Here is a 57,671-nt window from a genome sequence, read left to right on the forward strand (position 1 = left end):
CTCGGTCTACCTTGCCTCTCGTCATTTCACACCTTCCCTGTAGTCCACCAGTACAATCGGAGAGAGCGGGTTTTCGCCTGTACCCCCGGTGGAGTTAAGTGTTAGACCAGCATGGTTCAAACTAACCGGGAGACAGATATGACCAGCGTACTCCTCGGTGTCCAGCTCGCAGCTTTTGCCATCGCGGATGCCCTCCCTGGTGGCCTACGCGGGCTTGGACTCCTCACGGCTGCCCGCGCACAGTTCGCGACCATAAAAGCCGACCTGATGGCTCAGGCCGCGCCGATTTGGACTCGGCAGATGAGTGTGATCTTGCAGGCAGACTGTCCAGATGGGACTGAGGTTAGCTCAAATGAAGTCATCCAGTCCATCCACAACATCAACGACTTCATCTTCCTCCTTGGATGGACGCTTGTGCCCGGAGGATTCGTCCTCGGAGGTATCCTCTACTTCTACGGCTGGAACCAGTCTTGGAAAAAGCGGGGCCTCCGGCTGATGGTTGGCGCGGTCGCGATCGCCGGCGTCATCCTTCTTTGGGGCGCTATCGCTAACCTCATCCAGTGGGCGACCGGCGGCACTTGTGCGCCCACCACGTAACGGCGTTGAGTCGATTATTGGCGCTGGCAGACTGCCGCCTTGCCGTCCCCATCTTCTCGGCATCATCAGTAACTACAACCTGTGACCACGCTCTTGTTAAGGCGAGCTGTCACACCCCTTTCGCTCTCGGAGTACCGCAATCCTGTCCTCGACTGAGGGGTGCACTCGAAGGAACCACTCGATAACAAACGGAGCCCCCCATGGAAGGGACGACGTCTCCGTCTTTTTCGAACTCTCCCTCGCTCGGAGATCGGCAACCGACTGCAATGCGGTTATCGCGGTCTCACTTCCCACCCGTTGTCGTTCGTATTCGTCGGCAGCCAACTCAGCTCGGCGAACCCACCGTACGAGGCCGAACCGGAACCCGAATGCGAGAATGCCCATCACCACACCGAGTGTCTGCATCGATGGCGAAACAACCGCGAGTATCCCACCGACACCACCGAAGAAAACCAATCCGGCCCCAGCAGCGAGGCGAAGATGTCCAAGAACGTGATGCCCGTGCTCGTGGTGGAGGATTGCGCGGAGTGATTCTGGCGAAATACTGTCATCTTCGAGGAGGGTCTCGCCAACGAAGACCCGGCGAAAGGGCCAGACACCCGCCGCCATCGCCGTCGAACGAAGCCCCACCGTGGCAACCCAAATCGACGTGTGGGGGTCAGCATCGATCTCCTCTGGTACGATCGCTGCGTATTCTTCAGGTGTGAGCGGCCGCGCCATATTCAGAAACGGCAAGAGCGTGATTGCGAAGAACAGGTAGGTGAACGTGAGCGCCCAGGTCACCGGCATTCTGAGCTCAGATGGAATCGGCAGCGCCGTCCACGGTGCTACAACTAATATAAAGAGTCCACCAACGACCAACGCAACCCGGAGAGCGTGATCGTGGCGCGCCTCCGGCGTCTCAAGATGACTTGTCGTCTCCCTCCAAAACATCGAGATTAACGGCGCACCTGTCACCGCCAAACACCCGAAATAGCTCGCAAGGATGAGCATCGGAAAGAGTCCTTTGACGACGACATTCGGTGAGGGCATCGGATATTCTGGCGTTAGTCTAACAAAGAACACCCAGACCAGAGTGGTGAATCCACCACTGACGATAGACCCCCCTAAGAACAGCACGAAGAAGTTGTTCAAGTGATCTGGAAGCCAAGAGACCCACCGAAAGCCTTCGGACACTTCATATTCTTCCGAGGCGGTTTGATCCGTGTTTTCCGATGATTCCGTCGACGCCGATGCCTCTTCGCGGTTCAACCTATACTCATCGTAACGGTTTACCGCAGCACCGATCTGCCAGCCAAGTGCCACTGCGATAAGCATCGGGACCGTCACCCCGACGAAGAGCAGCGCCGTCGCCGATGTAACCCCAAACACGAATCTGACCAGAACATAACTGAAGCCCGCCACTATAGGGGCAGTAAGAAATACACCCAACCCCCACCAGACCAACGTATCGACCGGCGAAGGTAGCCACGCAAGCGACGAACGAGCCTCGGATAGTACTCGTCGCCACCGTGGACAGGGGCTTGAGTCGCCATTCGAGGGCATCTTTTACCGTAGATCATGCTATCTGAACCCAAAAATTGTCCGGGGGAACTCCAGTCCCTCGACCCACTGGCTATGAAAACGATTGCTTAGGAGACATCAGCGCATCGACTGAGCGAGCAATCGACCGGCCCCAAACTCCCGAATAGTATTTTACGCTGAGCAGATGAAATATCTGTAGAGGCCACTACTGGCTATGCCGACGCTCCCAGCCTTCACTCGAGCTTGGCTCTCGCCGGCCCCGCTCACCGATGACCATACCCAGTCGCCGCCCGATGCAAGGACAGATCGTACTTCGCATTCGTCGCGGTCGGTAGAGCCGACCCAGACGTCTCGATCCACTCGCTCAGGCCGCCCGAGGAATCGCCGTCCCCTGTACGGTGTTCTGTTGGCCCTGAGCGTCATCGGTATCCTACTCACGGCGGCCACTGGCCCAGCTCTCGCAGCACACCCCGCTGACTCCACGAGTACCACAGAGAGCCAGGACCTCTCTTCTACTTCGCTGCAATCCACGAATACAACCTCGCCGTGCCAAACTCAGAACAATAACTCGTACGGATGGACGGAACACTACGCGTGTATTCAAGTTCATCTCTACCAGCAGGATCAGGATCTCTCGATCTTCCCAGAAGACGCAACACAGGCCCGGGAAGCTGCGAAGAACGGAGAGTCGGCTGAAACCATCGAGGATTGGCTCTTCCGATACTATCGTACGGAGCAATACCCCGACTGGTGGATGCCGTCAGAGGAACAGATTGAGCAAACCCCGAAGCTCAAGCTCTACCCACTCACGAACGAAACAGTTCACGAGTACGAGACCACTCAATCTCTCTCCGTGTTTCCGGAGGACGCTCGAGCCGTCCGATTCGCGGCAACTCATAACGCGACGGTGAACGAACTCCGGATGGCCCTCCTCAACTACTACGCCGTTCAGTGGGATCAGGGCTGGCGGCCGGACTCAGAATCATCCACGACCACCACAGCCAACACATCCGTAGGAGGCGGCTCAAACGGAGGAGAATCGGAGGCTACCGCCGGGTCGAGTTCAAGCCCCGCTTGGTATGCTCCGTACCTTAGTGGGATCGTCGACGCCGCAAATCAATTTCGTGGATGGATGAGAGGAGTGCAGGAGTTCATCGGTGGGCTCCTCATTTGGAGCTTCAAGAATCCCATTATCGCAGGGATTGTCATCTTCACGTCTCTCGTCGTGTTCCTCCTTCTCGGAGTCGCACGGCGGATGCGGCGGACGTGGACGGCGATGCTTGCGGTCTGGTCTCGATTCGTCCGCGCGATCGTCTGGGTGGCCGACACTATTGGCATCGGAACGATCCGGCGAACACAAATCAAATTCTTCCGATTCCGTCGCACCCTCAACGTCTATGCTCACGCGTTCGCAGCGATGACTGGCTGGGCAATCCGCGAAGGGTTTCACCGTGTCGACCGTACGATCACAGACTACGTCACCGACGAAGACTCCAGCACGTGGTCGTATATCGCACCACCCGCTCACGCACGCGCCAGTAGCGCAGCTGATGCCGCCGTCTCGGAGACAACGTATGCGAAGAGCAAGCGCCTCCTTGATCCTCTCGATGCACCAGCCGTGTACGAACTCGATGAGGATGAACCACCGCGACCAGGAGACGACCTCTGGTACCGCATTACGGCCTCCGATCAACCGGCCTCACCGGAGACAATCACTAAACAGATCGAAGGTCTACCCAATCTCACTGACGGGCTGGAAGTCATCATCCGATCGGCACCTCATGACCCCGAGATCGGAGGAGAAGAAAGCGAGCTTCAAACTACTGAAGGCGATGGCACCCGACTCGCAATCGAGGTTCTAATCCACTTCATCGAGGACGGCCAGACGAGCACGCTCGACCGGACGAAGCACAACTGGGTACGACAAGCCTTCGGTGGTCCCGACTACGACGTCACGCCAGTCTCGACGACGCTCCAGCGACTCCTCCGCGCCCGGCCGTACCGGCGGTGCAAGCATCTTCTCGGGAATGATGCGCCCCCATCAGCGACGTTCCCTTGGAGTAACGCGCAATCATCGGACGCCGCGACAGACGGTGGGCGGACTATCGGCGAGGACACGCCCACACCGAGCGAACGCGCAGCTGCAGCCGAGGCGATTCCTCAACGGTACTTCCGAGAGCATCTTGAGGATCAGTTCACTGCGGTCTGCCCGGAAGCGCCCGTGAGCTATCCACTCGGCTCCCGAGGAACCCGCCGCTGGGACTTCCTCCAGCGACTCAACGTCTTCGACGAAACCGCTGCCGAAGAAGCCCCTCCGATGGAAGCCGCTCTCGATGCCCTCCTTGAGACCGACGAACCCGCACTTCTCCGTGCCCGGATTACATCCGCAGGCGACCTTAGTGATCTCATTCGGCAGAAACTCGACGTCATCGAGGGTGAGGAAAGTACCCAGTTCGACAAACGAACGAATCGCCGTGGGCGTAGCCGTGCGACACCAAGCTCAGGAGAGAATACCACCGAGGAAGACCGGGCTGCTGCTCGAGAACGAGAGAGTAGTCGGGTCCGTGGGGAAGTCGCGAGCGCGGAAGGGACACGGAACGAAGAACTCCAGAACAAGGGTGTAACTCGGAGTTTCAAAGTCACGATGGATGTCTTCACCCAACCCACACCCTTCTTGAATGATGCCCTCGAAGAGACTGCTGGAGGGTCAGTTGAACCCTCCTCAGAGGCCCACCCCGTCCCCTCCCCCCTCTTCCATTCAGATGGGGACTCCACCTCTGCCTCGACAAATACGGCGAGTGACGGGGGCGTCTTCACCGAAGAACAGCCCGACCTCAACGAGATAGACAGTACTGCCGATCTATCTGGTTCCGACGCCGACATCGAGACCTTAGCGAGTCGTGGTGACACTCTTCGAGTGACTCCCGAGACGCTTGCCGAAGCCGCAGCCAGCCAGCGGACTACGGCTCGCGACGACGCCTGGCGGCTCGCAAAAACGTGGGCGACTGCTGCTGACGGCGAGTTCAACAAGCTCACTGAACCACCAGAGAACAGCCGCCTCGCAAAGTGGGCACGGCAGTTTGGATGGCGGAGACATACGCTCGGACAGCTCCGTGACTCGTACCGTTTCCACCGCGCTCAGGAGTATGCTGGTAGGGCACCCACATTCGGCCTACACTACTCTCTCCGTCGCCGCTGGCCGATCGTCCTCGCCGCCGCCGACGAACTCCCTTCGTTCACAGCACTCCCGAGTACCAGCGCTGTCTCGGACGACCTCGCAGCCCATATGGAACGCCAACTCTCCCACACAGCCCCACTCTCTGAACTCTCTCCTGCCGAGGACAACGAAATCATCGGTACGGACATTGACGGGGCCACGCTCGGCTATGCGTTCGATCGTCTCCACGCTCGCGACCTCGCTCGTCCCGTCAAACATCGCACGGACTATATGGACCGGTCGATCCTCCACCAAGGGCTCCCCGGCTCCGGGAAGTCTGTCGACCAAGCTCACGAGATCGTCGAGCGTCGGAAGGCCACGAACGGCCCCATCATCATCTACGCCGGCCCTGGCGCAAACGTCGGTGAACTCGCTGTGCGCGGTCTCTTGGATGAATTCGGCGAAGACTGGGTGCGCGAGCACGTCCACTGGTTCGATATGCCCGAGGTCCTCCCCGGACTAACGGTCTTTGACACACGACCCGCCCAACAGGCTGACGACGCCCACGGCAACCCCGAGGCCGCAGAGAGCGTCGCAACCGACGACACCTCTTCCCAGCGCCCTGATATCGCTTCCAAGGACACCAGTTGGGAGACACACGGCTCACAGGTTATGCAGACTGTCCGGAAGATAGCCGAACTTCTGATGGGTGAGAGCGACTTCCAGAACGCCCGCGTGTCCCGTGATGTCCTTCGAGCCCTTGGAACAGCCGGTTTCTCACCGCATACATACCCGACAGGCGTCGACGGCACGCCTGCGTACCAGCGGAACGGTAGCGACACCAGCAGTAACACACTCCCAACTGCTGACGACCTCGTGAACGGCGAAAGTCACTCCAATGATGGAAATGAGGACGATTCAAGATCGCGCCAACCGACTGTGATGCCGTTCCGCTGGGGATACGACGCCAGCCCGTACGTCTACCCTCTCTGGCAGCTCCAAGAGCAGACCCAGCAGGTCACCGAACTGACGAGGTTGATGGACCCGGACATCCCGATCAACCCCAAGGAAATACTGCCTGATCCGGGCTCGCACGCAATCAAGCGGAATATGGAGACGCCGTTTAACAACCAACAGCACACCGCCCAGCAGATCCTCGGCGGTGTCACTAACCGTCTGAACGCGCTTACGACGGACGCCCGGCTCGCACCCCTCTTCAATAACACGACCCGGCGGTTCTCCTTCGCCGACTTCCTCTCTGGCGACCGCCAGAACGACGTCCTCATTTTCGACGTCGAGGACCTTGACCCGGATGCCCAGCGTGACTTCGTCCTTACACACGAACTCCTAATGCAGTACGAACTCGAACTCTACAAGTCCTTCCTCAAAGAGGAGGCAACTGCGGACGATTACTACGTCAGCGTCTTCATCGACGAGGCCGGCCGCCTCGTCGAGCCGGATGACCTTGCGAAGATGATCGCCGTCGCCCGCAACCACTCTGTCTCCCTCTCACTTGCCGTCCAGACGCCCGACCAGCTCTTCGACGCCGACACCGACAACAGTGTTGGCGACGACCCGACGTACGCCGAGATCATCGGTAATATTCAGACGACCGTCGTGCGTGCCGGTGAAATCACGCGTCAGCAGGCAAAGGCGCTTTGTCCGGCCGACCTCGAGGTCGAGGACTTCATGGATCACGTCCGTGATCTCCCCGTCGACCACCGGCTCGTCCAGTATCCGACACCTTCCGAAGGAACACGGTCTCAGACCATCGAAATCGCCCGCATTCCCCTTCCGAACTGGCATCAGGATGCCGAGGAACCCCCCGAAGGCTACGATTCTCGCGAAAATTTCGAGGGGGCCTTCCGAGAGGTTCGTGCCGACGTCATCGACCAGACGAACGAAGAGTACGGAATCCCCGACGACGAGTCAGAATCGGCTGTCCGTAACCGGGCGATTCTCAACATCCCCGAACTCGCCCACCATCTCACAATAGACGACCCACTCCTCCCGGTTGTCCTCGCGTGGGCGACTTGGATAGTCGCTCGTGACCCACCCAACGGGCCCGGTGAAGAAACTCTGCACAGCGTCTCCAACACCGACAGCAAGCTCCCTGACCTCGAAGACCCAGTTGAACCAAATAATGATTCGACGGCAGAGGACTCCCCGGCTGAGGAAGTCAGCGCGATAGATGTCCTGTCGGATGATGCAGGACCCGATGAATACACAGCTGAATCGGTATCTGCCAGTCGCGAGAACGATTCTCCATCCACTACGAGCGAGCAGCCAGATACGCTGTTCGACTCAGGTGGGTGGGCTCGCGACCAGTGGGATGAGGCGAAGACCGAGCTCACCCAATCCAATACCGAGCGCCAGACTCCTCCCTCGGCCGCTGAGAGCTCAGGGCCTGCGTCCAGTCTTCATCACGTCCTGAAGGGCAGTATGACGACTGACGAGTGGGAGGAGCTTACCGACCTCCTCGAGAAGGGGAAATCACTTTCCCCAGAGGAATGGGCGATTCACACCGACCTCCCGACGTACCGGAAAGACGAGAAATCCATCCAAGCCCGTGCGCTCAACAGCCGCGTCGCGACTCTCCTTAACCAAGGTATCCTCACCGAGGATGAAGTGGCCCGGATTCAGGAACTCATCGATCTCGCACGGGATACCGGGAACTGGCCACCGACTGCGGTTCGTGATCGTCTCGACACGAAGTCCGAAACTGCGCCAGCAGACGAATCAGCTCTCGAACAGCAAAATGCCACTGTGAGTAACGAGAGTGTGTCCGCGGCGATCGAACGCCGCCGGACCAGTGAGAGCAATTCTGTTGGGATCGACCCATTCGATGGAGAGGAACCACGACCCGGGACGTACCGCTGGGTGCGCCTTGACGAGATGTACCGCCGGCTTCGCCTCGAAGTCGAGAAAGTCCTCGCCACAGAGGACCTCAACGAGGGAGAACGTAATCGTCGCCGCGATGCCCTCCCCTCGCTCAAGGCGTGCGCCGATGAGATCGAGGCGTTAGGCACCATTATGACCCATCGGGGCGTCGCTGGCGACACTCCCATCCCGGAAACAGACGGTATCTTCGAGATCGAACTCGCGAAGCACCGTGACGACGTCCCCGGCGACGAGGGCTACGCCATTCGGTTGACTCCCGAGGGTGCTCGTCTCCTTCTTGAAAACGTCTTTTCGACTGGCTGGGTTGCAACCGCTGGGACCGATACTCACGATACCGGCCTTCGGGACGCTATGACGGCACTCGAAGACGCAGTCCCCACCCGAGTCAGTGGCCGGATCATCGACCAAGACACCGGGGACATCCCGGACGCCGTCCTCACAGTCTTCGCCAGCGAGCCTACGGAGTGCTTCGCTGACGACATCATCTTATGCACAGTCGAAGAGGAGACCGACCCACGTCGACACCCCACGAAGAAACTCCGTAACCTCAAGAAGGCGCTTAACACTACTACGAAGAGTGGCGAATGTCGCCTCCCCATCTTCGTCGCCGAAACACCGTGGGACGAAGACGCGGGGGGCCCCGACCTTGGACCTGCCACCGCATTATCGAACATCCTCCGTGATCCGATGAACACTCAGTGGTCGGGTCGCCGGTTCTACTCGCAATCGAACACGCCAATCGACTTCGACGGCGGCGCCCGCGACGGCGGTGTCACCGCTGTCGTCCCCCGATCGGACACAGAGAGCGCCGGCGCGTCGATCTGGGTTCGCGACCCGGACCCCGACTCGGACGACTGCCTCCTCGTCGCCCCGACCGCCGACAACATCGGCCATCCCGATGACGAGGATATACACCTCCGTATCGCTCCCGGTGACTTCCAGAACCTCACTCCCTCGAGCATCCCGTACCGGGCGACATGTCCCCCGGGAAGCGCAAACGAATCAGCTCGCTATATCGTCGAGACTCCGGGTAGCGAGCAGACGTACAAGTACGAGACGGAAGAGCGATTCCGTGAGGATTGGGTCCGCGTCAACAAGCCATTCGTACCCGACATCGAATTCCGGCACCCGGACTACCCGGAAACCGCATATGCCATCCTCGTCCGATACGAGCCGCCCCGCGCCGGCGACGATGCACAGGCACGTATCGCCTGGTTCGATCATCGGACCTCGGGCGACGAGGAGATGGGGACGCTTCGGCCCGTCGAGGACCTCATCGAAGCGATTCAGACGGGCGAACTCAAGCCGGCGTCCGCTGGCCCCGGAACGGCACCCGAGAGGACTCACGAAGACGAAGTCTCGACCGACGAAGCGCAAGACTCTGAAGTGGATGAGGAAGACACTGGCGCGTCATCATCGACGGACGAGGCACCAGACGAATCCACTCCCGAGCCATCCGACAACAAGGACGAAGAGCTTGACGGCGATGATACTGACTCAACGCAGTCCGAGGAGGGAGAGACAGACGATACTTCCGAACCACTCCAGGATGAGGGGAAAGCAGCTACCGCCGCGTTCATCGCGGCTTACCTCCGTCCTGCACCGAACAACGTCGTGGACGTGGATGTCGCCTTCGACCGTTGTCAGGAATTCGCGAGCACGCACAACCTCGTCCCACCAGAATCAGAGGACGAGTTCGCAGAAACGATCGATTCCCTCTTCGATGCGTTCGACACGGACACCGGTATCGACGGAGACCTCTTCGACATCGATCGCGACGTCATCAGTGCCCTCGAAGAGGGATTCAATATCGTCTCAACGTCAGGTGGAAACGAAGACAGCACTCGAACCGTTATATTGGGTGTGAAGATGGTTGATCCCACAGAAGAAGACACGTCGTTCTTGACGGAAGCAGCGCCCGAGCAGTCGGCAGGTGGTGCGGCGTTCATTGCGAACCAGCTCACGTCCGACCCTGACGGAGCGCTTCCGAGTTCGGAAACCTATGACGAATACGTCGACACCGTCACCGACTGGGGATTCGAGTCTCTCCCTGACCGAGGTTCGAGTGTGACGTTCAAACGGTTCCTCCAAATCTGGGGTGCGGCGCTGTTCGGCGTCTCGGTCGAACGGAAACGCCGGCGGATCGACGGGTCGCCTACGCGGTGCTATACGCACCTCGAGTGGCGCGAGTAGCCTCTTGATTTTCTCTCTCAGTCTACCGCCTCGATCTCCCGTCTAATACTATGAACTCAAAATCATATTTCCGATAATTTCCCTTGTGACGGTGTCACTTAATCCTCGATTTTCTAGAACTATTACTGAATAGCATATTTTGGAGAAACCACCGGACGGCACGGTAATACAAAACTGGAACGGTAAATCGGAACGCGAATCTCTGAGGACTCACAAAATCACCATATAGCGTCGGGATGGTAAACTGGAACGTCAATCATTAGCATACACTCCCGCAAAGACCGGATCCTTTTGCAAACTGGAACACCGTGCAGTCTTGCGGTTTTCACCGGAAACCTGGACACATCTACGCACCACCACACACCAGCATCTCGATAAACTGGAACGCCGCGCTGTCTTGCGATTTCGCGCCTATAGTCAACTCCGTGCTCAGAACACCCTTCGAGCGGCTCTCCGCACTCTCGAAACTGGAACGCTACGCAGTCTAGCGATTATCCCCGGCTATTGAGAAACTGGAACACCCCCTTTCCCACTAGTATAGAGGGGGCGGATTCGTGTGAAAGGGGGGTACCGATGTGTTCCGACGAGCGGGTACCCTGGCAGCGGGTACAGGCTGGCCCCCTGGGCGGTCGTCGAAGACGAGTGTCTGATGCGTATCAGATTGTAGAGAAGTCGGTAGCCGAAGCAGGGAGCGAATAGCCGTTGTGTGTCGCGTGGAGAGCACGGCCTGTCGTAACGTAGGAGCTGGTGGGTGGCGTCGAGGTGTAGCATCGAGCGTGCGTGGCGAACGTACGGCGTTGCGTATGAGCGAGTGGGAGTGGATGGTCGTATCGCGGTGGTGCCTACACTGGAGTCAGCTGGCTGTCGCGCGCGGACGTCAGGATACGTATCTCAACCAAGCCAGGGACGTGCCGCGTATCGCGGCTCTCGCCTCGTGGTTCATTCTCGACGTGAGGGCCGGGCACGGTGACGTCGACACCGCGAGGGGCTGTCGGCAGTACTCGAGGCTGGGGATCGCGCCGTCGTGAGACGCCGTGGGCTGTCGATAGAGCATAGCGGTGTGGCCTCGGCGGCCGAGTGGTCGCTGTCGCCACCGCGTTCCGGTGTGATGGCCGCCGGCTCGCTGCTCTGGCGCGTATGTATGGCCGATCGGTGTGTCTCGAGAAGGGTGCCGCGCGCGTCGGGGTCGCGCGCGCTTTGGATCGAGACCGCCGCGACGAGCAGAGCTCGTCGGACGGTCTCCGTGGGTGAATCAGGACCGCGTCGCAGCGGCGGCTGATTTCCGGGACCTGCTCCACACGCTCTGGCCGCTGACGGCGGGCCGCGATTTCGGGGAATCGCGTAGCTTTCCCCGAAATCGGCCGCCTCACCGGCCAGTCCGTGGGAGCCGATGTCGTCCACTCACCCGCCGAAGTCCGCGGATTGCGCGGTCACGAGACACCGACGCGAACCGGACCCTACCCGCGAGCGCAACCCGCTCGCGGGTCCCTTCCAGTCCGCGACGGCGTCTCGTAACACCGCTCATCGAGCGGATTCGGCGGCCTCGGGAGACATCGGGTCGTGCTACGACCAGGTTTCCTCACTCGGTCGGCCCCCTTGCGCTGGCGCGTGCAGTAGCGCGCGCCGCGCACTCACCGGGAGGGGCCGCCGGAGCCACCAGCGATTTCCGCGGACCCTACCCGCCCCCACCGGGGCGGGTCCCTTCCACGGAAATCGGGCGCCTCTGTCGGCCTCCCGGTGAGTCGGGGCGAAGCCGGGCACGGGGCCTGCCGAGCCGAAGGCACGGGAGATCGCGTCGCTCACTCCGTTCGCCTGAGTCATACGTCGCCAGCACGCTGAACCGGACCGGGTCACGATTTCGCGCGGATACCTTCCCGCGCTCGCAAGCTCGCGCGGGCCCCTTCCACACGAAATCGACCGGTTCAGCGCGCGGCGACGCACGACTCAGCCCGGCCATATGCGGCCGATTCATCTGCGTTCACCGACCCGCACCCGGACCTCGATTCCGGCAGACACTACCCGCCTTCGGCGGGTCCCTTCTCCCGGAATCGGCCGTGCGCGGCTGGTTCACGTTGTTCATCGGCCGCATCTGCCGGGTTCGCGACTCCCGTACCTCGGCGGGCAGGGCCCCGCACCGGGCTTCGTTCTGGCGGTACGGGCCACCCGCCAGAAGCCGCCGAGCAAAAATTAATTTCTTTCCTCTTAAGCGTCCACGGGACGGGCGGGGGAAGCCGCCGTGCCGTTCCTGACCTGGCACGATCTCAGCGGACCCTACCCGCGCTCACACGTTCGCGCGGGTCCCTTCCACTGACATCGGCCAGCTCACGACGGCAGCCGGCTCCCCTGCCGGTACCCGACGGCGCTCGCGCTATCACACACGCGCGAGCGCCGTCGTTCCGACAAGCTCGAGGCCCTGACGCGGGCCGCGATTCCGCGGAGATACTTCCCGCGCTTCGCGCGGGCCCCTTCTCCACGGAATCGGCCGCCTCAGTACCTCTCGCCGTGTCGGAAGGAACGCTTAAGAGGAAACCATCCCCCCACTTGTCGGATATGAACTGCACGTCTTGGGGAGACCACTTGCCGGATGCCTCTGGCGCGTGCATTCCCCTGATCGCGGCCGCCTTCGGCAGACACTACCCGCCTTCGGCGGGTCCCTTCTCCCGAACGCGCCCGCGTCAGGGGTGCACCCGCCGGACGCCTTCCAGCTTGTGGCGCTGGGCGCGGGCCTCGATTCCGGCAGACACTACCCGCGGCGCATCCGATCGGTGCGCCGCGGGTCCCTTCTCCCGAAATCGGCCGCGCCAGCGGCCAAGACGCACAGTCCCTTCCAACTGTTGAGGGGGATTGAAATCATAGAGTCAGGTAGCCCGTGACAGGGCGTCGGGCCGTCGGCAGGCTGCGCCGGGCGGTCGGCGTGCGGAACGTCGGCCGCTCCGGCGCGCCCCGCGGTGGGTTTGTTCGCCCCTCCGCGGGGTGAAGGGTGTACGAATACACCCGTCGGTCGGCGGTCAGAAGACGGGCGCGATGGAGCGCGCCCGACAGGGGATCACTCCCCGTGAAACAGCAATGTCTAGTTTCAACTCAGGGCAAAAAAGCCCATCGGCGGTTGGACAGCCTGACAAGTACGACGAACTCGAGATGGATCTGCTCTACAGCAGTCCCCATCTGGAGAACGGCGATAACGTGGTCGGTGTGGACATCGACAAACGGCCCCCGACCCCGAACGACGAACCGGTCCAGGACAGCCAGGGGCAGGAACTTGTCCCCGGAAACTACGCGCGAGAACGCTCGGCGCGGATGGACGCGCAATATCGGGCGGCTGCCTCACAGCACGAAACGTCGGACGAGGACGACCAAGCTGACGAGACGGGGCTCCCCCACAGGCGCGAGATGACCGGCCGCGCAGGTGGCACCTACGCGGACGTTCAGGCAGTGATGCACGGCCAGCAGTTGGGCGACGTCGTTGAGGGCGATGTCGGCGAGTTGGTGCGTGGTGTCTCCACTGGTGTCTACTGGGAGCAGGCACTCGCGGAAATGGACGTCCCCGAGCCTCGACGCGACCTGCAAGCGCCGTTCGCGGAGGTGTCCCCGGAGCACTACACGCTGGCGACTGAAGAGCGAATGCGTGGCGAGTTCGAGGCCGATGAGCGGAACCGCGCGAAGGCGATCGCGGCTGAGGTGGCGGGCATCAACCGGGCGGCGCGGTCGCGGGACGATATGCGGACGCGGCAACCGATTCGCCACTCCGTCTCAGAGAGCGACGACCCGTGGGAGGGCCCGCCGGCAGAGACGGTCGGCGTCAAGCGGGTCGACCCGGCAGACGACGAACCGGTCACGACGACGTCCGTGAGTGACGCCCCTGACCCACGGGCGTCACTCGACCAGGAGACGCTCGCTCAGGTGAACAAGGGTGCCGCGCGACTGGCCGAGCACTTCCAAGGCGAAGCAGCGATGTCCAGAGCGACGTTCGGGAAGTGCATCGCCCGGCACATCCAGGACGGGTCGGACGTGATGAACGCGACGATCGCCGTCAAGGAGACACTCGAGCGGATGTCCGAGATCAAGCAGCCCATCGGGTCGATCGATCCCTACGAGCAGTGGGAGACGACGGTCGAGGCGGAGGTGACCACGCTGTGGACGCCGAAGCATCGGTCGCAGTACCAGGTGGGATTGGTGCAAGACGAGGCCGGCGACACGGCGAAGTTCACGGTCTGGTTCGCGGCGGGTGACAAGCCGACGCTCGCGGTGGGCGACCGGATTCGGGCGGAGCGGGTGCGTGTCAACGCCTACAAGGGTGATGCGACCCTGGCAGTCGTCGGTGATACGGACCTCACCATCCTCGACCGGGGTGACGGCCCGATGACGCGGCGGAAGCGGCAGTCGGATGATCCGACAATCGCTCCGTGGTCGGCCGATAGCGACCAGCACGCGTGGATCAACCACATCGATATGGAGCGGGCGACCGAGGTCACGCTCGGACGGCGGGACGACGAGTAAGCCATCGCTCGGTCGCTTTATTTGCGCGTACCCCGAGTAGTCCTCTGGTAGGCATCGCAACCGGCTGGTTCGTGTGTGGCTCCCGGCACCCACTACCCACCGCCCCGCCCACCGCTCCGTGCTCGCGACCCGAGCGTCGCTGCGCGCGCAGCCACAACCTCGACAGCACCGCGTGGTCCGTGGGGGCGCTCGGCGACGCCATCACCCGTGGCGACCGACGTGAGTTTGTCCCTCCCAACAGGGGGTGAGGTGACTTCACAGATGTCCAGTGCAGCAGCTCCCCGTGAGCGATCGCGACCGCGTCAAGCACAGCTGTCGGACTTTCGTCAGTCACCCCGCGAACCGGGACTCTACGAGCCACCGACGATCGAGGAGGACGACTGGTGGCCTGGGAAGGCAGGTGAAGATCGATGACCGAACGGACGCTTCGCATCGAACGGGCGGTCAACGAGCTGATGAACGACCTTCCGGCTGACGTCGCGTCCGAGGACATCATCGACCAGCATATGCAGCGACTCGTCGCGGACTACGGTCTCTCTGTCGATCGTGCACAGACGGCCACTCGGCAGTACCTCACTGCGTCCCGCGAGGGAGTGGCGGAGTACCTCGTCACCCATCTCGCTCGGACGACTGAGACGCCGCCGACCCGTGACGCGGTCGTCGAGGATCTCGAATTCCTCGCCAACTGGAGTGTCCCTCTCGAGGACGCCTCTGCTGTCGTCCGCCGGAAGTACGACCCCGCGGACCCGGCTGATCCCGACTCTGGCCTCGACTCGGCAACGGGCGTTCCAACGGGTGCAACCGATGCTGAGGTCGCGGCTGCGATCCCCAGTCTTGACGACCACTCGTGGTCGTCCACATCCGACCGCGCCGACCCTGGCCCCGACGACTCAGATATCCTCGACGCCGATTCGCGGGAGACAGATGACGGCACCGCCGCCCCTACCTACAGACGCATTTGGAGGACACGGATCGTCGCCCGTCTCGCCTCGACGATCCGCACCGCTCGCCGGAGGCTGGCCGAGCATCGTCTCTGACCAACGACCGAACGCACCGCACGCGGTTTATCCCCCCGCGGGGGGTGAAGGGGGACTCACGACTATGCAGGTAATGAGCCGAATCCCGGCGCTCGTGGCGACACCCACCACCCGCGTTCCCGTCGCAACGGCGGTTTATTTCCCCCGGATTGGGGTGCAGGGGCGTGAGCAGGAAGGCGCGCAGGGCGTCGACCTGACTCGAGACGTCCCACCAGCCGATTCCCGAACGCGAATCGGAGTGACCAATGATGGCAGTAGCTAATTCCATTCCCGACGAAGCGGCAGAGCTCGCTGACCAATTCCCGGACGATGTCGACGTAGACGAAGCAGAGATCGCCGAGCGATTCTCGATGCTCGTCGACGAATACCGCGTCCCGAAGGACGAGGCCGTCCGCACCACGCGGAACTACTTCCTCGACGCGTACGGACTCGAGTACGACGATCTGGACGGCCAGAGCGGTTCTAGCGGTCCGGCCGACGAGCGCGATATCGCGACCGTTGAGGGTCCGAACGAATGGCTCTCGGTCACGGCGAAGGTCGTCCAGCTCTGGGACAATGACGTCGACTCCATCGCTCAAGTCGGCCTCATCGGTGACGAGACCGGCACCATCAAGGTGACCGTGTGGGAGTCCGCCGACGCACCGACCATCGAGGAAGATGGCGTGTACCGATTCGAAAACGTCGTCTCCGACGAGTACCAGGACCGACTCAGCGTCCAGGTCAACTCCGCGTCCGACATCGTTCCCGTCGACGACGAGGACGCCGCCGACCTCGAAGTCGGCTCGACCGATATCGAGGCCGCTGGCGCAGTCGTGGCTGTCCAACCCGGAAGCGGCCTCGTCAAGCGATGTCCAGGCGAGGACTGCACGCGCGTTCTCCAGAACGGGCGCTGCTCCGAACACGGCGAGGTCGACGGTGAGTTCGATCTCCGAGTGAAGGCGGTCATCGACGACGGCCAGACGGCCTACGACGTCCTCTTCAATCAGGAAGCCACCGAGGATCTCACCGGCATCACCATCGAGGAGGCCAAGCAGATGGCGATGGACGCTCTCGACACGAGCGTCGTCGCCGACGCCGTCGAAGAGGAGATCCTCGGACACTCCTACACGGTCTCCGGGCCGGTCATCGGCAACTACCTCGTGGTCAACGACTGCGAGGAGGGGAACACGCTTTCCGAAGACGCTGTCTCGCCCGGCAGTGCAGCGAACGGTGATCGCGAGGTCGCCAAGCGCGTCTTCGCAGAAGAATTCAACAACGCAACGAGCACTTTCACCGAATCCGACGAAGACCGTGCGCCCGTGTACTCGCTGCTGCCGTCGGGTGAGAAAGCCAATCGCGTCTTCGTGGTCGGAACGCTGACCGAGACGACGGACGTCGGCAACGACTCCGAGTACTGGCAGGCCCGCATTGTGGGCCCGACCGGGACGTTCTTCGCCTACGCTGGGCAGTACCAGCCCGAGGCTGCCAGCGTCCTACGGAACGCGGAAGCCCCGGCGTACGTCGCAGTGGTCGGCAAGGCGCGCACCTACGAGACCGACGACGGTGACGTCAACGTCTCCATCCGTCCCGAGTCGATCAACATTGTCGACGGTGAGGCTCGGGACGCGTGGGTCGCGGAAACCGCCGAGCAGACGAAGGCACGGCTCGAGGCGTTCGACCCCGACGACCCCACCGAGAACGACGACGAGCGCAACTACGATGCGATGGCGGTCGACCTCTACGACCCTGACATCGATGCCTACGAGGCGATGGTCAGCAACGCTCTCGACGACCTCGAGGCTGGCGAGATCAACGAAGGAGAGGACGACGAGTAGGGCGGCGCACTCCCCGCTGACGCTGTCTCTCCCTCCGTCGTTCGACTCGTCTCACGCACTTCCATATCCACGCTTCGGGGGGTTTCTCCCCGGCAAGATTTTTTCGCAAACGCTCCCGACCCACCCCGAGCTCGGTCACGATGTAGAAGCGGCTGTCGACGCCGCGAACAACTGGCTCATCGACGAAGCGCAGTCCCTCGCATTTGTCGACGAAAAAGAATCGACCGTGGACTACTCAATCTCCGTCGAGTACCTCTAATCATCTAGAGCCGTCCGCTCGCGTATCGGACAGGCAGTAGTTTGTTCTCCCCTGCCGAGAGTGAGGGATTTCCTATGACCGACAATCGTGACGGACAGTCTCCGAACCAGCACTCGGATAACTCCGTGCTCGCCGATGAGGAGTACGACCCCCTCGCGGAGTACAAACCGTACGCCGTCACTTCGCCGAGCTCGAATGGCATTGCTCATCACGTGCATACGAGTCGCCGTCCGGACTGGAAGCCGGGGCAGCCGTGCCCGCACTGTGGATCGAGACTGATCGTGTCCTCCTTCATCGGGACGGAAATTGCGCGGCATCGTGGCGGCAAAGTCACGCGGCTCGGCGGAGGTGACCGGCTCGGCGCCGTCGAGTATCAGTGCGCGGACTGCGAGACTGTCCTCTACAAGGACGCCGCGTTCGATCTCTGGACGACCCTCCACTTGGACTGACCGTCAAGACTACGATGCCTCCACCAAGGACTCACAGGTCCGTCCAGTACGGCCGTTTTTCGCACTCCACGAGAGATGTAAGCTCGAGTGAGACGTCCCACACCAGCCTCGAGAACAGTCTACTCGCGTCTACCGACAATCACGACGATCCCAACGATCACAATCCATCACACCTATGGCAGAATCCACACCCGAATCACCCAACGGTACCGACACCGACCCAAATGAAGAGCCCGACATCGGCGTCGAGGCCGATACTGAGGTTGACGCCTCTGACACGGAGGCCGAAGCCCCCGACGCTGACGGGACGGAAGTCGAGAAAGCAGATGACGCAGAGACCGATAGTGACGGCAGCGATGAGGAGTCGCCGTCCGACTCCCGCCCACCCCAGGCGTTCTCGGCGATCATCGAGGCTGACCGCCTCGACCAGACGATCACCACGCTTAGCGTTCTCGTCGACGAGTCTCGCGTCCACCTGAACGATCTCGGCCTTCGCCTCGCCGCTGTCGATCCCGCGAACGTCGCGATGGACGAGACGAACATCACCGAAACCGCCTTCGAGTCTTATCAGGCCGATGGTGGCGTCCTCGGCGTCGACCTCACCAAGCTCGCCGACGTCGTCGGTATGGCTGACAACGACGACCTCATCCAGATGTCGCTCGACCCGGAGACCCGCAAGCTCATCATCGAGTTCGGCGGTCTCGAGTACACGCTCGCACTCCTCGACCCCGACACGATCCGCCAAGAGCCCGACATCCCCGACCTCGACCTCCCAGCACGCGTCGTCCTCGAAGGTCGCGACATCGACCGTGCTGTTCGGGCCGCCGATATGGTCTCAGACCACGTCGAACTCATCGTCGATCCCAACGACGAGGCCTTCCGCGTCCACGCCGAAGGCGATACCGACGATGTCGACCTCGAACTCAGTCGCGACGACCTCATCGACCTCGAGATCGGCGCTGCCGACTCGCTCTTCTCGCTGGACTACCTCAAGGATCTCAACAAGGCGATCCCGAAGGACGCCGAAGTCGAAATCCTCCTCGGCGAGGACTTCCCCGCGAAATTCAACTACGAGTACGCCGACGGCGCCGCCACTGTCACCCAGATGCTCGCCCCTCGGATTCAAAGTGACTGATGTCTCCAGAATCCATGACGTCCGATTCGACTCCACCACTCGATCCTGAACTCGAAACGAGCGCCGAACAGACTGGCCTCGATGATTCCCAGCTCGTCGAGGGTGAAGCCATCGTCGACCTCAACATCCCCGACGACATTGCCTACGATGTCGACGATCTCGGCAACGGCCGCCTCGCCATCCAGTACTGGGAAGCCGATCCCTGATCCCCACTCTCCTACCGCCCGGCCCCGGCTGCACCCCTGAGGTTAAACGTCCGGGCAACGCACTTTCGATTGATTGCCCGTGAAACCCTCTGCTGCTGCCCCCGCTGGTCAGATCCTCGCGTACAGCTGCCCCCGTTGCGAGCACAAGGGGATCTACTACTACACCGATCTCGCCCTCTACGACGACGAGCGCGACCTTGGTGAAGACAGCATCCTCCCTGAGGACGCTCCCGCTGTCCCCGGCAGCGCGATTGACGCCGACGCCAACGTTATCGTCTGCCCGAACGAGTCGTGCGGACTCGTGCAGTTCCGCCATATCGCGTTCGAACTCCTTCCCCCGACGGCGGTGCGCGCACGTCGCTCGACGCCGACGGACGACGAGACAAGTGCACTCGTTGAGGCTACTCCGTAGTCGGCCTTGAGAACATCTCGCTCCGCTCGTCGAGGCATCGTCATCCGAAGAACCATCACTGATCTCCGGCATCCCCGCACGGCATTTCTCTCCCTCCACTGGAGGTGAAGGACGTTATGACGAAGGAGTCACCACCGTCAGAGTCGAACGTATCGCGTGCCGGCTCGAAGAGTCGCTCCAAGCCGAGCACCGACGCGGCAGTCTCCCAGCACGTAGAGCTCAAAACAGGGACACGCGCCTTCGATGGATCAGCCGGCGAACGCCCCTCGATCCACAATACTGTCGACTGGCTTGCCGAGAACGAGGCCACCGTCGGTGGAACCCTCGTGAACCACCGCGTGATGACTGGACGGTCAGCGCAGACTACGGATGTCCCTCTGCGCCCGGAGCTTTCCGAGGCGATCCGCAAGAAGGGCATCGATCAAGTCTACGACCATCAGGCGGAAGCGATTCGGCACGCTCGACTCCGCAAACACGTCACCCTCGCGACCCCGACCGGGTCGGGGAAATCACTCCCGTATTCGATTCTCGCCGCCGAGCGCGCCCTCGTCGACGACGCCCGTACTCTCTATATCGCACCGACGCGCGCTCTCATCAACAACCAAGCCGACGATCTCTACGACTTCTTCCAGAACGTCGACTCCAGTCTTGACGCAGGGCGCTACACGGGCGGACTCTCTCGACACCAGAAACGTCGCGTCCGCGAGCGGCAACCGCACGTTCTCGCGACGACGCCTGATATGATCAACTACTCCATCCTCCCGTTCGCCCACAAACTCTGGGGCTGGTTCCTCTCCAACTTGGACCTGATCGTCATCGACGAACAGCATCAGTACCGTGGCGTCTTTGGTAGTCACGTCGGCGTCGTCCTTCGACGACTCCGCCGGCTTGCGAAAACCTTCGACGCTGACCCGACAATCGTCGCCTGCTCAGCCACCATCGACAACCCCCGACAGCACACTGTCCAGCTGACTGGCGTCGACCCGGCCGACGTTCACGTCGTCGACCAGGACACAAGTGCCGGCGGCTCAACGCACTGGCTCTTCTGGCAACCACCCCGCGGCCAGCAGGGGCAAGCTCGATCGACACACCGGACGACCGCACGTCTCGCAGCGGCGCTCGTCGAACGCGGTCTCCAGACCATCGTCTTCACGCGAAGTCGACAAGCGGCCGAACAGTACGCTCAGGTCACCGCTCGCCGCCTCCAGCGTGACGGTTATCCCAGCCTCGCCGACGACGTGGCCGCGTATCAGGCCGCACTCTCGGACGAGCGGCGAGAAGAACTTGAAGCCGGGCTGCATTCCGGCGACATCCGCGTCGTCTGGAGCACGAACGCCCTCGAGGTCGGGATCAACATCGGGAACCTCGACGCCGTCCTCGTCGACGGCTATCCGGGAACACGGATGGAACTCTTCCAGCAAGCCGGCCGTGCCGGCCGGGGGACCGACCCGAGCATTGTCGGCCTCGTCGGCGGCGCTGATCCGCTCGACCAATACGCACTCGACCATCCGGACGATCTCCTTGACGGCAGCGTCGAATCCGTCGAATGCAACCCCCAGAACCCACGTGTCCTTACCGAACACCTTCCGGCAGCCGCCGCCGAAGCCCCCCTCTCCACCGACGACAACACTTGGTTTGGCGATGACCTCCCGAAGTACGTCTCAGCACTCACCGATGCCGGCGTCCTCGACCGCTCGCTCACATCGACAGATATCACGTGGACGTACGTTCCCGACGGGGGACCGCCGCCGAGCCAGCACGTTTCCCTCCGGTCGATCAACTCGCGCTCGCTCCGTATCGTTGTGACACCGGACGACCAGTCCCCCCCGGATATCCCCGCGAGTAACGAGCTCGACGTTCTCGGTGAACTTCCACTCGCCTCCGGTCTTCGTGATGCCCACCCCGGCGCGATCTACTTCCATCAAGGCCAGCGATACCGCGTCATCGACATCGATCTCAACCCGGAAACCCCGCCGGGAGCATCCGGTTCTGCCTCGCCAATCGCGTGGGTCGAGCCTACAAACGCGACCTACACGACTAGCGCGGTCACAGACCGCACGCTCACGCTCCAAGACGCCGACGAGTCACGCGGCCTTCCCGGCACAGCCGACCCTGAGGTTGCGACTGACGGCGGTGACGCAAGCGCCGACACAGCACCCCCCGCCGTCCAGCTCACCGAGTTGACCGTCAGCGAAACCGTCGTCAGCTACTACACCCACCAGTCCGGGAGCTTGAATGGACCTGTTCCCATCGAGACCGACCTTCCGGAAACCGAACTCTCCTCGGATGGTCTCGTCATCACCATCCCGCCCGCCATTCGGGATGCCTTCACCGAGGAGCATCCCAACGCCGATGACCCTGACGCGCCATCGCCGTCCTTCGAGGGGAGCCTCTACGCCCTCACGAACGCACTGCTGGGCGTCCTTCCAGCAACCGTCCTCTGCGACCGCAGCGATATGCGCGGGCTCGCAATCTCGCGTCTCGACACAACCGGTCACCCTACGATTGTCCTCTACGACGACCATCCTGGTGGTGTCGGCCTCGCTCGTAGCATCTTCCAGCACCTCGAGGATGCCCTCGAATTCGCACAGACTCGCGTTGCCGACTGCGAATGTGATGAGGGATGCCCGGCCTGTATCCACCACCCTCACGACGCCTTGAGCAACCAGACGCTCGACAAGGTCGGCGCGCGCCTCCTTGCGGAACTCCTCCTCGATGATACGCAGGCAGCCTGACCGTTACATCGTCCTCTTCGCGACACCCACCCATGGACTAAAGTCAGAGAACTGTATATGTTCTGGCGAGTTGACTGCTCATGGCGAGCGATCTCCCCGCCCCACCGACCGAGTCAGGCGTCTATCCCGAGGACCGTATGAAGGTCTCACGATGGCTGACCTGGAAGGAAGCCGACGACGGCCGCAAGATCCCCCGCGCACCCTATCACAACTCGAATCAGCCAGATCGGTACGTCTCCGCGCAGGACCCAACCATCTGGACGGACTTCGAGACCGCAGCAGAATGGGCAGATAAACTTCCCCATCACCAACCTGCGTACGTCATTCCCGACCGCAACGACTTCGAGACCGACCTCGTCGTCATCGACTACGACGACGTCCGCGATCCCGACACGGGTGAAATCCACCCCCTCGTCCACGATCATCTTGCTGACGCCGAATCCTACGCCGATGTCTCTCCGTCTGGAACCGGCGTTCACATCCTCTGCCGCGGTCAGCTCCCCGAGCGCGTCAAGACCATCTCTGACGACCTCTCCGAACACCAGGCCTTTCCCGAGGCGTCGATCGAGGTCTATGAATCCGCGCGTTTCATCACGATGACCGGCAGACACATCGCCGGTACACCCACCGAGACGCGCGACTGCCGGACCTTCCTTGATGGGCTCGTCGAGGACTATGCGACTGTCTCCGCAGCGACCCCCGATGAAGTCGCCTTTGAACCGGATACCACTCGCGAGGACATCGAAGACGTCGAGACCACGAGCGACATTCAGGATGTCTTCGACGCCATCCAGCACGTCCGACCGAGAGACATCAGCCTCCGCTCGACTGTCACTGAGGAGCGCGCTGACGGTACGCAGTCACTGGATCCATCTTGGGCGAACTCTTCGTCTGGCACGCGCCTCGCTCAGCTCGATGAAGGCTGGGTGTACCGCGATGGTCTCATCGGCCTCGACGCTCTCCAAGTCGTCGCCCTCGAGGAAGGCATCATTACCGACGAACGAGATTATCCCTCTGGGGAGGACTTCTGGGAGGCCGTCGACGAGCTTCGTGCTCGCGGCGCGCACATCCCCGAGTACGAGGAGGACAAGTCGGAGGCCGCCCCATCGGCAAGCGACTGGTCGCCTGCTCCCGACTCTGCCCCCGACTACACCCCTGACCGCGACGCCGACGCCCAGGCGACGGGCAGTTCATCACCGTCCGACCCGGGGTCATCCCACAGCAGCGGTCGGACGCGTGGCCGCGATTCTCCCCGACGCGGCGAGGGCGCAGAATCACTCTACAAGGCAGAAATCGACCGCCTTGAAGCCGAACTCGAAGCTCGACAGGAGCGGATAGACGAACTCGAAGCCGAACTCGATGAGCGAACAAAGAAACTTCGGCGTATCCACGTCCGTAACTCCCAACTCGAAGACGCCCTCAAGAACGACGCCGAAGTCCAAGTTCGTGCCCTCGACACTGACACGCTCGTCGACATCCTGGATGAACAAACGCTCGTCGCGATCGTTGAATATGTCGCCGACACCCACGCTGACGACGATGGCAATCTCGAGCACTCCACAGCCGACGACTCAGGTGGACGTCTCGCTCGTCTCAAGTCCTTCCTTCGCTCGGACTCCTCGTCCTCAACTTCCCGCTGAGCACCTGGTGATTTTCACTCGGTACCAGGGGTGTACACCCTATCCTAAAGCCATATCCACCGTCTTACCTCTCGGTTCCTGTTTTTCGCCCCCGACGTGAGGTGGCGGGAGTCATCACCGATCCCTCTCCGTCCCTCACTATGACCGAGAACGATTCATCTACTCCCGATAGCAACCGGATTCGGACTCGCAAGATACCCGACTCGGAGCGTACGACTGGACCATCCGAGACCACTGACGCCGCCGTCGCCGCTAGGACCGCTACGTGTCCCGAGTGCGACGGAGATCTTCACGTCGACCACGTTCATGGAGAAACCCGGTGTGCTGACTGTGGACTCGTCGTCACGGAGAATGCTATCGACCGCGGCCCCGACTGGCAGGCCTTCTCTGCGGACGAACGCGAACAGAAGTCCCACACAGGGAGCCCACTCACGCCAACCCAGCACGACTTTGGCCTCAGCACCGAGATCGACTGGCGCAACAAGGATGCCCACGGGAACACCATCTCCTCACAACGGCGAGCGCAGCTGACCCGACTTCGCACGTGGCAACAACGGTCCCGGACCGGGAACTCGAAGGAACGCGGCCTCAAGGCGATGCTTTCAGAAATTCAGCGTATGGCCGCCGCTCTCGATCTCCCCGACGATGACTACGACATCGCCGCCGTCATCTGCCGCCGGGCCAGTAATCAGGACCTCCTCCCCGGTCGGAGTTACGAAGGCGTCGCGACTGCAGCCGTCTACGCCGCTATCCGGCAGGCCGGTCTCCCACAGGATCTCGAAGCCCTCACGCAGGTCAGTCGAATCGACGATAAAATCCGCATCAAGCGCACCTACCGGTATCTCGTCCGTGAACTCGAACTCGAAGTCCCGCCACCCGATCCACGGGACTATCTCTCCCGTCTCTGTTCGGAACTCGATCTCAGCCAGGAGACCAAGCGGTTTACGACAGAACTCCTCAAGGACGTTATGGAGGCAGGCATCCATTCCGGGAAGCATCCCGTCGGGATCGCCGCCGCTGCCCTCTACGTCGCCACGCACCACTCAGATTCGCCTTCTAGTAACTCGTGTACGCAATCCGAACTTGCGGAGGCCGCGAACGTGAGTGTGGTCACGATTCGCAACCGCTACCACGACATCCAGGATACGTGTTTCCCGATGGTCGAAGCCTGACCTCTCGAACGTGAGCGACCACATTTTGACGACTGGTAAGCTCAACCAAGGAACATTGCATTACGCACCAATCTTTATGAAGGCAGTTTCTGAATTTCAGCTATGCCGACAGTTGAGGTGTGGTTACTGTGGTTGCACATTGCTGCAGGCACAGTCGCTCTGTTCGCTGGCCTCGGTGCACTCGTGACCAAAAAGGGAGGATGGAGACATCGACAAGTCGGGAAGGTCTTTCTCGTATCGATGGGCGTTGTCGTTGCGACAGTCTTCGTTCTAGTAGCTATCGACCCTGTGGCGTTCCGCATCATCCTCACGCTCGTCGCGATCTTTAGTGGATACCTTGCGTTCTCGGGATACCGTGCACTCTCTCGGAAACGGCCGACCAGCACTGCCCATATGGTCGACTGGGGAGCTGCTGGGAGCGTCGTTCTTGCGTGTGTGGGACTTGGTCTGTGGGGCATCAACTGGTTTCTTGATGGGAATTCTTTCGGGGTCGTAATGATCGTCTTCGGTGGAATCGGAATTGCGTTCGGAACACTGGATATTCGTTCCTTCTATGGTGAGAACTCCGGAGAATGGATGATCAACCACCTCCAACGGATGATTGGCGCGTTTATTGCTACGGTTAGTGCCGTTTCAGCTGTCAACCTCACGTCCGAACTGGGGATTATCGCGTGGTTATGGCCAACCCTCCTCGGCGTTCCCCTCATCGCATACTGGTCAAATAAGTTCAGTTCTCCCTGAATATGGATGCTTCTGAATCTAATTTCAAGCCGACCACATCGACTCCGAACAATCAAGAGATTTGATCATTTCAAAATATACACCCGTAGGCTAATCCACACGACTGTCGACGTATTGATTTTCTCCTCTAAGCCACCGCGTTAGGGTGTCCGACGGCGATCTCTGAATTGTTACCCCTGTAGACCCTCTTCGATTCCTCTACTAATTTCTCCCGCGCGACCGGAATAGAACGCGCAGATAACATCGTCACCTCCCCTCGTCATATCCCACTATGCCATTCACGAGTCCCCCAACCCCCGCGTTTGAGACGGCCACTTATCCAGCAGACTGTCGTGACCACGACCAGTGGTTGACCTGGAGGCCAACCGACAACGCCAGAAAGATCCCACGAGCGCCCTACGCCTATCCGGACTGGCCCAAGCGGTACGTCAATGCTCAGAACCCGGCGGTTTGGACGGACTTCGACACCGCCCAAGACTGGGTCGAGAAACTCTCCGCCGGCTTCGCGCTTGCGTACGTCATCCGCAACCGTGACAAGTACCCCGACGAAAACCTCGTCGTCGTCGACTACGACGATGCTCGTGATCCGGGAACTGGCGCTATCCACCCCGTCGTCCACGAACATTTGCATACTGCAGATTCGTACGCCGATGTCTCCCCCTCTGGAACCGGCGTTCACATCCTCTGCCGTGGTCAGCTCCCCGATGACGTCACGACTGTTACCGACGATCTTCCCACCTATGACACCTTTCCGAACCCCTCTATCGAAGTCTACGACTCCGCCCGTTTCGTCGCGATGTCCGGCCAACATCTCGTCGGGACGCCTACCGAAACGCAGCCAGCGCAGGCATTCATCGACGACGTTGTCGATGCGTTCACGGCCCCGCAGCCACAGGCAGATACCTCATCTGAGGCCTCAGAGCCGCCCACGGAAGCGTTGTCTGAGGCCCCCTCGCCGTCTCCATCTCAACGGTCACCGCCAACATTCACGACCAATATCGAAGATGTCTACCGGGCGGTCGAGACGACGCGACCGTCCGAAATCCGCCTTGCCTCGCCAATTACGGAAACTCGTAGTGACGGCACGAAATCACGGAACCCCTGTTGGACGAATTCGGACTCCGGGACCCGCCTCGCCGAGATGGATGACGGCTGGATCTATCGGGACGGACTCATTGTTCTCGACGCCCTCCAGGTCGTCGCTCTCGAGGAAGACATCATCACGACCGCCGGCGAGTATCCATCCGGGAAGGATTTCTGGGAGGCCGTCGACGAACTCCGCGCTCGTGGCGCGGACATCCCCGAGTACGAAGCCGACTCCGACCACGAGGAGGTGTCCGACCAACCTGCCCCCTCCCCATCCCCGACATCCGGCCGGTCGCTGCGGGACCTCCACCGCGAACTCAGAGAGAAAACCATCGAGCGAAACCAGCACAGAGACGAACTCGTCACTCTTCGTCGAGAACTTGCCGCTCGAATCCGTGACGTCCGTTCGTGACTCGGCGGGCCCCGTGTGTGGCTCCGAGAGCGAACCCGACGACAAGAATTTTCCATCATTCCGTCGGATTTCTCTCCGGCCATTACAGGTGACCCACGAGATAACTCAGTATGACCAACACCAGACCACGGGCCTTCACAGTACTGACAGAGCACCCGCTCCCACTCGACGAAAACGAGGTCGCGGCGTTCGCCGAAAACCATCCCCAGCTTGACCCGGACATCCACGCCGATGCACTCCACGAGGACTACATCACTCTGCTCGCGAAAACTTCCGAATGGCGTGTCTTCACCATCGATCTCTACGGCTTTGATGGTCGCATCTACCTCTGGCACGGTTCTCTCGGCGAAGGCCTCGCCGTCCCAACGGACGAGTGGAGAGCAGGGAACCTCGCTGAAGCCTTCACTCTCTACCGGCAGGCCATCGCCGACAACGTCAGTCGTGACGACCTTCCCAGCACGCCCGATGACGACGCTGAGTGCCCCTACTGCGGGGGTGAAATCTCATCCTCGTCGAGGCAAGCAGGTTCGGTTGACCAACGCTGTACGAGCTGCGGCGAGCATCGAAGCATCGGGTGACTGGCTTGCCATCTTGACTACAAAACACCGAACCGCCTACTGACTAATCTCGACGCTTCCCTCCGGTTTTCTTTCCCCCACGAGAGGTGAGGCGTATTCAAAAATGTACTATAGAGTCCGATTTCCCGACGTCGGCGCAGGCGCGACGCGGCTTGCGTGCTTTATCGAAGGCGAGAGCGAAGCCGCGGTCCGCGAGCTGGCAGCCGACCACCCGCACTTCCGAGGCTGGGACGCTTCAAAGGGAAGTGTCCGGAAGACGAACCTCGCGAACCGGAAGTCACTCGAGAACCGAATTATGGACGTCACCAACCCGAACGCGGCCGTCCTCGAAGACGGCACCGTGCTTCGTCGGTCTCTGGAGCGCGACGAGGTCGTCGAGCACCACCCCGAACGGACGTAGGCGCTCCACGACCGACCGAACCCCCACCGCCCCGCCCCCTGCACAGCACCGCACGACGTAGGCAGTTTTCTTCCCCCCGATCGGGTGGCAGAGGGCGGTGCAAACGCCCGTCCACACACAGGCGGGCAGCCACCACCCCACGCAGACCCTAATCCAGGAGGTCATCCATGATGTCAGCTGAAACTCACCCCAGCTCAGAGCACCGCGAGACGCCACGGAGCGACCGTGACTTCGCAGTCGACGAGAGCATCGACGTCCGATCACTCATCGCGAAGGAGCAGACACTACCCTTCCTCGGGCTCACCCCCGCGGACGCGACAACAGCCGACTATCCGGCCGGTATCGAGCCCACTGGTCGCCGCTTTCTCAACACGGACGCAAACGAGTCCCGCTCCCTGAAGGTCGTCATCAAGGCGCTCCCGCAGGCCAGCAGCGGAGAACTCCACGCGGTCAACGAATTCGTTGATCCAGCGGACGAGACGGTCGACCCCGAAGAGATTCGTGATGTCGACGGCCTCAACGCTGACCTCCTCGAAGCTGCGACCGGCCAGTCCATCGAGGAGCTCGCCGCGAACGCGCCAAGTGACCGTCTCCTTGACGTCACCGATCACCAGGACATTATCGACCGCCGTCGCCTCGCCCTCGCAGCACTCGGCTACCCCGTCAAGTTCCGCTGGCAGATCGCGACCTCCACGTACTCGATCGTCAACCCCGAGGAGGCCTACCTCCCACTGATGGGGGCGCTCCAGAAACACGGCGCAGACGAGGCGTTTGGCTGGGCAGATATGCGGGACTGGGGTGGCGTCGCGAAACTCACCGTTATCCTCCCAGGCTTCCGTCGCGAACTCGATATGAGCCAGTCGGATGGCTCGACGAAGGCCGCTATTCGCGAACACGATGCGCTCGCCGATGTCGATCCCACGATGAGCGATGGTAGCGACGAGGACGACGAGACAGCGACTGTGACGGTCTACGGTGGTATCCAGACCGGATACGACTTCCGTGGCTCCCAGACGATGTGGGCGAAGCCCCTCCTCTTCTTCCCGGGATCGGGGACGGTTATGTACGGTGTCGGCCAGCGGTACTCGCGGCGACACGTCGGCGATGTCACGAACGCTGCGCACGAACGCGCTCACGACCGCGTCCCCATTATGGAGTGGTGGGGAAACATCTACGACGATCTCGACGAGCGAACGACCACCGTCGACGATGTCCTCGTTCGCGCCCGCTCGGTTGCGATCGACTTCGAGGAACTCCCCTTCGACGTCGACGACTTCTACTTCTACCTCGGTATCCCCAGCACGTACGCCGAGAGCGCGAGTACTCGAGCTGCGCGCATCGCGATGCCTGACTCCTATCCCACACTCTGGAATCTCCAGTTGTCGCTCCTTGTCGCCCTCGGTGAATTCGAGGGCGCCCGGGCCTCCGACACCTTCCAGGCTTACAATGAGGTTGCCCGCGACATTCTCTTTTCACCCGGCAAATCCATCCAGCTTGCCGCCCGCGAGCACGACCTGCAGGCCGATGACGACGAGCCGAGCATCGCGCCTGACCAGCAGACGCTCAGTGATGCTCTCGGTGAGGCATTCGCTATTCCCGGCGTCGAAGTCGCCTCTGAGCGCGACCTCTCAGATACTGACGCCCAGCGCGTCCAGAACACCATCCAAGAATCCCTGAACCAGTAGTCTGAGAGATGCGTTCCCGTCACCCTCCATCACCTCTCAAGACTGACCGCGTCGCCTACTACAGAGATTATCCCCCACGAGATCCTATCTCCCACTTCGACTAACCAGCGCGCCAACTGCGACCACCATCCTGTTACGGTCTCACAGTCGAACATTTTTCCCGCACTTCGCTCCGTGAACGCGATTGACCAGTTATGTCACAAGTAGCCCCACAGTCCATGAGTACCGACGACCAGCAACGGTTCCTCAGCCACCTCGCTGCCGGCCTCATCAAAGAGACCGGCGGAGATCTCCCAATCGAGACACTTCACCTCCGCGCCAGCGATTATCTCGACCTCGACGGCGACACCGTCACCCAGCTTGTCGAGGACGGGGCTAACAACGGAATCTACACGCTCGACCGCGACAGCGACGGCGGTCAGCGCATCACGAGCGTCACCCCAGAAGGCGACTGCCCGACCGAACTCGCCGCACACGTCGACGCTCTCACTGCCTCTGCCGACAGTATTGATTTCACCATCCTGGACGGCGTCGGCGAGAGCGTCGAGCAGAACCTCATCGACACGGGGTACACCACGTTCGGCGAACTACACCGTGCAGACCCCGAGGACCTCACGGATATCCCGACGCTCACAGGGAGCAAAGCCCAACTCATCGTCCAGCAGGCCGGCCAGCACGTCCAGGTCGAGACAAAGATCGCCGAAGACGCCCTCGCTCGCTACCGTGAACGCCTCGGCGATGACACCTCCGGCTCGGCGACCGTCTACTCCATCACTGACGTCGATCAGGACGTCGGCGACCCGCTCGCAGTCGTCGACTCCTCGATGCCGGTCGAAGAGGCAACCTTCTACGGGCTCCCTATTCTCGAGGATAACGACCACCCACATATCGTCCGGAAGCGCGATATGCCCACGCGGGCCGATGAGGTAATCGCACCGAAGACGACGACGATGGAGGATGTCCAGCTCGACACGCTTGAAGCGACCGCGATGAAGCTCGCTCGCGGCAACCGCGGCCTCCGACTGGTCGGCCCCCACGGCGCCGGGAAGAACTACCTCCTCAAATATCTCCACTACAAGACGAATCGCGTCCTCGTCAGCGTCGACGCCGACGCCTCGATGCTCGCCCAGGACCTCCTCGGCATCTCTACTGTCAACGAGGACCGCATCGTTGTCTTCCGCGACGGCATCCTCACGAAAGCGATGAAGCACGGCTACACGATCGTCATCAACGAGGTGAACGCCGCACCGGCGGGCGTGATGATGGCCCTCCAGAAGGTCCTTAATCAGAACGTCCTCACCGTCAAGGAATCCGGCGAGGAGATCATCCCGCATCCGGCCGCTCGGATCGTCGTCACGATGAACCCGCCAACGCGCGAATACCGAGGGAGCGAACCGATGAATGCCGCGACTCGTGACCGCTTCCAAACCATCTTCTTCGACTATATGGACCCCCAGGACGAGATCGACTTTCTCGATCAAAAGTACAATACGAGTCGCCAGCGCATCGACCGAGACAGCCTCCGTCGGATGGTCGAGTTCGCGAACGCCACCCGCGACAACGAAACGTGGCCGACGCTCTCCACCCGGAAGCTCGAAGACGCCATCGACTGGTACGATCTGGGGGCGAGCGTTCGCGGTGCCCTCAAACACGTCGTGAAGGCGAGCGCCGAAACCCATCAGAACCCCGACGATACCTTCGAGAAACTCGAAGACACGTGACCGACAGGACCATCTCGCAACCCACACCTCACGATGACCTCACCTTCCAACGTCACTGTCGATGTCTGACCCACCACCGTACCTCGTCGAGAACTCTCTAGAGTACTTTTCCGATATCTCTCACGCCCGCTAACTCACCTATTCTGCGGACTTAGAGAGATTAACGAAAGACTTCGTATTTTCTGGGTGTCGTAATGATTTTCAGAAATTCTGTGACCAACTTAGATCTTGAGCTCGGAACAGCGGTAATACAGTACTGACAGCTAATTCTGAGCATCCCAAAGCGCTACCAAGATTGCAGCAATCCCAATCCCGGCTTTTCCCCATCCCTGAACCCAGGAAACGGTTATCACCGAAAAAACAACCACTACAAGCCCTACCCACGGGAGCCGTCTCCTCGTTTCCTTTGGTCTATTACTCATATCTCTTCATCAGATCGCCGGTAGTATTTTGACTGCGTGAACATATGCGTTCACATGACTCGATCAGATGATCCCCGCCCTGGAGCAGTTTTAACTCGTCAACAACGCGACTATCTTCGAGGAAACGTTGACAAGTCAGGTGATGCTGACCGCGCGTTCCGGTACAAGATTCGGAAACGACTTCGCGCTGCTATGCACGATCTAGCACTTGTTTATAACCACTTGTCAACGGATGAACTCCGAACGACGTTTGAAGACGATCACAGACCAGATGAGCCGGGAGATGACCCAATACCTGGGTATGCTCCCAGGAATAAATATGGGTTCATCGGGCATGGATATGAAGATGAGCTTGGAATCCCACGTGAAGGAGATCTTGAATCTGGATTCCCTGGTGAGATGAATGTAATTGAAGCTGGGCTTCTACATCTTATCGAATCCAATCCGAGATATTCAAAAACAAATCCTTCGATGCAACGCTCATTACGCGACTCAGCCGCGTATCTGTGTAGAGCTGCTACCGCCGCGCAGATCAAACCTGACCGGGTTCTTGAAGACGGGTATAATGTATTTCTTCGAGATCATGAACGGATGGACTGGATAGCATATGTCAGAAAATACAGCGAAAATGCAGCATACAAAGAAGCGCTAGATATAATCAAATCGCCTGAAAGAACCGATTTGAATAGGATGCACAGGACAGCTATTAACCGACGAGGAAAAACAGTAAACGACCTAGTTGAGCGTTTTGACTAATCATTCGTCAGTCCTGTACTCGAGGTATACTATGGCAAGGTGGCCGTGGATCGCTTAGTAACACCCGATGCACCTAAACAATCGACAGGAGATACTACACCAACCACGCTCATACAAAATGACCCACATAATCGCCGTATCTGACTGGCGCTCCCAACCCATTGACGATCTCTACACCATTCTCGAAACTGTAGAACCAACTCCAGATCTACTACTGTATGCCGGCGATGACCTCTCCCGTTTCAAAAACGCCGATACCGACACAGATCATCTTGCAGAACTTGCTCGCCTCACGAAGCATCAACAATCACTCTATGTCCGAGGTAACGACGACTTCCCCCCGTCAACCGGTCCTCAATTCGATACGGAATTTACCACCGACCTCCACAGGACACCATACACTCACGAGGACCTCGTATTCATCGGTCAGGAAGGATCGACCCAGGGTCCTGGACTCATCACCTATACCGAGAACGACGTCCAACGGCACCTTTCCGAACATCGCACCGCTTGTGAAGACAGAACCCCTATTCTCAGTACCTCACAAAGCCGGTTAGTTAGAACGTCTGCTTGCTGAGGATGTGCACTCCAACAAGCAAGCAGACAATGAAATCCACGAGGACCAACTTCTTAACTTCCTCGTCAACACCCTTGACGAGGAAGTTGCTTTCTGTCTCGGAGCTAATGCTGAGTTCGATGCTAAGGATATCTACGAGGTCCTCGTCGGCGCTTGCGCCGACGGGACCTCGATATCCGAACTCTGTGAGACCAGTGAAGACTCTCCCCACGAAAACACAGTTCTGTACCACCTCCGCGAGAAGTTCGAACTAACATCGGTTGAACAAGTCGGGAACGCACTCCTCCAGAAGGACGTTCTAGAGGTCCTTCCCGAGCAGGTGGAGGTCATCGCAGACCTCCACCTGCGGCCCTACTACGGTGACGAGGATGAGACAGATGGCCTCTATCACTCAGAAGCCAAGCGTGGAACCACCGCGTTCCACGCTTACGCGACACTCTACGCGCGTGTGAAGAATAAACGATACACGCTGGCGGTGCGCCGTCTCGTCGACGGCGACACCGCCAGCAGTGTCCTGGCTGAGTTTCTTGGCCTCCTTGACGGCCTTGACCTCAGCGTCAAGGCCGTCTATCTTGATCGGGAATTCTACGATAGCAAGTGTCTCACGCTCCTTCACGCTCACAACTACGCGTACGTAATGCCGATTGTCCGCTGGGGAAAGACGATCAAGCAGGAACTCTCGGAAGGGTGGAGTCGAGTCATTCAACATGAGTTGACAGGGAAACTCGACGGTCACAGCTGGACCGTCGAGTTTCCCGTCTACATCGACTGTACCTACCAAAACGGACGGTACGACGAACATGGGGTGGCGCGTCACGGCTACGCCGCTGACGCGCCGTTTATTGAGACACCACGAGATGCGCGATATCACTACGCGAAACGCTTCGGTATCGAGGCCAGCTACCGGCTCTCCGAACAAAGCATTGCGACGACTACAACGCAGAATCCAGTTGTACGGCTGTTGTACGTCGTGATAAGCCTACTCTTGCAGAATGTCTGGCGGTACCTCCATTGGGAATATGTGGCGACGCCCCGCCGTGGCGGGCGTCGCCTCTGGCCGTGGTCGTTCGAAGAGTTCATCAACATGCTGTGTCGGGCAGCGTGGACGGCCCTCGCGGTGCGTCGGGCCGTCCCCGCCAATCGGCCACCAGACGATCGGTTCCACCGGTAACTCCCAACCGGACTAGCCAGCGGTGTGAGTGGCGACGCTGTCGCGTCGGCGGCTGATCGCCGCCGACAGCGACCGTTCTCCGTCGAATCGCCCAATGATACTCTCGTCGAGACCATCAGTGCAACCGCTCCGACACAGAACTCAGACTTCAGAAACAGCTAGCCGAGGATGCTTTGTGAGGTACTGATTCTTGTCACTCACACCCCTCCCTTCAGCATTCTCGACATCGGTAAACGATTCGGGCAACAACATATCGGATCGAAAGCAGTCAGGAGATTCTTAGACGACATCCAGCCCCCAGTCACCGTCTGCGGTCATTGCCATCAATTCGGAGGCAGGGCCGAAACCCTCGAATACGGCACGGTGATCAATATTGCGTCACACGACGGATTAGACGACCCAGGAAGATACGTACTCATTACCATCGACGCCTCGAACGAATCTATCGAGTACGAGTTCTACAACACTCGCCATCTGCTAGGGAGCCGACTGACTGATCTCGTCCAGGTCGGGAGAAACCGAGTGGAACAGTTCAGTGAGTTAGGGATCACTAGCCCAGATGAGATTACCGAAGAACGACGTGCCGAACTCGAAGCCCTCCCTGGAGCCTCGTCATGGCACGTGGACCGGTGGATTGTTCATCGACAGGCTTTCGAAAACGATGAGGTCGTGATTCTAAACAAGTCCGCCTTCGGCGACCTTCACGATACGAACCCTCTCCTCTTGGACATAGAAACGGACCTTCAGCAGGACCGGATCTGGCTGGTCGGCACCTACAGCTACCAGAACGATGCGTACCGACAATTCTTCGACCCGGACGACGAGTCAGCACTCCTTCAGGAGCTGTCTGAGTACCTTGATGATCACGGCTCCGAGCCAATCATCTACTACGGAGGGAACTACTTCGACGAACAGTGTCTAAGTCGGAGATTCGACGAACACGGCATCACTGAGGGGGTCGACTATCTGGAGCGAGCACACGACCTCGGCATAACTGCACAACAGGAACTCTTCGGGCCCTTCAATCGGCATAAATTGGACGTCGTAGCGAGTGCACTCGGGTTTGAATATCAAGACCCGACCGTCGATGGATTTGTGGTCGGGAGCAAGTACACGCGATATCTCCTCGACGGCGAAGAACCAGACTGGAATCGACTCAAACAGTACAATAACGACGATGTGACTGCACTGAAAACCATCGTCGACCACATCAGGTCATAGGTTTCTCACGCGCCACGACCCGTAGCCGCGTTCCTCTGACCACCGTTCCCTGAGGTGAATCCAATAATGTCGTCACTCACACCAGCGTCGAGCGGCGCTGAAACAGCGCGATCCGTTCTCCCCGATCGCCCGGCTCAGGCCCGGCGTTCCTCACAACGGACGCGCCGACTCACTGAGTACATTCAGGCTCACACCGGCGAAAACATCGAAGTCGTCCTCACATCACACGTCCAGACTGCGTGCGTTCTCCCGGCTGACGCCGATCGCCTAATCGACGCCGATGCGACCGACTTCGACCAGCAGGCCGCCCAGCAGCTCGTCGATGCCGTCGACGGCGACTACCTCGTTCTCATCTCCACCAATCCGGCGAATCTCGATAACCTCCCGCTCGACGACCAGCTCACGGCCGACCGCGCCCAGCAGTTCGGCCTCTCACTACACGAACTTGGCCACATCCGCTACACGAACATCTCGACGGTCGCCGACCACCTTGACGAGCGCGTCGACGAAGAGTATCAGGAGTTCGTCCACGGCCTCATCAACTACGCCGAGGACGCCGCGATCGAACACCAACTCCGAGCGGCACAAAGTCAGCTCGCCGCCGACCGCCTCGAGCTCGTCAACCGGAGTCTCACTCAGATGGCGAGCGATCTCCCCGACACCGCTACTATCACCTTCACCTACCGGGACGCGATCCAGTCCTACCTCTACGACCACGGCATCTACGACTCTGGGAAGAGTGACGTCCTCCTTGACCCGGACGACCTCCGGATCACCTTCCAGTCCCAGGATGACGCGGCGGCCTTCGCGCAGACACAGGACGCGCTCGATGACCTCCTCGCGACCGTCCTCAGTGAACCAGACTCCGTGAAGCGTGGAGATGCCGTGCTCGACTGCTGGGAACAGACTATCAAGCCGCTCCTCGATCAGATGGACGAGGACAACCACCAGCAGGGTCAAGAAGACGAAGACACCGCCGCAACGGGTGGCAGTAGTCCGAACACGCCCCCGTCGCCCTCTCAGTCCGACTCGTCGACGCCCGACGAGTGCGAGCAGGGCGAGTCGAGCGAACCGTCCGTTGACCCCGACACGGACGCAGAGGCACCCGATGAGTCGCCGGAGGATGCACCCAGTGGGGACGGCGCCGCAGACGCCGATCCGAGTGACGTCTCGGAGTCGCCAACCGACGACAGTCCGAAGACGTCCGGAGACACCCCTGACGGCGTACTGGGTGAGTCGCCCGCTGACGGCGACCCCTCGGAGGCATCGAGTGACGACGCTTCCGCGGAGCCGCCGGCGGACTTCGACCCAGAGAACGTCTCCCTCGAGCAAACTCAGGATGGGCCCTCCGCAGACGTCCTCGCCTACCCGGACATCGGGACGGCAGACACCGCTGACGAGCTCGCTCCCGACGACGTCGAGTCTACTGATGCCGACGACGAAGCCGCGTCTGAGTCCGCGTCCAATGTAGAGTCCGATGCCGGGCCTAACCCCCAGGCCGAGTCGATGGACACTTCCCCGGACGAGGGCGAGAGCGACGATCCGTCGGACGAGTCGGGGACGAGTGCTGGTGGTGCAGACTTCGTGGACGGAGAACGTGATAGTGGTGTTGGAGCGTCCAGCGGAGACGATCTTGAGTCCACGTCCGACGAGGTCGGAGAGCCAGCGGCCGAAGAGAGCGGCATCGAGGAGCAGGGAGACGGAGAGGCCACCGAGGGCGGCGCAGACAGTAGCGGAGCTTCCGATGCGTCGAGTGCCCCGTCGAACGGGCAGGCGTCGCTTTCGGAATTCCTCGGCGGTGACCACACCGGACGCGACAGCGGTGAGGCCGCGAGTACCGACGAGGAGGCGACCCCAGATGGCTCAGATACCTCAGATACGTCCGACACTACCGGTGGAGACACAGATGGCGCAGGAGCGCCCGACGACCGCGCTGACGGCGTTCCATTCGGAGACGATGGAGTGGCCGGAGACGCGGCTGGCGGCACGGACGGCGGCGACACAGACGCCACGGAGAACGAAAGCACCGGCACGGCAGGTGAGGATGAAGCGGACATCGACTCAGACACGCTCGACGACCCCACCGATGACGGCACTGTGCAAGACGGCGAGATGGACAACAACGGCAAGCTGGCCGAGGAAGCCGCAGCGCCGCTCGCCGAGCCAGCGTACGATGATTCCCTCGACGAACGAGCCGACGCGCTCAGCACGGACCACGACGCCGCTCACGAGGAAGCTGACCGCGCCACTCCCGATCAGGACGCGCTCGAACGCGACCTCGAAGAAACCGTAGCCGCCCTCGAAGATCTCACGAACGACGGCGACACCGACGAGAGCCCCGACACAACGACCGCACGGCGACGTGGCGGCGCCGGCGCAGGAAAGGGGAGTCTCGACTCGCTCTCGATCCTCCCACAGATCGGTGAGCAGGCACCTCCCGCGAGGTGGCAAGCCGCGACCGCGGGTGCAGACGCCGTCGGTGGCACCCTCCGGATGGCGCTCCGAGAGAGTCGCCGCGACCAGACCCGCAGCAGTGTCACCAGCGGGAGCTTCGACCGGCGCCGCGCTGGCGCCCTCGCCCGCGGCGACGTCGACGCCTTCAGCGTCCGCCAGCAGGGCGACGAGAAACAGTACGACCTCGTCCTCGTCCTCGACCGCTCCAGCTCGATGAGCAATCTCATCGACACTGCCGAAGACGCTGTTGCACGGTTCGCCCTCGCCTGTGAGGACCTCGGCATCAACGTCGCCATTATGGACTTCGTCTACGGGGACGCCCGCCTCATCAAACCATTCAGCGTCGAAACCGATCACGTCCAAGCGAGTCTGATGAGCGGCGAAACGGCTGGCGGGACACCCCTCACTGATGCTCTCGGACTCGCCCGCCGCCTCCTTGACCAGCGCCGCGACTCCCCCCTCGTCATCATCATCACTGATGGTAAACCCGGCTCCGCAGACGACTACCAGCAGGAGCTCCAGCAGACGTACGCGCCTGTTTGCGGGCTCACGCTCGCTCTCGACACTCCCCACGGACAAGCTCCGGAGCGAGCGAAGGATGTCGAGCAGTTCTACGACCGCCATCTCTACGTCCACGACGCCGCCGACCTCGACCGCCGCCTCGACCAGTTCGCCGTGATGTTCGACGGCCTCTAACTATGAGCACCGACACCGGCTACGCCCCCACGCCGCCCCGCGTCGCCGACTTTATGACAACCAGCGTCTTCGGCATCGACCGACCCACGAGCGAGGATACGGTCTTCTACCCCGGCCTCGGCACGGGACACCTCTACGACGCTGTCCACCGCTACTGCACGCCCGGCGATGGCTACGTCTCAAAATTCGACTACGATCCCCCGCAAGGCGTCGCGTACGAGATCGATCCAGAGCTCGTCACCGAGTTCAGGCAGACACATCCTGACGCCGCCCTCAAAGTCTACCAGGCAGACTTCCTCACGGCGACGATCGACGAACGCGTCGACTACGTCCTCGCGAACCCTCCGTACATCCACTACAACGACCTCCCCGATGATCGCCGCAATCAGTACACCGACCGTTTCGATACCGCTCACGGTCAGTACAACAGCTACTACCTCTTCTTTGAGCAGGCGCTTCGCGCCCTCACGCACGGCGGCACCCTCACCTTTCTTACCCCTATCCAGTATCTCTTTGCGGACAACGCCCAGCCCCTCCGTCGTCTCCTCAGTCGGCACACGTTCGATGCGTTCTACCTGATGCCGGACGCGATCTTCGACGAGACCACCCAGACGATGATCACCACGCTCCGCAAGGTCGAACATCCTCCGCCGAACTTCGCTTGGTCCCCGCCTAGTGAGTCCGACTTCTGGCTCAAACCCCTCTACCGCTATGAACATGACTACTTCTTCCCCGACCGGACGGATGATGAGAAGACCGCTCTCTGGGCCGACTATCGAGACCTCGCCCGAAACCTCCGCGGACCGGTCAGACGAGCTACTACCCGCCGCTCCAAGACGAGGCAATCTCCCCCCGAGCAGGTAGAACTCATCGAGTACTACTTCGGGTCGACTGTATCCACTGCCACTAGCGATCAAGCAGAGCTATCCAAGTTCGGGTGACCATCCAAGCGACCGCCCTGTTTTATTATAATGGCTCGGCTTTGCACGTAGAATATCTTATATTTAGATGGGCGAAAATGGCAGACAAAGCGGCCTTTTCACAGGAACCCGGGAGTTTGTCGCACGCCGATTCGCTCCCCTAGAGCCATGATCTACGCGAACCCCGGTCCAGTGAAGATTGGTTCACTGCCCCACTGATTTCTGGAATCCACCAGGAGAACGCTTCTTGTGGCTATTTGGGCGAAATATATGTCAATCACTCAACGTGCAAAGCTGAGATAATGGTAGAATTAAATGTTCATTCATCTTTTAATTCGGTGATCGTATACGAGACATCTTGTTCCAAATATAGGAGGTTGGCTTGGACGGGCTCAAATCGGATTTTCAGCCGGGTTTGTAATCCCTCCGGCTCCTCCATCATTTCTAATTCTGGCGGAAGATGCAACGTTTCCCCAATGTCACTAATATCGTTCGACCATTCCTCGGCGAAGTCATCTAATTCGTCCAAAGCCTCTTGCAATGTCATCGTCGTACTCACTTCGTTCTTAAACGGCCGGTGGCGGGTTTCTGCCCACTCTTCCACGAGATCCTCATCTTCCTCCGGTATGTCCTGTTCTGGGAGATGCAGCGGATTGAAGAACGGACCGAGTTTACGCTGCTGGACAACCCGCCCATCAGCTGTTTCCGCTTCCACCTCCACCCATGACACAGCAGGCCGCATCGCCTCATCCAAGCCATCATACAACGCGGACAAATTCGAAGCAGACTCTATTACCTCAATCTGCTCGTCGACAAGAAAACCAAGGGTCCGAATTTCTTCATCAATATGCTGCTCAAGCTGGGCAAGCCTCCGATACCAATCAAGGTGCTCCCAATCAACCGGCGGGACTGATATCTGAGACTGTGGCCGTAATTCACCAACATTTCGACCCTCTGCAATAAACTGAATGGACTCTAACGCGTCATCTGCTGTCGCCTTCGCAAACCGACACACTTCAAAATAGTCTGACACCGAAATTAACGTATTACTGAAGGACCAGTTGACTTGGCCACTAAATTCTCCGTACTCCTCAACGACCGCTTCGAACTCATCACGATCCATCGCATCGATATGGAACAAGTGGTACGCACCGTCCTGCCTAGGATCAAATGAATACTGCACCGAGTGCGGGAACTCGTCCGTATACTCCTCCTCATCTACAATAATGAACTGAGCCCGTGTCCCGTCACTATACATCCGCAGCTTCGCCGGAAGCACCGTCGCAAAGGGCGTCGTCTGCACACCGTCCTGTAGCGAGAACCCCTCAACCGGGGTTACGTCAAGCCACAGCACTGGGATCGGATGCTCGTCCGACGCTTGCAACACGTCTCGAATCAAGCCATCATTGAGGAACCGCAAATTCTCTGTCCGGTATAATTCGCCGTCAATGTATAGCTCAAGTGCTGGATCGTCCATTAACTCGAACACAGCATGGTCTGGCACGTTGCGCAATCCCGTGACTTCACCGTCATAATAGAGATAACGACCATCATCCTGTAAACTGGCCTGCACCGCAACATTCCCATAATACAGGCCATTACTGTCCGTCAGGATCCCAACACCCTCGATCGTGTCTCCAACCCCCATTGGCGCTTGATCCTGACGTCCTTCGCGTAGAGCGGCTTCTTTTGCCTCGATCTCGTCAATCACGTCGGTGATCGTATCGCATGAATCCAAGTTACTGCGGACGACATCCAAAATCATTCGCGTTCGTGATTGGAGTCGCTTCACGTCACGTTCTAACTCGGGGAAATCACGAGCTGCATCATGCACAATTTGGCTGCGAATATCGTACATCCGCTCGAAGATCGGTCGATATTCTTTCTCGAACTTCGGCATAATCTGGAGTAGACGCATGGCTCGTTCCGCCAGCTGCTCCTTCTTCTGCCACACGGTGCGGTCGGGAACGAGAACGTTCTCTAGGGCGATGATGAATTTCAAGAACTGATCCTCAGGATGATAGCTTTCTAGGCCGTACCGGAACCAGCGAAGGCTGTTTTTGTATCCCTGCTCCAATTCCGATGGATTGTCAGAGATGTTGAAGAACGATTGCTGCCGGTCAACGTGATTTCTCACCTGCTCTGTCGACAACACCGATCGATGGCCATACCGCTGGTTCCAGGACTTGAACCGGTTACTCGTTCCATCGGGCTCGAATTCGTAGAAAATGTAGCTCGGCTGCTGAAACGGCGACGCAATTAGGCCGTGATCGCGATAGAAATTCAGGACGTCTAGAACCCGGGAGAGTTCTTCCCGCATCGCCTTCCGCGTGACACCGCGTACTGGGCCTGTCGTCGCCATATAAGCGAACTTATCAGCTAAACCGAGGTCATGGTCGACAAACGATTCGGGAAGAACATACTCCGCCTCATCGGACTCCGCGCTTTCGCCCTCAACCTTCAATCGATCTCGGAGGTCAAAATCGCTGTGAGAGGCTGTGTTGAATCGCCATACGGCAGCGAGGTAGGCCGCTAAATCAAAGGAGTTGAAGCGGGAGAGTTCCGTTGACCATGACGCAAATCTCCCGCTTCATCGGGGAGGTTGTACCGGTTGCTCAAAGAGTTACTGGCGATGGAGGCGAATCCGCCGCCCCAGAAGGTGGCGGCGGATTCGCCGACTATGCACTCGTTTCCCTTCACTGTCTGCGGATTTACCTCGATTCGTCGTACCGCATGACGATCGACCTGCTCAAAGAGATGCCACAAATAATCGGGGAGATCGGCCTCAACGCGGCCGATCTCCCCGCGCCGTCCACGTTGTGTAAGGCGTTCGACCGGATCAGTATGAGCGTCTGTCGAGTGCTGCTGCGCCAGTCGGCGCAGCTGCACGATCTCTCTGAACACGCCGCGATCGACGCCACGTTCTACGACCGCTCACCAGCCAGCCGCCACTACTGCCAGCGAATCAGCTACCGCGTTCAGAAGCTCAAAGTCACGAAACTCGTCGATACAGCGTCTCAAGCCGTCCTTGACGTCCACTGCTCTACAAATCGGAAAGGGAGCGACGCAGACCTTGCCGAGCAGATCGCCCGCCGAAATGCGGGCGATCTGCGGTCTCTTGCGGCCGATAAAGGCTATGACAAGCAATCGCTTCGTGAAGGATTACGCGACCTCGGGATCAGACCGCTGATCAAACACCGCATCTTCGCAGCGTACGACCACGCACACAACGCCAGAATCGACGATAACCGCTACAATCAGCGCTCTATGACTGAAACTGTGAACTCGGCTGTGAAGCGCTCGCTCGGCTTCGCCGTGCGAGCGCGCTCATGGTTTCGTGAGTTCCGCGAAATCGCGCTGATGTGTGTCGTCTATAACATCAAGCGCTTCGTCAAACAGTGAATCTCTACGCCTTACAGCGATTCAACACAGCCCTGTGAGACTGATCGTAGATGGTGATTTGCCCGGCAAACAAGCGGTCGATATCGATATCACAGTCAGGAAGAGGGATGTAGTACTCGCGTCCATAATTGGTCCCGGAGAGTGTGTCGATAAGGTTGTCAATCCGTTCGTCGTGAGAATCGAACTCATCTGTAGTGAACGCATTTAGCAACCGGTCTATATCTGTTTTCGACTGTTCTACAGCCTCCGCTTTCCCAAATGTCCAGCCATCAGCTCGTAGTTCAGCTGATAGCTGAGCGACTATCGTGCGCAGCGTGTCCTGGCTGATGTCCTCCTCGTAGTGGAGGAATGACGCAATATCCTGGATGAGCGCGGATTTGTAGCGGTCGCGAAAATCAGGTGTTCTGAGATCGCTGATTACAGTGGCTAACGCCGCCTGCAGGTCTTCGATATCCGCTTCAACCGAGGATTCGCGTTTCGCAAACTCAGCGATTACACCGCCAAGTTCTGCATAGAAATCATCGACTGACTTCTCAATCCCATGGTCTTCAAATACCGTTTCGAGTTCGGGCTCATCGTAGTCAACCGAGTCGTTCAGTTCACGTTGTAGACGCTCGGCATCTGACTGTCGCTGACTCTCATCAATTTCGAGATAATCATCCAATTGCTCACGGATGTCAGCAAACTCACCGCGCTGTATATCATCGAAGCAGGCCTCAACGTGACGAACTTTTTCCAATATTTTCCCTCGATTATGAGGCTGATCGATAAGCGTCGTCTGGAGACTTTCTAATAAGTCTACAAGTTCCTGACGAGGGCTTGATCGATATCGCTCTGTATCAATGACTTCCCTCCAAGCGCCCTCCAATCGTCGGACACGCTCATCCGAAGTAGAAAAATCGCGGACTCGGAATTTACCTGATACCATAGTATACCTCCTTTATGAAGGAGTATGTTAAAAACAGGCTGGTGAAATCACGCATCGCTGTCTGAACCATTGGCTGATGGCTGATTAGGAGGATTTCGACAGTTCTTAGATGGTAGCAATTGCGCGATTCGCGCCCTGTATTCCGCAGACTAGTATTATCAACCGTCGATGATTGCTATGGAGCCGGTGTTCAAGCACGTCGAGTGAGTCTACCTACTGAACGGGTGCGGTATTCTCACACGCCCGGTCACTACCTGCCGGTTTCTCATAGTACCCTGAGCACCCCCAGAACTGGCGGTTCTTCCCTTTCGGGGATTGAAGCACCATCGGCCGACCACAATCCGAGCAGACCTTCAGTTCGTCTCGCGTTGCCACCGCGTTCTCAAGCTTTTCACGGAGGTTCTGCGGCCACGTCTGTATTCGATACGTCCGCTTCGGCTTCCGCAGTGGCCGCCACGTCGGTTCCTCGCCGGCGTCGGCCACGTTCAGCAGGAGGACCGACTTTATCGCGTCTGAACCAGCTTCACGACTTGCGTTGTCTTCGCGGTCGATCGACGAGTATACCCGCAGGCACTTCTCCCCGTCATCCAGAATCGACTCGTACACCCATTCATCTGTCCAGCCGTACGTCTTCCGCTCAAAATCGACGCTGACACCCTCAAGGAACGTCTCGAACTCGCGACGTGTGATCGGGCGATACGTCTGCGCTGAATCATCCGAGCCGTGCTCTTCAACCATCGCGTCCGTACCCACTCCATCGCCCGCAGCTACCGACTGTTCGGTCGCACCATCGTCTGGCGAGTCGTCTACCGTCTCGACTGGATCCGCAGTGTCTCCTGGTGACTCCGCACCCGGCCACACGACATCGCGGAAGACGCTTGCCTCCGAGTCATAATCGGCGACGATCTGCACGGCACCGACGTCTTGGAGCTGCTCGCGAACGCGATCTGGGAGAGATGCATATGCGGACTCAGACACCGGGTAGCTCTTGATCGGGAGCGAAACGATGTCGAAGACAGTCAGTTCACGATGCGAAGCGTCTCCGAAGCGCATCAGATAGCCGGTCTGGCTCGATAGTTGCGTGCGCGATTCGTGTAACGCTTCGGTAATTCCCGGTCGCTGCTCTGAGTCTACCTCAGCAGTCGCGAACAGTGTGATGACATCGTACTCTATCCGTCCTCGGGTACTGTCCGGTGGCATAACTCATCCGTCTCATCCATATAGTGCTGTCCCCTTGCTTAACACTCTTACTCTAAACTGAGAGTGCCATAGAACGGTCTACATACCTATCGATTGAATTTTCAAGCTTAAACCATCAGTTGAGTCTGATGATTATAAAACGGTCAATCAAGACTCCAAGAGCGAGATGGGTTTTATTTCCATCTATTATGCTTCTAATCGGAATTGACATCCTAGTTTTGTTTCACTATCCTCTATTTTGGGGTGTTTTACTGGGGTTGTTGATAGATATATTCGGTGCTACTATTCTTGCAGTTCCTGATATTCCTGCCATTTGGCACCAAACATTCAGTGGTCGACTGAATTACGCGAAGGAAACCGTAGACAGGACAGGCAAAGGTGGTTTTTCTACTCTGTGTCGTCCAGGAAGCTCACCCACTCAGAAAGAGACCGAAATTGGATTTCCTGAACTATTGGAGGTAATTACACCACTTATACAGGACGGTCTTAGTGATCACACACATGGGCTGTATTTTGTCAAGGATAGTTGGGACGCAGATGATATAAATCGGATTGAAGTAGGGAGTTCATTGGATATAGCGCTATTTGAAGAACTACCGGAAAAAGAACTTACGGGATACAAGGGCTGGACGACTGGACCAGGTGTGCCCGACACTGCCGCCTTCTTCTATCCAAAAAATTTGGCTGATAAAGAAATAAACCGTCAAATTGAGAGATATACGACCAGGATTAGAAGGCTTGGCTTAGCTGTTCTCGTCACCGGCTTCGCTCAGCAGTTCGTTTTCCTCGTCCTCGAAAATTACTCTTGATCTTATCTGTTGTGGGAGTATGGCTTTCTCTATTTGCCGTTCGTACGACTACCTCGTTGGTGGTTTCTTTCGCGCCACAAGCGCAGACGCATGGCAAAAAAGACTCAAATGCCCACGACCTCCGACGATATCCCGTTTCCCCTTCTCGAGCGGGGCGATGTTGTCCGCCTCAAGGAATCCTACGAGCTCGCACCGAGTCGGCATCTCGCTACCGACACCGGAGCCACTGCAGTTGCGCTCGCTGCTACGAGTATTGACCCCGACGACCTCCCCGACCACCTCGACATCGAGCATCTCCTCCACTCTCCTCGGTACGAGGAAATTGACTCCGCCCCACCCGTTCGCACCTTCACGCACGGGATCGTCGCGGAAGTCGCGACCCGGTACCCCGCTCGTGACTTCGATCTACCGGACGGCCGCATCGTCGACTACCAGAATGTCGGCAGAGGCCCACCCCGAAATGTCGCTCTCTTCCTTTTCAATCCCGAGACTGGCCTCATCCTACTTGACCGCGGCGCCGGCGAAACCGGCCGCCCTACTTTCGTTGACTTCCACGCTCAGCGCCTCATCCTCGTCCAGAAGCACAACGAGGCCTATTCCCATCGCGAAATCGACATTGCGGCTGTCTACAACCTCTGGGGAATCACCGATATCGTCGACACACTCGCTGGCGACGAGACCGACAAACCAACCGAACCGCAGCCCCTCATCCCTTTGACTGGGGGCGACCCCGCATCAGCCGCCAGCGATTCCTGGCTCAGCGTCGACCCCGATCGACTCATTAGGTCACTCGCCGCTGAAGCCCAAGAACGGTTCCAGAACAAGAGTCCCGATCTCTACGACGCGATCCACGACACGATCGAGTCCAATCGAGCCGACATCTGGTGTGGGCTCTCCTTCGTCGAACAGATGGCACTCGCCGACCAGCTCACCGAAATGTACAACCTCGAGGACGCCTACGAAACCGAACAAGCCAGCGAGGCACCCTACGGTAGTGAAGATTGGCGTGAAGCCATCCTCAGCGGTTACTCCTGGCATATTCTCCAGAGCGCGATCGTAGCCGTCCTCGACGCCGACCACGACGACCTTTGATCGAGTGCCCCACTTGTGAGTGTCCAAGGATTCTGTTAGGGGCCATACTCCCCTCGCGTTTCTCCTCGCCCACACTGTGTCGAACGGTGCGATCGAACTATGTCCACACAGCCCCCGACGAAGATCCTCTGCCACTGGTCAACGATGGTCGACATTGCGACCAACGTCGCCATCGAATCGAACGATCAGTCCCATCGCGTCGTCATCCGCGAATGGCCTGACCGTCCCCAGGTCGACGTCGTCCACGAGCAGCGCGTTGGCGCAGGCGACGACTGGCAGACCGCGGATCTCGGGGAAGTTCACCCACTCGTCCACCGAAGCACGACTACGCTCTGTACGTGGGTAAAAACGCGCTACGACCGAGGAATCGCGATGGCGAGCTACCGGAACGACACCGAGCATCGGGTCGTTATTCGTCCTATCGAAGCCGACAACAGCTTCGAGGTCGTTCACGAGCGCCACGGGCCCAGCGAGGACACCTGGACGACCGTCGACGACCACCAGATCACCGCCTAGCCACACACAGACAGATGCCACGAGACAGATTCATCGGCGACAGCCCAGAGGACGCCCTCGAAACGTTCATCGACAGGTGGTGTCGCAAGCACGAACGAGACGGCTACAGCTATGCCTACCAGGACAAGCGAATCACCGAGGATCCAGAGGGCAAGCCGAACGCCGACGCGAAGTTCCGGTTCACGCGAAAAGAGACGCTCTACTCGCCGACCTACCGGGAATACGAGGGCTATATTTACGAAACACACGACGGTCGGTTCGCGGTCGAGCACTGGGACTGTTATGTCGATCGTAACACTCCGTCGCCGAAGCCTCCGGGGAAGACACCGCGCCGCCTTCGCGGGCGGCGACCGCGCGACACGCGCTACTGATTGGGTACGTCGAAACACCCGTTTTTGTTGCGGGCTGACTACAACACAAGACGACGGCCCCCGATCACCACACCAACGCGGACGGGGACGCTGAACTACGATCCCGACTGGCCCGTGCCCTCGCTACCAGCGGTTTCGAGGACGTCCTCGTCACCGACCGAGAGACCGCCAAGAAGGTCCTCACGGAGAAGCGCCAGCAACTCATCTCCCGCATCTGTGAAGGCGACATCAAGTTCGTCCGCGCCCTCGCCGATGACCTCGATCGCGACGTCTCCGGCGTCAGTCGCGACCTCAATCTTCTCTTTGAGGCCGATATCATCGAGTTCGATACCGACGACCAACGCAAAATCACCTACCTCAAGCACGACACTGTCGTCGCCGAACCCATCGCGTAGCGACCTACGGACTCGGGCGAACGCTGTCCGGGAGACTCGGGACACGGTCACGAAGCTCAGTGAGGCAAGTTTCGAGGATTGCCATCGGATTCGAGTCTGTGAAGGATGCAGACTCACGGTGCGGTGCTGGCCACGCTTCGTGGTCAACTTGGAAATGACTTGGGCCGAGCTTCTCGTGGGTTTTGTCTTGATGCCAGCCACATGACCACGGGGTCCCCGGTTCATTATACTGAATGCGGAACTCATCGCGCTTGGAATGGGGGCGCCACTCGAATTCAAGTGTCGCGTCGCCAGCGTCCGTGTTCTGGTCAAAAAAGACCGCGCGATCGAGGGTCGCTACGAGACGGACTGGCCGCATCGGACTTGGTTTGGCTTCTACGGTCGTCACGCCAGCTTCCCGTTGAAGTCGATTTGTGACTCGTTTGTGGACCTCGTATCGGTGGAGATGCGTGTCTCCAGAAATCGGTGGATTTCCCATTACACTGTCACCGAGTCAGTTGGCGGAGGCAATACGACTCTCACGAGTCGCCTCAATCGTATCATAGAGCTGAATCGCCTGCTTGATGAGCATCGCCTGGTGCTCATAGTAGTCCCAATCCTCCGCGTCGTGGCGCCGCTGCCGGCGTTCGGATGCCGGAATATCATCACCGACGGTCGCCCGAAGTTCGTCAGCGGACTCCACATCGTACTCCTCTTTCCACTCGTCGATATCGTCCCGGATCGCATCTAGTTCAGCCGTGAGTTCGTCTTTTCGATGGTCGTTGACGAGGTCACGGATCTGATCGAAATACTGGGTGACTGGATCTGGATAGTAGCGGGTCTCGCGGCCCCGCTGGATCGTCGCGAGTTTATCCGCTTCGACCAGTTGCGTGAGATACTTTTCAGCCGTGTTTCGGGCAACACCAGCAGCCTCAGCTATCTCTCCCGCATTTTTTGGTTCACGAACCGTCATCGCAACCTCCCGAATCCGGGCGACCTTTGCCGTGTGATCCGTGGTCCCAGAGTCGCTCATATACGTATTCGGATCTCCAGCACCATTACTGTTTTGAATCATAGTTCAAAATATTGAATTAGTCTTGTTTTTCGCCCGCATACCGACGAACGGGCCTCGCATCCATCGCTGTGACGCCGTTCGAAGAGGAGATTCACTATGATCGACTTCGAGTCCGCAATCCAGTCCACACTCATCCAGCTCAACGACGAGCATAGCCACACCGAGCTCGACCCCTACACCTTCCACCCGAGTCAGCTCGCGAAGTGCCCCCGCCAATGCTACAACTCAAAACTCGGTCTTCTCGACCATACCGACGCGCTTGGCACCTTCCACACGGGAACCACCATCCACGAGTTTATGGAAAACGAGGTCATCCCAGACCTCGACGTCGAAACCCAGCGCGAAGTCGCAATCGAGATGGAGATGGACGGGCTTACGATCATCGGCCACGCCGACTTGTACGAGCCCGGCACCAACACTGTCTACGATTATAAGTCGCGAGCCAACTGGTATCGATTCAATCCACCCATCGAGCGCCACCTAGATCAGATCTATCTCTATATGAAGGCGCTTGGTGCGTCTCAGGGTCAGATCGTGTACCTCGCAAAGTCCGATCTCGAAGTTCGGACGTGGCCACCGGAGAGTGCCGACATCGACGCCTTCGGTCCCGATCCGGGACGCGTCCAAGACCTTCTCGAGAAAGGCAAGCACATCGCCGCCACAATTATCGACGAGGGCTACCCGACGAGCCAAGAAGAAATTCCCTTCAAGAAGTGCGACTGCTGGCTCTGCGAGAAGGAATCCCTTCGCTTCGATCATCTCCAGATGGATGCTGACTCAACCGAAGCGTGCAACGCACTCGGAGTAGAAGGGGACGATACAACGGACTTCGAGGGGACTGAAGATGACAACAGCGGGGACGCCACAAGTAGTAGTGGCGTCTCCCAATCTCCTGCTGACGTCTGAACACTATCATCTACTGTCCCCATTCTCATCTGCCTCCGGCCGACCACTTCGATGAATTCTATCGAGAAATCAGATTAGCTCAGTAATCCAAGGTCGTTGAGTCGATCTTCAATGTTTACCAGGGCCTTTTCAGCGTCATCGAGTTGTGTTCCACCAGTAATGACGAGTTTCCCACTCCCAAAGAGGAGTGCGACCACGTCAGGGTCATCGAGTCGGTAGACAAGCCCCGGGAACTGTTCAGGTTCGTATTCGACGCTTTCGAGGCCCAGACCGATCGCGATCGCATTCAAATTGAGCGTGTGGTCGAGATCCCCACTCGAGACAATATTCTGAATTTCAATCTCCGGCGAGGCTGCAACATCGACCCCCAACTTGCGGAGTTCGTCGAAGACGTGCTTAAGCGCAGTCGTCACGTCATCAACGCTGTTCGCTCCCGTACAGACGATTTTTCCCGAGCGGAAGATGAGTGCTGCAGCTTTGGGATCGTGCATCCGATAGACGAGTCCCGGGAAATTATCGGGATCGTAGTCGGTCGCTCCTAAGTCTCCAGAGAGCGTTTCGAGGTCGAGTTCTTGACCGATATCAGACGAGGCAACGACGTTCTCGACTTGAATTGACTCCGTTGTCATACTCATAGGGATATCTACCAGTCACGAGTGTCTTAAAAACAGGTGGGTGAATTCGAGCGATGGGGGTAGTACTTTCTGACCGAGCTAGAGGTCGCGGGGCTGGACAGTCTTTCGGTCGTTCGCCTCGGCTCGCTGGGCGGCCTCGTCGATTAGCTCAGTCACTTCGTCATCAAGCGCCTCATAGAAATCTGCCGCAACGTTGTGGTCGTTGAGCGCTTCCTTCACGGCCGATTTGACAATCAGGTCTGCCATACACTCGGGTTGTTCTCTCGTCCTCTGTATAAACATACAGATATCTGACTCGGTCCCTCTAGGAGTGTTCACGGCCACTTTCAGGGCAACAGACGTATTCAATAGCACTACGTATCAAGTAGTAGGACGATGCACGATCTGACTGGATTCCAACGGGACCTCCTGTACGTGATCGCTGGCCTTGATGAGCCCCACGGCCTCGCCATCAAGGAAGAACTCGAAGACTACTACGAGAAAGAGATCCATCACGGCCGACTCTACCCGAACCTCGACACGCTTGTTGAGAAAGGGCTTGTCGAGAAAGGCGAGAAAGACCGGCGAACGAACGTCTATACGCTCACGCGTCGTGGCCGTCGTGAAATTGAGGCTCGACGCGAGTGGGAGTACCAGTACGTCGAACCCGCAGAGTCCGCTCCTGCATAGATACGCTTAAACAGCCAATCCAACCTATCGAACGAAGTTTACTCCCCTCCACCATTATATCCATTCAGATGGACGACGAGGCGTTCTTCGAACAGCTACGGTCAATCTGTTCAGATGCTGTTGAGTCGTACCGGGCGGAGTACCCGGACGCACCACCCCTGACCGAGTCACTCCAACAGAATTCCGATGGCCCCCTCGCGAGCGAGGGTGACCTTCACGAACGCTTCGATGAACTCACGCGATTTTACGACGACCTTCTCGATGTCGATTCCACACCGTACCGCGAGATGTGGCGTGAACATCTTGTGTACGACTGTTCGCGTAGGGAGCGTCTCGCACTCCTCACGAGCGATCTGCCGGCCTCATTGACGCTCGTGTTCATCGGCGGGCGATATTCCGCGCGGACGGGCAGAATCGGCGTGAGCCCCGGGCAGCTCCCCGAGACGACGGCGTACACGTATTTAGCGTCGGAGTTGTGCCACGCGTATCAGCACCAGTTCGACTCACCAACGTGGAAACACCCGTACCTGCAGGAAGGTTTCGAGCAGGCAGTGTCAGTCCGTACGCAAGCACATTTCGCCACTGAGCTACAGTACGACTTCTTGACTCATCTCGCGGAGAGACAGCATACGAAGACACTCTTAGAGGGCGTCCTTGCCCACGGAACGCGTCGAGGCGGGATCACACCGACGGCCGTTCGTGAACTCGGTGTTACCGACGAGGAGCTGGCTGCGCTTCGATCTCACCGTTTGTGGCGGCCTCTCGGATATCTTCGCCCGCGGTACTTGTGGAGTGATGTTGCATTCCTCCCCGAATACGCCCTTTTCGGCTCATTGCTCCTTGTGAGTGAGGCAGCGGACATCTCGGCTCCCTATGCCCGGGCGTTCCACGGCAACCACCCGTGGACATCAGTTATCGACGAAATCACTGCCTCAACACCCGGCTGGCTCTGGCGTCTCTATCATCAATAACAACCATCCTGACGGACGAAGGCGAGTCTTCAGCTAGCTTATCGATCTGTTCAAGGTCCTACTCCTAGGGATCAGCGGCTGTCCTCAATAGGTTTCATCGTGGCGTAATTCCGATGGGGGACCATGCCGTGACTGATCGAGAAACCAATTACAGGAGAGCAATTATGCTCGACTCGCTCTGTTACTGTGGATACTGTTATCGGTATGGATTCCACTCGTAGACAGTTTCACCATCATCTGTCTCGGAGGCTTGATAATTGACTGAGTGGTCCCAGCCACCATGTCGCCAGAGCTGATCGAACGTCTTCCGCATCACATCCGGGACATCGACATCTGGATTGTCGATTTGGACGCGATTCAACCGTATCTCGTCCTCGGTGAAAGGTCGCACATTGCTGGGTGGTCGGTTTGATCCACTTGGTCGGGAAAGTGTGTACCCCTCGGCACCCAGTATGCTGACGTACACATAGTAGGGCGGGTAGATGTCTGCTTCGTCAAACGTCCCGAGAGCAGTGTGAACGAAGTTCGCTATGAGCCGATCAATAGATGTCCGGAGTTGGGGGTTGTCGCTAGGATACAGAGCTGTGAAGATACCTTCAGTCCATCCGTCCCGATGGATAGCAGTGTATCGCTCCCTCTCGGTGCCATCATGGAAGCGTCGATTATTTTCGGTTATCTTCACCTTCGGTCGTGTTACAGCGTATGCATCACGTTTTTCGAACTGAGGTGGGTGGGGGAGGTCGCCTGCATACCGGTCGTGATGGTCGTCGACGGCTTCCTGAGGAATGACATGGACGACAACTAAGGCAGGGTCCTCGACAATTGTCCCATCGGGAGCTTGTCGCCGCTTCACACGATCCAGCAAATCCTCATAGAGATCATCTACTTCTGACTCAATGTCTACGAACGGTCGATTGGGGTCGACACGGAGGTGTTCCCGGATCAGATCGTTGTTCTCACGATCGCCCACCAAGCTGTTCCGGATTTTCGAGAAGTCCCAAACCGTCGTGGGGATTCCCCATTCCTCGTGGAGCTCCTCTTCAACCCGATCCCGTTTGGTCGTACTGGGGTCTTGTGTTGTGGCGAAAATGTAGAAGTCAAAGTCACGATCGAAGTTCTCAACAGCTGTTTCGATGTCGTCGTGGGCTTTCCCGACCCAATTGTCTTTCTGCACGGAGCAATGAAGGATCCCGTCTCGGTCACCATCCACGAGGAAGGCGTCGCGACCGCCATCGGGACCGCTTGTCCCCGTTGGATCCACTGTGTATCCTTCCCGCTCCAATAAATCGTGCATCAACCGCTCAAACCGGTCACTGCCTACTGTTTGGAGAGCGACCTCAATTCGGCTGTTCGACATAGTTGTGTATACTCTTTGTTTTAGTTAGTTGTATTGACTTCTTTGAGGATATCGACTTGAACGCTGCTTCCGAGCTGAAGACGCCGTTATATCCTATTTGCAGGGCCATTGTATCTACGGTATTCCCCTGCTGTAGCAACTCTTCTCGTGCAGTCATACGAGGATGCTAACTCGGGATTTACCTATTTGTTCCATCGGTGGAGATTCCCAACCAATTGGAATTTCCAACCCGACCACTATTCACACACTTCATTCTTCCCTCCTCAGATACATCAGATATCGTAGTCACCACAGAGCCGTCACGTTTGGAACATCAGCAATCTCAGATATGGCAGATATATCAGTAAGGGAAGTCGGCCACCACTGAGCTATCTATCTCATTCTCAGATACCTCAGATACATCAGTTATCTCAGTTTCGCTACTTACGGACCAGCTATCAATTATCTCAGATACCGTAGTGAGATGGCGTGTTTACGGGAATAGTGTTAGATGCGTCAGATATCTCAGATATACCAGATAGACACCCGAGAACTTCTCAACCTGTCTCATCCCTCGATCAGTCCTACCAGATACGTCAGATACAGCAGGTACGTCTGACAAACAATTATATCAGACGCCTCAGATACATAGGTCATATGACGCAGATAATCGCCATCTCAAATCAAGCCGGTGGGGTCGGAAAGACCACTACCACCATCAACCTCGGTGGTGCGCTCGCGAACCAAGGCCACGATGTCCTCCTCATTGATGCCGACCCGCAGGGAACCCTCACCGAAGGCACGGGCTTCCGTGACCTCTACGATCAGAAGATCCCATCTCTCCACCAAGTGATGGTCGAACCAACACGCACTGAGGAGATCAATGAGATCATCGAGCATCACGACGAATTCGACGTCATTCCGTCCAACAAAGCAATGGACGGGCTCAAAGATATGCTCGTCACTCAAGTCGCAAACAGCGAAATGCGACTCAAAATTGCCGTCGACGAGCTTGACCAAGACTATGACTTCATCCTCATTGACTGCCCGCCCGATCTCAGCCAAATCCTTGATAATGCCCTCCTCACCGCCGAACAAGTCCTCATCCCCGTTGAACCAACCCGACGTTCCATCCGTGCGATCGAGAAGATGAACGAGGAGATTGCCTACCTCTCAAACAGTTTCCCGGGCCAAATCGACACCATCGATATCCTCGGGATTGTCATTAACGCCGTCGAGAGCGTCCAGAACAACGATACTAAGCAGATGATCGAGTTCTTCAATGACGCACCATATGACGTCTTTCAGGTGCCTGAGCGCGTCGCCATCCGGCGTGCTTGGAACAACGGCGTCTCCATCTTCCTCCACGAAGACGACGCGAAGACCGAGGACGCACGCGAAGCCTACACCGAGATCGCGAAAATGCTCGAACGGCACACTACGGAGGTGGAAGCATGAGCAGCAACGACGGCGATGATGACCTCGAGGAGCGGAAAAGCGACGTTTGGAGTATGGACGAAGTTCGAGGCGGCGGTACAGAGACGAAAGACACAGAAGATACCTCAGAAACAGCCGACAAAGAATCAACATCCACCACGTCCGATACCGCAGAACCCACAGACATCTCAGATACATCAGAAACTGAAGATACCTCAGATATATCTGGCGACGAACCCACGTCCACTACGTCCGATACCGGAAGCAACGAAGACACAGCAGATACGTTAGACACACCAGACACGTCAGATGAGACCGACGACACTGCTGTGGAAGCCGATGGAGAGACCGTCCGGCAGATGGCACTCGACGCAGACGCGAAGGGCCTTGTTGTTCGCGACCTTCACAACGTGAACGTCTACCTCTACGAGAGCGTCTATCAGGAGATGCGTGTGAAGTACAAGGAACTCGATACCGAGTATTTCGCCGCACACGGCGAAGATCTTTCGAAGAACAAGGACTTCTTCAACGCCGTCTTCCGGGCCGGACTCCAAAGCCCTCAGCTGAAAGAAGAACTCGAGATCGACTGACCGCAGCCAGCGAACGTCTTCTCAGGAAAAGCGAGGGAAAACGCTCGTATTCCCTTGATTCAGGTCTTGGCGTATCCTATTACTACGTCACTGGACAGCGGTGTCCTCTGCGAATAAGCCCTCAAGATCCTCTCGCATCTCTTCGCGGCGATGCCGGCGCTTCTCCGCTTCTGAGAGGTAGTTATCCAACACGACCTCCGTCGACTTCGACCCCTGCTCCTCAGCGACATCGGCAAACCGCTCGGCCACACGACGCACTGCCTCCCCGTACGCCGTGTACCAGTACCGTCGCCCCATTTTCGGCGTCGGGATCTCCCCATCGACAGTCACTCCAGCGCGTTCTGCGAGGTTCTTGAACCGACGCCGAATCGTCGACGTCGACAGGTGCCCGCTCTCCGCCGACGAAGACGGGAACACGGCGCCCATCCAATCGTCACCGGCCTCCTCGACGACGGCGTCGATCCGTGCGGTTGCATCTTCGAGACCCGTGAGGAGTGCGACCGTCCCGGGCCCGTTCTTCCGCTCACTCCCGAATTCGATGTACGGTCCGGCCTCCGTGTCGTCTTCTGGTGGGTCGAGAACCAGCTGGTCGACGCGGAGCGACGCAACCTCGCTCGGTCGAAGCCCCCACCCGCAGACCCCGATCACGATGAGGCAGTCGACCGGATCGGTGGCTGTCTGATAGAGTGTTCGTATCTGATCAGCCTCAAGAGCCTGGTTATCCCATTCAGGCGTCGAATCCCACCCAAAGCGACGTTCCAGCTGGTCGGTTGGGTTGTGACGTGCACCCTT

General features: G+C 58.9%; 45 protein-coding genes and 1 pseudogene (1 of these 46 running past the window's edge). 37 read left to right on the plus strand and 9 right to left on the minus strand.

The annotated features are described in order from the left end of the window. Positions 1-138 precede the first annotated feature (138 nt). Positions 139-597, plus strand: coding sequence for a hypothetical protein (locus BLU74_RS14415; protein WP_089768562.1), 459 nt, complete (start codon positions 139-141; stop codon positions 595-597). Between the two features lie 96 nt (positions 598-693). Here BLU74_RS14415 and BLU74_RS14420 read toward each other — a convergent pair whose 3' ends face one another. After that, positions 694-2,001 (minus strand): M48 family metallopeptidase, encoded by a 1,308-nt coding sequence (locus BLU74_RS14420; protein ID WP_175454668.1) that lies wholly within the window; start codon positions 1,999-2,001, stop codon positions 694-696. Between the two features lie 1,252 nt (positions 2,002-3,253). Between BLU74_RS14420 and BLU74_RS14425 the strand changes: the two genes are divergently transcribed. The 25 genes and pseudogenes from BLU74_RS14425 (at position 3,254) to BLU74_RS14545 (ending at position 40,589) form a co-directional block, all read left to right on the plus strand. Next, positions 3,254-10,372: a P-loop NTPase family protein gene (locus BLU74_RS14425; protein WP_139175821.1), complete on the plus strand. Its 7,119-nt coding sequence runs from the start codon at positions 3,254-3,256 to the stop codon at positions 10,370-10,372. A gap of 803 nt (positions 10,373-11,175) precedes the next feature. After that, entirely contained in the window at positions 11,176-11,400 is a 225-nt protein-coding gene (locus BLU74_RS14430) for a hypothetical protein (RefSeq protein ID WP_089768568.1), read from the plus strand. Between the two features lie 2,038 nt (positions 11,401-13,438). Then, a complete protein-coding gene (locus tag BLU74_RS14435; RefSeq protein WP_139175822.1) occupies positions 13,439-14,869 on the plus strand; it encodes a hypothetical protein in 1,431 nt (476 codons plus the stop codon). A gap of 410 nt (positions 14,870-15,279) precedes the next feature. After that, positions 15,280-15,906 carry a hypothetical protein gene (locus BLU74_RS14440; RefSeq protein ID WP_089768572.1) on the plus strand — a complete coding sequence of 209 codons (627 nt, stop codon included), beginning with the start codon at positions 15,280-15,282 and terminating at the stop codon, positions 15,904-15,906. Between the two features lie 248 nt (positions 15,907-16,154). Beyond that, positions 16,155-17,066: pseudogene (locus BLU74_RS14445) on the plus strand (replication factor A); the annotation flags it as partial. Next, positions 17,046-17,720 carry an RPA family protein gene (locus BLU74_RS14450; protein WP_235853667.1) on the plus strand — a complete coding sequence of 225 codons (675 nt, stop codon included), beginning with the start codon at positions 17,046-17,048 and terminating at the stop codon, positions 17,718-17,720. The pseudogene BLU74_RS14445 and the gene BLU74_RS14450, both read left to right, overlap by 21 nt. Positions 17,721-18,053: 333 nt before the next feature. Beyond that, on the plus strand, positions 18,054-18,428 hold the full coding sequence (locus BLU74_RS14455) for a hypothetical protein (protein WP_089768574.1): 375 nt from the start codon (positions 18,054-18,056) through the stop codon (positions 18,426-18,428). A 403-nt stretch (positions 18,429-18,831) separates the two neighbouring features. Further along, complete coding sequence (locus BLU74_RS14460; RefSeq protein WP_235853665.1) at positions 18,832-19,563, plus strand: DNA polymerase sliding clamp; 732 nt, start codon at positions 18,832-18,834, stop codon at positions 19,561-19,563. Next, positions 19,563-19,769: a hypothetical protein gene (locus tag BLU74_RS14465; protein WP_139175824.1), complete on the plus strand. Its 207-nt coding sequence runs from the start codon at positions 19,563-19,565 to the stop codon at positions 19,767-19,769. Before BLU74_RS14460 ends, BLU74_RS14465 begins: the two co-directional genes overlap by 1 nt. Positions 19,770-19,848: 79 nt before the next feature. Further along, positions 19,849-20,181, plus strand: coding sequence for a hypothetical protein (locus BLU74_RS14470; protein ID WP_089768581.1), 333 nt, complete (start codon positions 19,849-19,851; stop codon positions 20,179-20,181). A 116-nt stretch (positions 20,182-20,297) separates the two neighbouring features. Beyond that, positions 20,298-22,916: a DEAD/DEAH box helicase gene (locus BLU74_RS14475; RefSeq protein ID WP_089768583.1), complete on the plus strand. Its 2,619-nt coding sequence runs from the start codon at positions 20,298-20,300 to the stop codon at positions 22,914-22,916. Between the two features lie 137 nt (positions 22,917-23,053). Continuing rightward, on the plus strand, positions 23,054-24,556 hold the full coding sequence (locus BLU74_RS14480) for a hypothetical protein (protein WP_139175826.1): 1,503 nt from the start codon (positions 23,054-23,056) through the stop codon (positions 24,554-24,556). 140 nt (positions 24,557-24,696) lie between these two features. Continuing rightward, positions 24,697-25,728, plus strand: a complete 1,032-nt coding sequence (locus BLU74_RS14485; protein ID WP_089768587.1) for a transcription initiation factor IIB — start codon at positions 24,697-24,699, stop codon at positions 25,726-25,728. Between the two features lie 102 nt (positions 25,729-25,830). After that, positions 25,831-26,469: a hypothetical protein gene (locus BLU74_RS14490; protein WP_139175828.1), complete on the plus strand. Its 639-nt coding sequence runs from the start codon at positions 25,831-25,833 to the stop codon at positions 26,467-26,469. 349 nt (positions 26,470-26,818) lie between these two features. Continuing rightward, positions 26,819-27,967 (plus strand): hypothetical protein, encoded by a 1,149-nt coding sequence (locus BLU74_RS14495; RefSeq protein ID WP_089768591.1) that lies wholly within the window; start codon positions 26,819-26,821, stop codon positions 27,965-27,967. Positions 27,968-28,077: 110 nt separating this feature from the next. Next, on the plus strand, positions 28,078-28,545 hold the full coding sequence (locus BLU74_RS14500; RefSeq protein WP_089768593.1) for a hypothetical protein: 468 nt from the start codon (positions 28,078-28,080) through the stop codon (positions 28,543-28,545). Between the two features lie 103 nt (positions 28,546-28,648). Beyond that, the gene (locus tag BLU74_RS14505; RefSeq protein ID WP_089768595.1) at positions 28,649-28,945 is read left to right on the plus strand and encodes a hypothetical protein; all 297 of its coding nucleotides are present in this window, start codon (positions 28,649-28,651) and stop codon (positions 28,943-28,945) included. Between the two features lie 170 nt (positions 28,946-29,115). Then, complete coding sequence (locus BLU74_RS14510; protein ID WP_245332985.1) at positions 29,116-30,630, plus strand: hypothetical protein; 1,515 nt, start codon at positions 29,116-29,118, stop codon at positions 30,628-30,630. 218 nt (positions 30,631-30,848) lie between these two features. After that, positions 30,849-32,351 carry a helix-hairpin-helix domain-containing protein gene (locus tag BLU74_RS14515; RefSeq protein WP_217635387.1) on the plus strand — a complete coding sequence of 501 codons (1,503 nt, stop codon included), beginning with the start codon at positions 30,849-30,851 and terminating at the stop codon, positions 32,349-32,351. A 614-nt stretch (positions 32,352-32,965) separates the two neighbouring features. Further along, a complete protein-coding gene (locus tag BLU74_RS18580) occupies positions 32,966-33,529 on the plus strand; it encodes a hypothetical protein (protein ID WP_139175830.1) in 564 nt (187 codons plus the stop codon). Positions 33,530-33,647: 118 nt separating this feature from the next. Further along, positions 33,648-34,106 (plus strand): metallophosphoesterase family protein, encoded by a 459-nt coding sequence (locus tag BLU74_RS19550; protein WP_342702057.1) that lies wholly within the window; start codon positions 33,648-33,650, stop codon positions 34,104-34,106. A gap of 4 nt (positions 34,107-34,110) precedes the next feature. Then, complete coding sequence (locus BLU74_RS14525) at positions 34,111-35,277, plus strand: ISH3 family transposase (protein WP_089768600.1); 1,167 nt, start codon at positions 34,111-34,113, stop codon at positions 35,275-35,277. A 168-nt stretch (positions 35,278-35,445) separates the two neighbouring features. Further along, positions 35,446-36,498: a ribonuclease H-like domain-containing protein gene (locus tag BLU74_RS19395; RefSeq protein WP_245705812.1), complete on the plus strand. Its 1,053-nt coding sequence runs from the start codon at positions 35,446-35,448 to the stop codon at positions 36,496-36,498. 66 nt (positions 36,499-36,564) lie between these two features. Next, the gene (locus BLU74_RS14540; protein WP_089768602.1) at positions 36,565-39,648 is read left to right on the plus strand and encodes a VWA domain-containing protein; all 3,084 of its coding nucleotides are present in this window, start codon (positions 36,565-36,567) and stop codon (positions 39,646-39,648) included. 2 nt (positions 39,649-39,650) lie between these two features. Further along, positions 39,651-40,589 (plus strand): Eco57I restriction-modification methylase domain-containing protein, encoded by a 939-nt coding sequence (locus BLU74_RS14545; protein WP_089768603.1) that lies wholly within the window; start codon positions 39,651-39,653, stop codon positions 40,587-40,589. Between the two features lie 298 nt (positions 40,590-40,887). On the opposite strand, the gene BLU74_RS14550 is transcribed toward BLU74_RS14545, so the two are convergent. Further along, a complete protein-coding gene (locus tag BLU74_RS14550; RefSeq protein WP_089768605.1) occupies positions 40,888-43,032 on the minus strand; it encodes a HEPN domain-containing protein in 2,145 nt (714 codons plus the stop codon). Between the two features lie 107 nt (positions 43,033-43,139). Between BLU74_RS14550 and BLU74_RS14555 the strand changes: the two genes are divergently transcribed. Next, positions 43,140-43,970 carry an IS5 family transposase gene (locus BLU74_RS14555; RefSeq protein WP_089768607.1) on the plus strand — a complete coding sequence of 277 codons (831 nt, stop codon included), beginning with the start codon at positions 43,140-43,142 and terminating at the stop codon, positions 43,968-43,970. Positions 43,971-43,974: 4 nt separating this feature from the next. On the opposite strand, the gene BLU74_RS14560 is transcribed toward BLU74_RS14555, so the two are convergent. Both BLU74_RS14560 and BLU74_RS14565 read right to left on the minus strand, forming a co-directional pair. Continuing rightward, complete coding sequence (locus BLU74_RS14560; RefSeq protein WP_139175832.1) at positions 43,975-44,898, minus strand: hypothetical protein; 924 nt, start codon at positions 44,896-44,898, stop codon at positions 43,975-43,977. A gap of 213 nt (positions 44,899-45,111) precedes the next feature. Further along, the gene (locus BLU74_RS14565; protein ID WP_089768611.1) at positions 45,112-45,951 is read right to left on the minus strand and encodes a recombinase zinc beta ribbon domain-containing protein; all 840 of its coding nucleotides are present in this window, start codon (positions 45,949-45,951) and stop codon (positions 45,112-45,114) included. A 275-nt stretch (positions 45,952-46,226) separates the two neighbouring features. On the opposite strand from BLU74_RS14565, the gene BLU74_RS18585 reads away from it, so the two are divergent. The 5 genes from BLU74_RS18585 (at position 46,227) to BLU74_RS19700 (ending at position 49,281) form a co-directional block, all read left to right on the plus strand. Continuing rightward, positions 46,227-46,907 carry a hypothetical protein gene (locus BLU74_RS18585; protein WP_139175834.1) on the plus strand — a complete coding sequence of 227 codons (681 nt, stop codon included), beginning with the start codon at positions 46,227-46,229 and terminating at the stop codon, positions 46,905-46,907. A 108-nt stretch (positions 46,908-47,015) separates the two neighbouring features. Then, the gene (locus BLU74_RS14570; RefSeq protein WP_089768614.1) at positions 47,016-47,999 is read left to right on the plus strand and encodes a hypothetical protein; all 984 of its coding nucleotides are present in this window, start codon (positions 47,016-47,018) and stop codon (positions 47,997-47,999) included. Between the two features lie 99 nt (positions 48,000-48,098). Continuing rightward, a complete protein-coding gene (locus BLU74_RS14575; RefSeq protein ID WP_089768615.1) occupies positions 48,099-48,515 on the plus strand; it encodes a hypothetical protein in 417 nt (138 codons plus the stop codon). A gap of 14 nt (positions 48,516-48,529) precedes the next feature. Next, positions 48,530-48,886 (plus strand): hypothetical protein, encoded by a 357-nt coding sequence (locus tag BLU74_RS14580; protein ID WP_089768617.1) that lies wholly within the window; start codon positions 48,530-48,532, stop codon positions 48,884-48,886. A 212-nt stretch (positions 48,887-49,098) separates the two neighbouring features. Beyond that, entirely contained in the window at positions 49,099-49,281 is a 183-nt protein-coding gene (locus BLU74_RS19700) for an HVO_A0114 family putative DNA-binding protein (protein ID WP_449271661.1), read from the plus strand. A 493-nt stretch (positions 49,282-49,774) separates the two neighbouring features. On the opposite strand, the gene BLU74_RS14595 is transcribed toward BLU74_RS19700, so the two are convergent. After that, positions 49,775-50,335: an ArsR/SmtB family transcription factor gene (locus BLU74_RS14595; RefSeq protein WP_449271660.1), complete on the minus strand. Its 561-nt coding sequence runs from the start codon at positions 50,333-50,335 to the stop codon at positions 49,775-49,777. 96 nt (positions 50,336-50,431) lie between these two features. Between BLU74_RS14595 and BLU74_RS14600 the strand changes: the two genes are divergently transcribed. Beyond that, positions 50,432-51,241 carry a PD-(D/E)XK nuclease family protein gene (locus BLU74_RS14600; protein WP_139175837.1) on the plus strand — a complete coding sequence of 270 codons (810 nt, stop codon included), beginning with the start codon at positions 50,432-50,434 and terminating at the stop codon, positions 51,239-51,241. A gap of 74 nt (positions 51,242-51,315) precedes the next feature. Here BLU74_RS14600 and BLU74_RS14605 read toward each other — a convergent pair whose 3' ends face one another. Beyond that, on the minus strand, positions 51,316-51,876 hold the full coding sequence (locus tag BLU74_RS14605; RefSeq protein ID WP_089768625.1) for a TATA-box-binding protein: 561 nt from the start codon (positions 51,874-51,876) through the stop codon (positions 51,316-51,318). Between the two features lie 78 nt (positions 51,877-51,954). Further along, positions 51,955-52,122, minus strand: a complete 168-nt coding sequence (locus tag BLU74_RS14610) for a DUF1931 domain-containing protein (RefSeq protein ID WP_089768657.1) — start codon at positions 52,120-52,122, stop codon at positions 51,955-51,957. Positions 52,123-52,251: 129 nt separating this feature from the next. On the opposite strand from BLU74_RS14610, the gene BLU74_RS14615 reads away from it, so the two are divergent. Both BLU74_RS14615 and BLU74_RS14620 read left to right on the plus strand, forming a co-directional pair. Then, the gene (locus BLU74_RS14615; RefSeq protein ID WP_089768627.1) at positions 52,252-52,545 is read left to right on the plus strand and encodes a PadR family transcriptional regulator; all 294 of its coding nucleotides are present in this window, start codon (positions 52,252-52,254) and stop codon (positions 52,543-52,545) included. A 68-nt stretch (positions 52,546-52,613) separates the two neighbouring features. Continuing rightward, positions 52,614-53,516: a hypothetical protein gene (locus BLU74_RS14620; RefSeq protein WP_089768629.1), complete on the plus strand. Its 903-nt coding sequence runs from the start codon at positions 52,614-52,616 to the stop codon at positions 53,514-53,516. 196 nt (positions 53,517-53,712) lie between these two features. On the opposite strand, the gene BLU74_RS14625 is transcribed toward BLU74_RS14620, so the two are convergent. Next, on the minus strand, positions 53,713-54,873 hold the full coding sequence (locus BLU74_RS14625) for a restriction endonuclease (protein ID WP_089768631.1): 1,161 nt from the start codon (positions 54,871-54,873) through the stop codon (positions 53,713-53,715). Between the two features lie 636 nt (positions 54,874-55,509). Here BLU74_RS14625 and BLU74_RS14630 point away from each other — a divergent pair. Both BLU74_RS14630 and BLU74_RS14635 read left to right on the plus strand, forming a co-directional pair. Continuing rightward, positions 55,510-56,310 (plus strand): ParA family protein, encoded by an 801-nt coding sequence (locus BLU74_RS14630; protein WP_089768633.1) that lies wholly within the window; start codon positions 55,510-55,512, stop codon positions 56,308-56,310. Beyond that, on the plus strand, positions 56,307-56,879 hold the full coding sequence (locus BLU74_RS14635; protein ID WP_089768635.1) for a DUF8160 family protein: 573 nt from the start codon (positions 56,307-56,309) through the stop codon (positions 56,877-56,879). Before BLU74_RS14630 ends, BLU74_RS14635 begins: the two co-directional genes overlap by 4 nt. An 87-nt stretch (positions 56,880-56,966) precedes the next feature. Here BLU74_RS14635 and BLU74_RS14640 read toward each other — a convergent pair whose 3' ends face one another. Further along, positions 56,967-57,671: the 3' portion of a tyrosine-type recombinase/integrase gene (locus tag BLU74_RS14640; RefSeq protein ID WP_217635388.1), read on the minus strand. 543 nt of this gene lie beyond the right edge of the window; the window shows 705 of its 1,248 coding nt (coding positions 544-1,248); its start codon lies off the right edge, out of view; its stop codon occupies positions 56,967-56,969.

The organism is Halobellus clavatus, from assembly GCF_900107195.1.
Classification (GTDB): Archaea; Halobacteriota; Halobacteria; order Halobacteriales; family Haloferacaceae; genus Haloquadratum; species Haloquadratum clavatum.

Excerpts from the sequence above, each read along its gene's own strand:
- BLU74_RS14515 (WP_217635387.1), top strand. The coding sequence starts at position 30,849 with ATGAGTACCGACGACCAGCAACGGTTCCTCAGCCACCTCGCTGCCGGC.
- BLU74_RS14635 (WP_089768635.1), top strand. The coding sequence starts at position 56,307 with ATGAGCAGCAACGACGGCGATGATGACCTCGAGGAGCGGAAAAGCGAC.
- BLU74_RS14600 (WP_139175837.1), top strand. The coding sequence starts at position 50,432 with ATGATCGACTTCGAGTCCGCAATCCAGTCCACACTCATCCAGCTCAAC.
- BLU74_RS14480 (WP_139175826.1), top strand. The coding sequence starts at position 23,054 with ATGAAGGTCTCACGATGGCTGACCTGGAAGGAAGCCGACGACGGCCGC.
- BLU74_RS14620 (WP_089768629.1), top strand. The coding sequence starts at position 52,614 with ATGGACGACGAGGCGTTCTTCGAACAGCTACGGTCAATCTGTTCAGAT.
- BLU74_RS14565 (WP_089768611.1), bottom strand. The coding sequence starts at position 45,951 with ATGCGCTTCGGAGACGCTTCGCATCGTGAACTGACTGTCTTCGACATC.
- BLU74_RS14615 (WP_089768627.1), top strand. The coding sequence starts at position 52,252 with ATGCACGATCTGACTGGATTCCAACGGGACCTCCTGTACGTGATCGCT.
- BLU74_RS14580 (WP_089768617.1), top strand. The coding sequence starts at position 48,530 with ATGCCACGAGACAGATTCATCGGCGACAGCCCAGAGGACGCCCTCGAA.
- BLU74_RS14430 (WP_089768568.1), top strand. The coding sequence starts at position 11,176 with ATGAGCGAGTGGGAGTGGATGGTCGTATCGCGGTGGTGCCTACACTGG.
- BLU74_RS14630 (WP_089768633.1), top strand. The coding sequence starts at position 55,510 with ATGACGCAGATAATCGCCATCTCAAATCAAGCCGGTGGGGTCGGAAAG.
- BLU74_RS14610 (WP_089768657.1), bottom strand. The coding sequence starts at position 52,122 with ATGGCAGACCTGATTGTCAAATCGGCCGTGAAGGAAGCGCTCAACGAC.
- BLU74_RS18585 (WP_139175834.1), top strand. The coding sequence starts at position 46,227 with ATGATTATAAAACGGTCAATCAAGACTCCAAGAGCGAGATGGGTTTTA.
- BLU74_RS14485 (WP_089768587.1), top strand. The coding sequence starts at position 24,697 with ATGACCGAGAACGATTCATCTACTCCCGATAGCAACCGGATTCGGACT.
- BLU74_RS18580 (WP_139175830.1), top strand. The coding sequence starts at position 32,966 with ATGCACGATCTAGCACTTGTTTATAACCACTTGTCAACGGATGAACTC.
- BLU74_RS14415 (WP_089768562.1), top strand. The coding sequence starts at position 139 with ATGACCAGCGTACTCCTCGGTGTCCAGCTCGCAGCTTTTGCCATCGCG.
- BLU74_RS19395 (WP_245705812.1), top strand. The coding sequence starts at position 35,446 with ATGCTTTGTGAGGTACTGATTCTTGTCACTCACACCCCTCCCTTCAGC.
- BLU74_RS14505 (WP_089768595.1), top strand. The coding sequence starts at position 28,649 with ATGTACTATAGAGTCCGATTTCCCGACGTCGGCGCAGGCGCGACGCGG.
- BLU74_RS14490 (WP_139175828.1), top strand. The coding sequence starts at position 25,831 with ATGCCGACAGTTGAGGTGTGGTTACTGTGGTTGCACATTGCTGCAGGC.
- BLU74_RS14475 (WP_089768583.1), top strand. The coding sequence starts at position 20,298 with ATGACGAAGGAGTCACCACCGTCAGAGTCGAACGTATCGCGTGCCGGC.
- BLU74_RS14440 (WP_089768572.1), top strand. The coding sequence starts at position 15,280 with ATGACCGAACGGACGCTTCGCATCGAACGGGCGGTCAACGAGCTGATG.
- BLU74_RS14435 (WP_139175822.1), top strand. The coding sequence starts at position 13,439 with ATGTCTAGTTTCAACTCAGGGCAAAAAAGCCCATCGGCGGTTGGACAG.
- BLU74_RS14560 (WP_139175832.1), bottom strand. The coding sequence starts at position 44,898 with ATGGTATCAGGTAAATTCCGAGTCCGCGATTTTTCTACTTCGGATGAG.
- BLU74_RS14575 (WP_089768615.1), top strand. The coding sequence starts at position 48,099 with ATGTCCACACAGCCCCCGACGAAGATCCTCTGCCACTGGTCAACGATG.
- BLU74_RS14540 (WP_089768602.1), top strand. The coding sequence starts at position 36,565 with ATGTCGTCACTCACACCAGCGTCGAGCGGCGCTGAAACAGCGCGATCC.
- BLU74_RS14595 (WP_449271660.1), bottom strand. The coding sequence starts at position 50,335 with ATGATTCAAAACAGTAATGGTGCTGGAGATCCGAATACGTATATGAGC.
- BLU74_RS19550 (WP_342702057.1), top strand. The coding sequence starts at position 33,648 with ATGACCCACATAATCGCCGTATCTGACTGGCGCTCCCAACCCATTGAC.
- BLU74_RS14500 (WP_089768593.1), top strand. The coding sequence starts at position 28,078 with ATGACCAACACCAGACCACGGGCCTTCACAGTACTGACAGAGCACCCG.
- BLU74_RS14625 (WP_089768631.1), bottom strand. The coding sequence starts at position 54,873 with ATGTCGAACAGCCGAATTGAGGTCGCTCTCCAAACAGTAGGCAGTGAC.
- BLU74_RS14605 (WP_089768625.1), bottom strand. The coding sequence starts at position 51,876 with ATGAGTATGACAACGGAGTCAATTCAAGTCGAGAACGTCGTTGCCTCG.
- BLU74_RS14455 (WP_089768574.1), top strand. The coding sequence starts at position 18,054 with ATGACCGACAATCGTGACGGACAGTCTCCGAACCAGCACTCGGATAAC.
- BLU74_RS14570 (WP_089768614.1), top strand. The coding sequence starts at position 47,016 with ATGCCCACGACCTCCGACGATATCCCGTTTCCCCTTCTCGAGCGGGGC.
- BLU74_RS14425 (WP_139175821.1), top strand. The coding sequence starts at position 3,254 with ATGAGAGGAGTGCAGGAGTTCATCGGTGGGCTCCTCATTTGGAGCTTC.
- BLU74_RS14465 (WP_139175824.1), top strand. The coding sequence starts at position 19,563 with ATGTCTCCAGAATCCATGACGTCCGATTCGACTCCACCACTCGATCCT.
- BLU74_RS14555 (WP_089768607.1), top strand. The coding sequence starts at position 43,140 with ATGACGCAAATCTCCCGCTTCATCGGGGAGGTTGTACCGGTTGCTCAA.
- BLU74_RS14510 (WP_245332985.1), top strand. The coding sequence starts at position 29,116 with ATGTCAGCTGAAACTCACCCCAGCTCAGAGCACCGCGAGACGCCACGG.
- BLU74_RS14545 (WP_089768603.1), top strand. The coding sequence starts at position 39,651 with ATGAGCACCGACACCGGCTACGCCCCCACGCCGCCCCGCGTCGCCGAC.